The sequence below is a fragment of the Rhodoplanes sp. genome, assembly GCF_013377085.1.
Lineage (GTDB): Bacteria > Pseudomonadota > Alphaproteobacteria > Rhizobiales > Xanthobacteraceae > Rhodoplanes.
In genome coordinates, this window is the sequence record NZ_JACAAX010000001.1 from 57672 (window position 1) to 115342 (window position 57671).

48 protein-coding genes and 1 pseudogene (2 of these 49 cut by a window edge) are annotated in these 57671 nt (G+C 69.7%); 40 read left to right on the forward strand and 9 right to left on the reverse strand.

Annotated features, from left to right (window positions below):
- The 16 genes from HXX10_RS00205 to HXX10_RS00280 form a co-directional block, all read left to right on the forward strand.
- On the forward strand, positions 1 to 164 hold the end of the coding sequence (locus HXX10_RS00205) for an ABC transporter ATP-binding protein (protein WP_296519324.1). 631 nt of this gene lie to the left of the window's left edge; 164 of the gene's 795 nt are visible here — the last part of the coding sequence; its start codon lies beyond the left edge, outside the window; it ends in the stop codon at positions 162 to 164.
- A gap of 74 nt (positions 165 to 238) precedes the next feature.
- Entirely contained in the window at positions 239 to 661 is a 423-nt protein-coding gene (locus HXX10_RS00210; protein ID WP_296519325.1) for a globin domain-containing protein, read from the forward strand.
- A 39-nt stretch (positions 662 to 700) separates the two neighbouring features.
- Entirely contained in the window at positions 701 to 1942 is a 1242-nt protein-coding gene (locus tag HXX10_RS00215) for an FAD-dependent oxidoreductase (protein WP_296519326.1), read from the forward strand.
- Positions 1943 to 1953: 11 nt separating this feature from the next.
- The gene (locus tag HXX10_RS00220) at positions 1954 to 3729 is read left to right on the forward strand and encodes a NirA family protein (protein ID WP_296519327.1); all 1776 of its coding nucleotides are present in this window, start codon (positions 1954 to 1956) and stop codon (positions 3727 to 3729) included.
- Positions 3726 to 5333, forward strand: a complete 1608-nt coding sequence (locus HXX10_RS00225; RefSeq protein WP_296519328.1) for a sulfite reductase subunit alpha — start codon at positions 3726 to 3728, stop codon at positions 5331 to 5333. The genes HXX10_RS00220 and HXX10_RS00225 overlap by 4 nt, the downstream gene beginning before the upstream one ends.
- Positions 5334 to 5343: 10 nt before the next feature.
- The gene (locus HXX10_RS00230; protein WP_296519329.1) at positions 5344 to 8022 is read left to right on the forward strand and encodes a nitrate reductase; all 2679 of its coding nucleotides are present in this window, start codon (positions 5344 to 5346) and stop codon (positions 8020 to 8022) included.
- Positions 8009 to 9148: an NAD(P)-dependent oxidoreductase gene (locus HXX10_RS00235; RefSeq protein WP_296519330.1), complete on the forward strand. Its 1140-nt coding sequence runs from the start codon at positions 8009 to 8011 to the stop codon at positions 9146 to 9148. Before HXX10_RS00230 ends, HXX10_RS00235 begins: the two co-directional genes overlap by 14 nt.
- Positions 9149 to 9475: 327 nt before the next feature.
- A complete protein-coding gene (locus HXX10_RS00240) occupies positions 9476 to 9814 on the forward strand; it encodes an STAS domain-containing protein (protein ID WP_296519331.1) in 339 nt (112 codons plus the stop codon).
- A complete protein-coding gene (locus tag HXX10_RS00245; protein WP_296519332.1) occupies positions 9811 to 10179 on the forward strand; it encodes a response regulator in 369 nt (122 codons plus the stop codon). The genes HXX10_RS00240 and HXX10_RS00245 overlap by 4 nt, the downstream gene beginning before the upstream one ends.
- The gene (locus HXX10_RS00250) at positions 10176 to 12224 is read left to right on the forward strand and encodes a chemotaxis protein CheA (protein ID WP_296519333.1); all 2049 of its coding nucleotides are present in this window, start codon (positions 10176 to 10178) and stop codon (positions 12222 to 12224) included. Before HXX10_RS00245 ends, HXX10_RS00250 begins: the two co-directional genes overlap by 4 nt.
- A 121-nt stretch (positions 12225 to 12345) precedes the next feature.
- Positions 12346 to 12864: a chemotaxis protein CheW gene (locus HXX10_RS00255; protein ID WP_296519678.1), complete on the forward strand. Its 519-nt coding sequence runs from the start codon at positions 12346 to 12348 to the stop codon at positions 12862 to 12864.
- The gene (locus HXX10_RS00260) at positions 12864 to 14615 is read left to right on the forward strand and encodes a methyl-accepting chemotaxis protein (RefSeq protein ID WP_296519334.1); all 1752 of its coding nucleotides are present in this window, start codon (positions 12864 to 12866) and stop codon (positions 14613 to 14615) included. The genes HXX10_RS00255 and HXX10_RS00260 overlap by 1 nt, the downstream gene beginning before the upstream one ends.
- Positions 14616 to 14618: 3 nt before the next feature.
- A complete protein-coding gene (locus HXX10_RS00265; protein WP_296519335.1) occupies positions 14619 to 15146 on the forward strand; it encodes a chemotaxis protein CheW in 528 nt (175 codons plus the stop codon).
- 23 nt (positions 15147 to 15169) lie between these two features.
- Positions 15170 to 17038 (forward strand): methyl-accepting chemotaxis protein, encoded by a 1869-nt coding sequence (locus HXX10_RS00270; RefSeq protein ID WP_296519336.1) that lies wholly within the window; start codon positions 15170 to 15172, stop codon positions 17036 to 17038.
- Between the two features lie 15 nt (positions 17039 to 17053).
- Positions 17054 to 17968 (forward strand): protein-glutamate O-methyltransferase CheR, encoded by a 915-nt coding sequence (locus HXX10_RS00275; protein WP_296519337.1) that lies wholly within the window; start codon positions 17054 to 17056, stop codon positions 17966 to 17968.
- 2 nt (positions 17969 to 17970) lie between these two features.
- Positions 17971 to 19062, forward strand: a complete 1092-nt coding sequence (locus HXX10_RS00280) for a chemotaxis response regulator protein-glutamate methylesterase (protein WP_296519338.1) — start codon at positions 17971 to 17973, stop codon at positions 19060 to 19062.
- A gap of 162 nt (positions 19063 to 19224) precedes the next feature.
- Here the strand turns inward: HXX10_RS00280 and HXX10_RS00285 are convergent, their stop codons facing one another.
- Entirely contained in the window at positions 19225 to 20985 is a 1761-nt protein-coding gene (locus tag HXX10_RS00285) for a hypothetical protein (protein ID WP_296519339.1), read from the reverse strand.
- A gap of 455 nt (positions 20986 to 21440) precedes the next feature.
- On the opposite strand from HXX10_RS00285, the gene HXX10_RS00290 reads away from it, so the two are divergent.
- Both HXX10_RS00290 and HXX10_RS00295 read left to right on the forward strand, forming a co-directional pair.
- The gene (locus HXX10_RS00290) at positions 21441 to 21710 is read left to right on the forward strand and encodes a GlsB/YeaQ/YmgE family stress response membrane protein (protein ID WP_296519340.1); all 270 of its coding nucleotides are present in this window, start codon (positions 21441 to 21443) and stop codon (positions 21708 to 21710) included.
- A gap of 401 nt (positions 21711 to 22111) precedes the next feature.
- Entirely contained in the window at positions 22112 to 24784 is a 2673-nt protein-coding gene (locus tag HXX10_RS00295) for an ATP-binding protein (RefSeq protein WP_296519341.1), read from the forward strand.
- 62 nt (positions 24785 to 24846) lie between these two features.
- On the opposite strand, the gene HXX10_RS00300 is transcribed toward HXX10_RS00295, so the two are convergent.
- Positions 24847 to 25752 (reverse strand): ferritin family protein, encoded by a 906-nt coding sequence (locus tag HXX10_RS00300; RefSeq protein WP_296519342.1) that lies wholly within the window; start codon positions 25750 to 25752, stop codon positions 24847 to 24849.
- A gap of 484 nt (positions 25753 to 26236) precedes the next feature.
- On the opposite strand from HXX10_RS00300, the gene HXX10_RS00305 reads away from it, so the two are divergent.
- The 8 genes from HXX10_RS00305 to HXX10_RS00340 all read left to right on the forward strand — a co-directional run bounded on the left by HXX10_RS00305 (position 26237) and on the right by HXX10_RS00340 (position 35967).
- Positions 26237 to 28513 (forward strand): NosR/NirI family protein, encoded by a 2277-nt coding sequence (locus HXX10_RS00305; protein ID WP_296519679.1) that lies wholly within the window; start codon positions 26237 to 26239, stop codon positions 28511 to 28513.
- Between the two features lie 35 nt (positions 28514 to 28548).
- Complete coding sequence (nosZ, locus tag HXX10_RS00310; RefSeq protein ID WP_296519343.1) at positions 28549 to 30492, forward strand: TAT-dependent nitrous-oxide reductase; 1944 nt, start codon at positions 28549 to 28551, stop codon at positions 30490 to 30492.
- 215 nt (positions 30493 to 30707) lie between these two features.
- Entirely contained in the window at positions 30708 to 32072 is a 1365-nt protein-coding gene (locus HXX10_RS00315; protein WP_296519344.1) for a nitrous oxide reductase family maturation protein NosD, read from the forward strand.
- Complete coding sequence (locus HXX10_RS00320; protein WP_296519345.1) at positions 32069 to 32995, forward strand: ABC transporter ATP-binding protein; 927 nt, start codon at positions 32069 to 32071, stop codon at positions 32993 to 32995. The genes HXX10_RS00315 and HXX10_RS00320 overlap by 4 nt, the downstream gene beginning before the upstream one ends.
- Positions 32992 to 33822 (forward strand): ABC transporter permease subunit, encoded by an 831-nt coding sequence (locus HXX10_RS00325; RefSeq protein ID WP_296519346.1) that lies wholly within the window; start codon positions 32992 to 32994, stop codon positions 33820 to 33822. The genes HXX10_RS00320 and HXX10_RS00325 overlap by 4 nt, the downstream gene beginning before the upstream one ends.
- Before the next feature lie 3 nt (positions 33823 to 33825).
- The gene (locus HXX10_RS00330; protein WP_296519347.1) at positions 33826 to 34380 is read left to right on the forward strand and encodes a nitrous oxide reductase accessory protein NosL; all 555 of its coding nucleotides are present in this window, start codon (positions 33826 to 33828) and stop codon (positions 34378 to 34380) included.
- Positions 34370 to 35335, forward strand: coding sequence for an FAD:protein FMN transferase (locus HXX10_RS00335; protein ID WP_296519348.1), 966 nt, complete (start codon positions 34370 to 34372; stop codon positions 35333 to 35335). The genes HXX10_RS00330 and HXX10_RS00335 overlap by 11 nt, the downstream gene beginning before the upstream one ends.
- Positions 35336 to 35580: 245 nt before the next feature.
- On the forward strand, positions 35581 to 35967 hold the full coding sequence (locus tag HXX10_RS00340) for a hypothetical protein (protein WP_296519349.1): 387 nt from the start codon (positions 35581 to 35583) through the stop codon (positions 35965 to 35967).
- Between the two features lie 114 nt (positions 35968 to 36081).
- Here the strand turns inward: HXX10_RS00340 and HXX10_RS00345 are convergent, their stop codons facing one another.
- Positions 36082 to 36387, reverse strand: coding sequence for a hypothetical protein (locus tag HXX10_RS00345; RefSeq protein ID WP_296519350.1), 306 nt, complete (start codon positions 36385 to 36387; stop codon positions 36082 to 36084).
- 435 nt (positions 36388 to 36822) lie between these two features.
- Between HXX10_RS00345 and HXX10_RS00350 the strand changes: the two genes are divergently transcribed.
- Both HXX10_RS00350 and HXX10_RS00355 read left to right on the forward strand, forming a co-directional pair.
- On the forward strand, positions 36823 to 37854 hold the full coding sequence (locus HXX10_RS00350) for an alcohol dehydrogenase catalytic domain-containing protein (RefSeq protein ID WP_296519351.1): 1032 nt from the start codon (positions 36823 to 36825) through the stop codon (positions 37852 to 37854).
- Between the two features lie 189 nt (positions 37855 to 38043).
- Positions 38044 to 39138: a GTP-binding protein gene (locus tag HXX10_RS00355; RefSeq protein ID WP_296519352.1), complete on the forward strand. Its 1095-nt coding sequence runs from the start codon at positions 38044 to 38046 to the stop codon at positions 39136 to 39138.
- A 72-nt stretch (positions 39139 to 39210) separates the two neighbouring features.
- Here the strand turns inward: HXX10_RS00355 and HXX10_RS00360 are convergent, their stop codons facing one another.
- A complete protein-coding gene (locus HXX10_RS00360) occupies positions 39211 to 40641 on the reverse strand; it encodes an amidohydrolase family protein (protein WP_296519353.1) in 1431 nt (476 codons plus the stop codon).
- 331 nt (positions 40642 to 40972) lie between these two features.
- Between HXX10_RS00360 and HXX10_RS00365 the strand changes: the two genes are divergently transcribed.
- Both HXX10_RS00365 and HXX10_RS00370 read left to right on the forward strand, forming a co-directional pair.
- Positions 40973 to 41872: a dipicolinate synthase subunit DpsA gene (locus tag HXX10_RS00365; protein ID WP_296519354.1), complete on the forward strand. Its 900-nt coding sequence runs from the start codon at positions 40973 to 40975 to the stop codon at positions 41870 to 41872.
- 3 nt (positions 41873 to 41875) lie between these two features.
- A complete protein-coding gene (locus HXX10_RS00370; RefSeq protein ID WP_296519680.1) occupies positions 41876 to 42148 on the forward strand; it encodes a 2-hydroxymuconate tautomerase in 273 nt (90 codons plus the stop codon).
- Positions 42149 to 42186: 38 nt separating this feature from the next.
- Here the strand turns inward: HXX10_RS00370 and HXX10_RS00375 are convergent, their stop codons facing one another.
- The 3 genes from HXX10_RS00375 to HXX10_RS00385 all read right to left on the reverse strand — a co-directional run bounded on the left by HXX10_RS00375 (position 42187) and on the right by HXX10_RS00385 (position 44570).
- Positions 42187 to 42603 carry a DUF6481 family protein gene (locus HXX10_RS00375; RefSeq protein WP_296519355.1) on the reverse strand — a complete coding sequence of 139 codons (417 nt, stop codon included), beginning with the start codon at positions 42601 to 42603 and terminating at the stop codon, positions 42187 to 42189.
- A 160-nt stretch (positions 42604 to 42763) separates the two neighbouring features.
- Complete coding sequence (locus HXX10_RS00380; protein ID WP_296519356.1) at positions 42764 to 43783, reverse strand: tripartite tricarboxylate transporter substrate binding protein; 1020 nt, start codon at positions 43781 to 43783, stop codon at positions 42764 to 42766.
- Between the two features lie 106 nt (positions 43784 to 43889).
- A complete protein-coding gene (locus tag HXX10_RS00385) occupies positions 43890 to 44570 on the reverse strand; it encodes a polysaccharide deacetylase family protein (protein ID WP_296519357.1) in 681 nt (226 codons plus the stop codon).
- A gap of 244 nt (positions 44571 to 44814) precedes the next feature.
- On the opposite strand from HXX10_RS00385, the gene HXX10_RS00390 reads away from it, so the two are divergent.
- The 5 genes from HXX10_RS00390 to HXX10_RS00410 all read left to right on the forward strand — a co-directional run bounded on the left by HXX10_RS00390 (position 44815) and on the right by HXX10_RS00410 (position 50060).
- Positions 44815 to 45735, forward strand: a complete 921-nt coding sequence (locus HXX10_RS00390) for a LysR substrate-binding domain-containing protein (protein ID WP_296519358.1) — start codon at positions 44815 to 44817, stop codon at positions 45733 to 45735.
- Between the two features lie 82 nt (positions 45736 to 45817).
- Complete coding sequence (locus tag HXX10_RS00395) at positions 45818 to 46663, forward strand: VOC family protein (protein WP_296519359.1); 846 nt, start codon at positions 45818 to 45820, stop codon at positions 46661 to 46663.
- A 144-nt stretch (positions 46664 to 46807) separates the two neighbouring features.
- Positions 46808 to 47665: a fumarylacetoacetate hydrolase family protein gene (locus tag HXX10_RS00400; RefSeq protein WP_296519360.1), complete on the forward strand. Its 858-nt coding sequence runs from the start codon at positions 46808 to 46810 to the stop codon at positions 47663 to 47665.
- 2 nt (positions 47666 to 47667) lie between these two features.
- A complete protein-coding gene (locus tag HXX10_RS00405; RefSeq protein ID WP_296519361.1) occupies positions 47668 to 48441 on the forward strand; it encodes an IclR family transcriptional regulator C-terminal domain-containing protein in 774 nt (257 codons plus the stop codon).
- Complete coding sequence (locus HXX10_RS00410) at positions 48438 to 50060, forward strand: bifunctional 3-(3-hydroxy-phenyl)propionate/3-hydroxycinnamic acid hydroxylase (protein WP_296519362.1); 1623 nt, start codon at positions 48438 to 48440, stop codon at positions 50058 to 50060. The genes HXX10_RS00405 and HXX10_RS00410 overlap by 4 nt, the downstream gene beginning before the upstream one ends.
- A 204-nt stretch (positions 50061 to 50264) precedes the next feature.
- Here the strand turns inward: HXX10_RS00410 and HXX10_RS28925 are convergent.
- Positions 50265 to 50648, reverse strand: a pseudogene (locus HXX10_RS28925) (MarR family winged helix-turn-helix transcriptional regulator); the annotation flags it as partial.
- Positions 50649 to 50911: 263 nt separating this feature from the next.
- Between HXX10_RS28925 and HXX10_RS00420 the strand changes: the two are divergent.
- The 5 genes from HXX10_RS00420 (at position 50912) to HXX10_RS00440 (ending at position 56483) form a co-directional block, all read left to right on the forward strand.
- A complete protein-coding gene (locus HXX10_RS00420; RefSeq protein WP_296519363.1) occupies positions 50912 to 51718 on the forward strand; it encodes an ABC transporter ATP-binding protein in 807 nt (268 codons plus the stop codon).
- Positions 51715 to 52530: an ABC transporter permease gene (locus HXX10_RS00425; protein ID WP_296519364.1), complete on the forward strand. Its 816-nt coding sequence runs from the start codon at positions 51715 to 51717 to the stop codon at positions 52528 to 52530. Before HXX10_RS00420 ends, HXX10_RS00425 begins: the two co-directional genes overlap by 4 nt.
- 3 nt (positions 52531 to 52533) lie before the next feature.
- Complete coding sequence (locus tag HXX10_RS00430; RefSeq protein WP_296519365.1) at positions 52534 to 53985, forward strand: amidohydrolase family protein; 1452 nt, start codon at positions 52534 to 52536, stop codon at positions 53983 to 53985.
- A 52-nt stretch (positions 53986 to 54037) separates the two neighbouring features.
- Entirely contained in the window at positions 54038 to 55102 is a 1065-nt protein-coding gene (locus HXX10_RS00435; protein ID WP_296519366.1) for an ABC transporter substrate-binding protein, read from the forward strand.
- 172 nt (positions 55103 to 55274) lie between these two features.
- Positions 55275 to 56483 (forward strand): Xaa-Pro peptidase family protein, encoded by a 1209-nt coding sequence (locus tag HXX10_RS00440; RefSeq protein ID WP_296519367.1) that lies wholly within the window; start codon positions 55275 to 55277, stop codon positions 56481 to 56483.
- 139 nt (positions 56484 to 56622) lie between these two features.
- Here HXX10_RS00440 and HXX10_RS00445 read toward each other — a convergent pair whose 3' ends face one another.
- On the reverse strand, positions 56623 to 57671 hold the 3' portion of the coding sequence (locus HXX10_RS00445; protein WP_296519368.1) for a mandelate racemase/muconate lactonizing enzyme family protein. Its footprint extends 118 nt past the window's final position; 1049 of the gene's 1167 nt are visible here — the last part of the coding sequence; the start codon falls outside the window, past its right edge — the gene reads right to left on this strand; it ends in the stop codon at positions 56623 to 56625.

Consider the following 57671-nt stretch of genomic DNA (forward strand, 5'->3'; position numbering starts at 1 on the left):
TGATGACCAACGGGCCGGCCGCGACCATCGGCGAGGTCCTGACGGTGGCCCTGGCGCGGCCGCGCCGCCGGCTCGAGCTGGTGGACAATCACGAGTACAACCGCTGCCGCGCCGCCGTGCTCGAGTTCCTCTACGCCCGCAACCGCTTCGTCGAGGCGGCGTGAGCGCCCGGACGGCTCTTCTGCTGGACCATCGGCCATGATATCAGGGAACCGAATAGTGCTGGGCCATGTAGAACATGACAACAGAGTTCCTGTCGGCCGACGACATTGCGCATGTCCGCACCTCGTTCGACCGTATCTGGTCGGGGGCGAGGCGGCTGTCCGATGTCTTCTACGAGCATCTGTTCGAGGCCGTACCCGAGGTGCGACCGATGTTCCGCGGCGATATCGAGGAGCAGAAGCGGAAATTCATCGGAACGCTGGCCGTGATCGTCGGCAGCCTGGAGAACCCGGCCGTGCTGCTCCCGGCGGCCGAGAAATTGGCGCAGCAGCACGTCGACTACGGCGTCACGCCGTTGCACTATTCGGTGGTCGGCACGGTGCTGCTGGCGAGCCTCGCGCGTTGCCTCGACGGCCATTGGACACCCGAAGTGGCCGACGCCTGGACGAAGGCCTATCGGGTGCTGACGGCCCATATGATCGCCACCGCCTACGCCTGATCGGGTTCGCGGCATGCCGGGTCCGCCCCGGAGTCCGCCATGCGTGAGCGCCTCGTCGTCGTCGGCAACGGCATGGTGGGCTTGCGCTTCGTCGAGGAGGTGACGCGGCGGGCGCCCGAGCGGTTCGACGTCACGGTGGTCGGCGCCGAGCCGGTGCCGGCCTACAACCGGGTGCTGCTCTCGGCGCTGGTCGCCGGCGAGGCGAGCGAGGACGACTGCCGCTTGCGCGATCGCCGCTGGTATCTGGCCAACCGCGTGCGGTTGATCACCGGCGCGCGGGCGAGCGCGATCGACTCCGCCGAGCGCGAGCTGCGGATCGACAATCACGGCGTCGTGCCGTTCGATCGCCTGGTGCTGGCGACCGGCTCGGAGCCGATCCGGCTGCCGGTGCCCGGCATGGATCTGCCCGGCGTCATCACGTTCCGGGATCTCGCCGACGTTTCGCGCATGCGCGCCGCCGCAGGGGCCGGCGGTCGCGCCGTGGTGATCGGCGGCGGGCTGCTCGGGCTCGAGGCCGCCTATGGGCTCGCCCGCCTCGGCGTGCCGGTGACGCTCGTCCATCTCGCCTCGCGCGTGATGGAACGCCAGCTCGACGACGGCGCCGCCCGGCTGGTCGAGGCGGCGATGCGGGCGCGCGGCATCGAGATCGTGCTCGGCGCTCAGACTGCCGCGATCGACGGAGAGGAACGCGCCGAGGCGGTGCGGCTCGCGGACGGGCGCGTGCTGCCGGCGTCGCTGGTTGTCGTCGCGGTCGGGGTGCGGCCGGCGACCTCGCTGGCGCAGGCCGCCGGTCTCGCCGTCGATCGCGGCATCGTGGTCGACGATGTGTTGGCTACGTCGGTCCGAGGAATTTACGGCATCGGCGAGTGCGTCGCCCATCGCGGCACCGTCTATGGGCTGGTCGAGCCCGGCTACGCCCAGGCCGAGATGTTGGCACGGCGGATGGCAGGAGAGGACGCACGTTATGGCGGCACGCTGCTCACGACCCGGCTGAAAGTCTCCGGCGTGCCGGTGTTCTCCGCCGGTGATGTGGCGACTGCGGCGGGTGACGACGTGATCACGATGTCGGATTATTCCGCCGGCCGATACGCGCGGCTGGTGGTGCGCGGCCAAAAGCTCGCGGCCGCCATTCTGGTCGGCGAGACGCGCCACGCGGGCTTCTATCACGAGCTGATCGCGTCGAGCGCCGACGTGAGCGCGATGCGCGACGAGCTGGTGTTCGGCCCCGGCGATGCTCTGGCGGCCGACCAGCCGGCGGCGCCGGTCGCGCAGGCCGCGTGAGGTCCGGAGAAATGTCCGACTTCGACGCCGAGCAGAAGCGCTATCTCGAAGGCATGGCGGCCGGCGTGGCCGTGATGAGGTCGGTCGGCGGCGCGGCCGGAGCCAGCGCGCCGCCCGCACCGCCGACCGGTCCGGACGCCATCCACATCGCCGCGCAGGACAGGGTGCTGGCTACCGGCAAAAAGCTCGCCGACCAGGAGAAGTGGAAGCGGGCCGAGCATCCGCTCGACGCCTATGGCCGCATGAAGCGCGAAGCGGACACCGGCAAGGCGCCGCCGCCGCCCGACAATTTCCGCTGGCGCACTCACGGCCTGTTCTGGGTGGCGCCGGCCCAAGACTCGTTCATGGCGCGGCTGCGCATCCCCAACGGGATTCTGAATCACTGGCAGCTCGCCGGCGTCGCCGATCTCGCCGACCGCTTTGGTGGCGGCTACGCCCATGTGACGACGCGGGCGAACCTGCAGATCCGCGAGATCGCGCCCGAAAGCGCCGCGCCGTTCCTGGAGGGCCTTACCGATCTCGGCCTCACGGCGCGCGGGGCCGGGGCCGACAACATCCGTAACGTCACCGGCTCGCCCACCGCCGGTATCGACCGGCAGGAGCTGATCGACACGCGTCCGCTGGCGCGCGGGTGGCACTTCCACATCCTCAACGACCGATCGCTGATCGGGCTGCCGCGGAAATTCAACGTGTCGTTCGATGGCGGCGGCATCATCCCGGCGCTGGAGGAGACCAACGACATCGGCTTCCAAGCCGTCGAGGTGCTGGGGGGCGCAGCCGTCGAGGCTGGCGCCTGGATGCGGCTCGTGCTCGGCGGCATATCGGGCCACCGTGATCTGGCACGCGACACCGGCGTGGTGGTGCGCCCGGCCGACTGCGTGGCGGTCGCCGACGCCATTGTCCGCGTCTTTAGCGCCGAGGGCGACCGCACGAATCGCGCGAAGGCGCGGCTCAAATACGTGCTCGATCGGCTCGGCTTCGACGCGTTCGTGACCAAGGTCGAGGAGGTCTTGGGCCGCAAGCTCGACCGCGTCGACGCCGCGCATGTGGCGCTGCGCCCAAAAACCGACCGGGCCGCGCATCTCGGCTTTCATCCGCAGGTACAGGTGGGTCGCGTCTATGCCGGCGTCGTCGTGCCGGTCGGGCGTCTCACGACCGAGCAGATGCGTGGCATCGCCGCGATCGCGCGCGAGCTCGGCGACGGCGACATCCGCCTCACCGTCTGGCAGAACCTGCTCGTCTCCGGCATCGCGACGGAGCGGGTGCCTGACGTGACGGCGCGGCTCACCGGGTTGGGCCTGTCGGCGGAGTCGAGTTCGATCCGCGCCGGGCTCGTCGCCTGCACGGGCATGACCGGCTGCAAGTTCGCCAATGCGCACACCAAGGAGAGCGCGCTCGACATCGCTGCCCACGTCGAGGCGCGACTGGCGCTCGATGTGCCGGTCAACATCCATCTCACCGGCTGTCCGAACTCCTGCGCGCAGCATTACATCGGCGATATCGGCCTGATCGGCGTGAAGGTGCCGGTCGGCAGCGACGGCGACACGGTCGAGGGCTACGACATCGTGGTCGGCGGCGGATTTGCCGAGAATGCCGCCATCGGTCGCGAGCTGTGGCGGGCCGTGCCGGCCGACAGCGCCGCCGTGCATGTCGAAGCGCTGCTGCGCGCATATCTCGCGGAGCGCAGCGGGCCGGAGGAATGCTTTCAGGCGTTCACGCTGCGGGTCGGCGTCGACCATCTGAAAGCCTGTGCGCCGGCCGGTGCCGCCCTGGAGGCCGCCGAATGAACGCGCCCGTGTCGCCGCCACCGATCTTCACGTTGCCCGAGACGGCGCCCTTCACGCCCGAGCAGCGCGCCTGGCTGGGCGGCTTCTTTGCTGCGCTGGCGAGCGCCGGCACGGCCCCGGTGCCGGTCGATGCGCCGTCAGGCGCCACGCCGTCCGGGCCTGTGCTTGCCGACAACGACGACGCGCCGTGGCACGATCCGGCGATGCCGCTCGTCGAGCGGCAGACTCTCGCCGCGGAACGCCCCCTGGCGCCCCGGCTCATGGCCGCGATGGCGCAGCAGGACTGCGGCCAGTGCGGCTACACCTGCGCGGCCTATGCCAACGCGCTGACGACCCGCGCCGAGGAGCGGCTGAATCTCTGCGCCCCCGGCGGCAAGGAGACTTTTAGGGCCGTGAAGGCGCTGGCGGTCGAGCTGAGCGGCGCCGATGCGCCGGCGGCGCCGTCCGTGGTGCCGGCCGCCGTGGAGGGGGCTGCCGAGACGCCCGCGGCCGTCCGTGGATACGCCCGCGAAGCGCCCGTCGACGCGGTGTTCGTGGCGCGCCAAAAGCTCAACAGGGTGGGCTCCGAGAAGGAGACGTTCCACATCGAGCTCGACCTCTCCGACAGCGGCGTCAGCTACGCGGTGGGCGACAGCCTCGGCGTGTTTCCGCTCAACGCACCCGGCCTGGTCGACGCCGTGATCGCCCATCTCGGCGCCCGGCCCGAGGGTCTGGTCAACGGCAAGCCGCTGCACGACGTGCTGCTGCGCGACGTCTCGCTCGGGGCGGCGCCGGACGCGCTCTTTCAGCTCTTCTCCTATGTGACGGGCGGCGCGTTGCGCCAAAAAGCGCGGGCGCTCGCGGCCGGCGAGGACCCGGACGGCGACGCCGCGGGGCTCGATGTGCTCGGCGCGCTCCACAAGTTCGGCGTGCGACCCTCGGCCGAGGCTTTTTGCGAGGCGCTCGATCCGCTGCAGCCGCGGCTCTACTCGATCTCGTCGTCGCCGCGCGCCAATCCCGGCCGGGTGTCGCTCACGGTCGATGCGGTGCGTTACGCCGTCAACCGCCGCGGCCGCTTCGGCGTCGCCTCGACGTTTCTTGGCGAGCGGCTGCCCGAGGGCGCGCGCGTTCCCGTCTATGTGCAGAAGGCGCACGGCTTCGGCGTGCCGAAAGACCCGGCGACGCCCCTGATCATGATCGGCCCCGGCACCGGCATCGCGCCGTTCCGCGCCTTCCTGCAGGAGCGCGCCGCCACTGGCGCATCGGGCAAGAACTGGCTGTTCTTCGGCCACCAGCGGCGCGACAGCGATTTCTTCTACGAGACCGAGCTGAACGCGCTGAAGAGCGCCGGCGTGCTGACGCGTCTGTCGCTCGCCTGGTCGCGCGACGGCACCGAAAAGTTCTACGTGCAGGACCGCATGCGCGAGCTCGGTGTCGAGCTGTTTTCCTGGCTGGAGCAGGGCGCCCAGGTCGCCGTGTGCGGCGACGCCAAGCGCATGGCCAGGGATGTCGAGCGCGCGCTGGTCGAGATCGTGGAACGACACGGCGGCAAGCCGGCCGATGCGGCGATCGCCTATGTGGCCGCGCTCAAGAAGGCCGGTCGTTATCAGGCCGACGTGTATTGAGGAGAGACGAGTGCCCGTCGAAACCACGCCGGTCCGCACCACCTGCCCGTATTGCGGGGTCGGCTGCGGCCTTGTCGCGACGCGCGGGCGCGACGGCACCGTGGCGGTCGCGGGCGACCCGGCGCATCCCTCGAACTTCGGCCGGCTGTGCTCGAAGGGCGCGGCGCTCGGCGAGACGCTCGGTCACGACATGCGGTTGCTGCATCCGCAGGTCGACGGCGTGCGAACCGACTGGAACACGGCGCTCGATGCCGTCGCGGCCGGCCTGCGTGATGTGATCACGACGCATGGGCCGGAGGCGGTCGCCTTCTATCTGTCGGGCCAGCTCCTCACCGAGGACTATTACGTCGCCAACAAGCTCGCCAAGGGGTTTTTGGGGACGCCGCATGTCGACACCAACTCGCGCCTGTGCATGGCCTCCTCGGTCGCCGGCCATCGCCGCGCCTTCGGGGCCGATGTGGTGCCGGGCTGCTACGAGGATCTCGACGAGGCCGATCTGGTCGTGCTCGTCGGCTCCAATGCGGCGTGGTGCCACCCGGTGCTGTTCCAGCGGATCGCCGCCGCCCGCACGGCGCGCGGCACCCGCGTGATCGTCGTCGATCCGCGCCGCACCGCCACGGCCGAGGAGGCCGACCTTCACCTCGCCGTCGCGCCCGGCATGGACACGGTGCTGTTCGGTTTTCTGCTCACCCATCTCGCCGACACGGGCGCGCTCGACGAGGCGTTCGTGGCGGCGCACACGACGGGCCTCGAGGCGACGCTGGCGCAGGCGCGAAACATCGCACCGGGCGTGGCGGCGACGGCGGCACGCACGGGCCTCTCCGAAGCCGAGATCGTAGCCTTCGTCACGGCGTGGCGCGACACCGCGCGCGTCGTCACCGTCTACTCGCAGGGCGTCAACCAGTCGGCGCAGGGCACCGACAAGGTGACCGGAATCATCGCCTGCCATCTCGCCACCGGCCGCATCGGCAAGCCCGGCATGGGGCCGCTCTCCTTCACGGGCCAGCCCAACGCCATGGGCGGCCGCGAGGTCGGTGGCCTCGCCAACATGCTCGCCGCCCATATGGGCTTCTCGACCGCCGAGATCGATCGTGTCGGCCGCTTCTGGGATGCGCCGGCCGTCGTCACCCGCGAAGGCCTCAAGGCCGTCGACCTGTTCGATGCGGTCGCCGGTAGGCGCATCAAGGCGCTGTGGGTGATGGGAACCAACCCGGCCGTGTCGCTGCCGCGCGCCGATACGGTGCGGGACGCCCTCGGCAAGCTCGATCTACTGGTCGTCTCCGAGAACGTCGCCTCGAACGACACGCTTGCAGGCGGCGCGCAGGCGCGCCGCCATATCCGCCTGCCGGCGGCGGCGTGGGGCGAGAAGGACGGCACCGTCACCAATTCGGAGCGGCGCATCTCGCGCCAGCGCGCCGTTCTGCCGTTGCCCGGCGAGGCGCGGCCGGACTGGTGGATGGTCGCGCAGGTCGCCCAAAAGCTCGGGCACGGCGAGGCGTTCGCGTGGATGGGGCCCGCCGGCGTGTTCCGCGAGCATGCGGCGCTCTCCGGCTTCGAGAACGATGGCAGCCGTGCTTTCGACATCTCCGCGCTCGCGGATCTCGGCGACGATGCCTATGACGCGCTCGCGCCCGTGCAGTGGCCGGCGCCGGCCGGCCGGCCGGCCGGGACAGCGCGGCTGTTCGGCGACGGCGGCTTCGTCACGGCGGATCGCCGCGCCCGCTTCGTGCCGCCGGCCGTGCCGGCGCTCGCCGGCGCGACGTCGGAGCGGTTTCCGCTGTGGCTCAACACCGGGCGGGTGCGCGACCAGTGGCATACGATGACGCGGACCGGCCTGTCGGCCCGTCTCGGGGCGCACCGGCCGATGCCCTTCGTCGAGGTGCATCCTGCGGACATGCTGCGCTTCGGCCTGACCGACGGCGGGCTCGCCCGCGTCGAGACTTCGCATGGCAGCGCGGTGCTGCGCGTCACCATGAGCAACGCCGTGCGCGAGGGCGAGATTTTTGCGCCGATCCACTGGACGGCGGAAACCTCGTCGCACGGCCGCGTCGGCGCGCTGGTGAATGGCGCCACCGATCCTCATTCCGGACAGCCCGAGGCAAAGGCGACGCCGGCGACGCTCGCGGCCGTCGGCATGCGGCTCGCCGGCGTGGCGCTGCTGCGCACGCCGCGGGCGCTGCCGGACGGCATCTGGTGGTCGCGGATCGCCGTCGCCGGCGGCTATGCGTATGCGCTGGCGACCGATGCGCCGCTCGACGCCGTGCGCGGCTGGGTCGATGCGCTGCTCGGCGATGCCGACCGGGCCGAGCTGCACGACCCCGCCCGCGAGGTCTTCCGCACCGCCGCCTTCGAGGGCGGAAGCCTTGCCGGGGCTTTGTTCGTCGGGCCGGCCGCGTCCCACGGCGCGCCGCGGTGGGATGCGCTGGCGCCGCTGCTGGCGATCGACGAGCTTTCCCCGGCGACGCGCCTCTCGGTGCTCTCCGGACGCGCGCCGGACGGTGCAGCCGACTGCGGCCCGATGGTGTGCGCCTGCTTCGGGGTCGCACGCGGCACGATCGAGGCGGCGGTCGCGGCCGGCGCCGGCGATACCACGGCGATCGGCGTCGCCGTGAAGGCCGGCACCAATTGCGGCTCCTGCATCCCGGAGCTGAAACGCCTGCTCGCGGAGGCGCCCCGTGTCGCGGCCTGAGCATCGTTCGATCGACACCCGCGCCGCCGGGCTGGCGCCGCTCGCCGTGCTGCCCGTCTTCGTGCGGCTGCGCGGGGAGCGCGCCGTGGTGCTCGGCGGCAGCGCCGGCGCCGCCTGGAAGGCGCGTCTGCTCGCCTCGGCCGGGGCTCGGGTCGACGTCATCGCGACGGAGTTTTGCGACGAGATGCGCGCGGCGCCCGGCGCGGTGCCGGACGGCCGTGTCGCCCTGCATGCGCGCGCCTGGAGCGAGGACGACGTTCATGACGCCCGGATCGTGATCGTCGCGCTGGACGATGCCGCGGACGCCCGGCGTGCCGTCGGCGTTGCGCGAAAATGTGGAGCCATGGTCAATGCGGTCGACCGATCCGAGCTGTGCGACGTGCAGTTCGGCGCCATCGTCAACCGCTCGCCGCTGGTGATCGGCATCTCGACCGACGGCGCCGCACCCGTGCTGGCGCAGACCTTGCGGTCCAGGATCGAGGCGCTGATCCCGACCGGCCTGGCGCGCTGGCTCGCGGCGGCGAAGTCCTGGCGGGCCGAGGTGGCGGAGCGTCTGCCCGCCATGCCGGCGCGTCGCGCCTTCTGGCTGCGTCTCGCCGACCGCGCCTTCGCGGCGCATGCGGGCGAACCGTCGCGGCGCGATCTCGACGATCTGCTCGCCGGCGGCGCCGGGCCGGGCGGCATCACGGTCGTCGACGCCGGGCCGGGCGATCCGGAGCTCTTGACGCTGGCGGCCGTGCGGGCGCTGCGCAGCGCCGACGTCGTGCTCCACGATGCCGGCGTTTCCTCCGAGGTGCTCGCCTTCGCCCGCCGCGAGGCGCGCATGCTGCCGATCGGCGCCGCCGATCGTCGCGTGGCGCCTCGGCTGGACGCGGTCGGCGATCTGATGATCAGGTTCGCGCGCGAGAGCAAGCGGGTGGTGCGGCTGACGTGCGGTCCGTCGGGGGTGCCCGGTTGGACGACGGAAGGGATTGCCGCAGCGCGTACAGCCGGCGTCGTGATCACGATCGTGCCCGGCGTTGCGGCGGTTTCGCCGGCGAGGTCCGACTGCCGTGAGAAATTTGTTTTCTCGTCCGTATCAACACGCATGGCGGACATGCGGGCCGAGGCCGCCCGCGTGTCCTGACGCCGCCGGCGGTTCGTTTCGACCCTTTTCACGCGCCCCGCATTTACGACTCCGGCCGCGACGCCGTCGCGTCGAAGCCTCACCCGCCATTGGCCGTTTCGTGCATCGTGACAGGTCCGCGACAGCGAGCGCGCTAACGGGTCGCGGCCGGATCGAGACAAAGTTTAAACGATGTTTCGCGTTTCTTTAGTAGTAAGTGTTATTTACGAGGGCTATCACCTGTTAAGGCTGGCTTAAAACCAAGGGGTGTAGGTCGGTGCTCGTGAAAAGCGAGTTCCGGCAAAGCGATATGTCGGAACCCGCATCGGCATCCAATAGGTGTGTTCCGTGGACAATACCAACCAGGAGATCGGATTCGTCGATCTCGACGGCCTGCAGACGGTCCGCACCATAGGGGTCGCGCATGATCGGCTGAAAGCCGCCATAGCCGACCACGCTGCGGTTCGCATCGGGCTGGACGGCCTCGAAGAGTTCGATCTCAGCCTCGTTCAGCTCGTTCTCGCGGCGCGCCGCGGCGCGCTCGCGGCCGGCAAGTCGCTGATCCTCGCCGGCCCCGTTCGCGGGCCACTCTACGTCACTCTCGACCGGGCCGGGTTCCTCTCCCGCGACGCCGCCGATTCCCTCGGCGGCGCGACCTTCTGGCTGCAAGCATCGGGTGATCAATGAGCAAGACCATCCTCAACGTCGACGACTCCGCCAGTGTCCGCCAGATGGTGCAACTGACGCTGCAGGGCGCCGGTTACCGGGTGCTGCAGGCGAACGACGGCGCCGACGGGCTCTCCAAGGCCCAGGCGAGCGCGGTCGACATGGTCGTCACCGACCTCAACATGCCGGTGATGAACGGGCTCGCGCTGATCCGCGAGCTGCGCAAGCTGCCGGCCTATCGGGGCGTGCCGATCCTGTTCCTCACCACCGAATCCGACGCGGCGATGAAGAAGGAAGCCAAGGACGCGGGCGCGACAGGCTGGATCACCAAGCCGTTCCAGCAGGATCAGCTCGTCGCGGTGGTTCGCAAGGTGCTCGGAGCATGATCACGATCGACGCCACAGACACGTTCCGGCAGGAAGCCCAGGAGCTGCTCGAGCAGCTCGAGCACGCGCTGCTCGATCTCGAGCACCGGCCCGCCGACGCCGACCTGATCGACGGCGCCTTCCGGGCGCTGCACACCATCAAGGGTTCGGGCGCGATGTTCGGCTTCGACCGGCTCGCCGCCTTCACGCATCACGTCGAGACGGCGTTCGACCTGGTCCGCAAGGGCCGGGTGAGTGCCAATGCCGAGCTGATCGCCCTGACGCTGAAGGCCAAGGACCAGATGCGCCGGCTGATCGAGGCCCCCGCCGAGGCCGACGACGCGGCCGGCGAGGCGATCCTGGCGAGCCTCCGCATCGTGCTCGACGCAGCCATGTCGCCCGGCGTCGCACCCGACGCGCCGTCTGCGCCGGCGCTCGCGACGGACGCCGCCGGGCAGTCCGGCGAGGCGACCTGGCGGGTAAAATTCCGATTGCCCAAGGGCACCATGGCGACCGGCAGCAATCCGCTGCTGTTGATCGAGGATCTGCACGCCCTCGGCGGGGCCGTCGTGGTGGCGCAGACCGACCAGGTGCCGGCGATCGACGAGCTCGATCCGCTCGACTGCCATATCGGCTGGGAGGTGCATCTCACGACGGAGAAGCCGCGCGATGCCATCGAGGAGGTGTTCATGTTCCTCCTCGACGACATGGAGCTGAGCATCGAGCGCCTCGACGCCGCCGCGTCGCCGACGACGCAAGCTGCCGCCGCGGCCACGCCGGTCGAGGCGACGAAGCCGGCTGCGTCCGTCCCGTCTCCGGCCGCTACGCCCTCCGGGGCGTCGCCGGCTCCCGCCCCGAGCCCCTCGGCGCCGGGCGCCACGGCGGCCCGGACGGGCGGCAGCATCCGGGTGCCGGCCGAGCGTCTCGACGAGCTGATGGACCGGGTCGGCGAACTGGTCATCGCTCAGTCGCGGCTCAAGCAGATCGCCACTGCCTCCCTGGATCCCCAGGTGAAGTCGGTGACCGAGGAGATCGAGCGGCTCGCCCGCGAGCTGCAGGACACCACCATGGGAGTCCGCATGATGCCGATCGGATCGCTGTTCGGGCGCTTCCGCCGGCTGGTGCACGACCTCTCGCGCGACCTCGGCAAGGACATCGAGCTGATCACCTCGGGCGAGGAGACCGAACTCGACAAGACCGTGATCGAGCGGCTCGCCGATCCGCTCGTCCATCTGATTCGCAATGCCGGCGACCACGGGCTGGAGCCGCCCGCGGGCCGCGCCGCCGCCGGCAAGCCGGCGACGGGCCGGATCACGCTCAGCGCGCGCCATGCCGGCGCCGCCGTGCTGATCACGGTCGGCGACGACGGCCGCGGCCTCGACCGTGCGAGGATCCAGGCGCGCGCCGAGGAGCAGGGCCTCGTCGCCGCCGGCGCCAAGCTCGCCGACGAGGAACTCTTCAAGGTCATCCTCGCCCCCGGCTTCTCGACCGCCCGCGAGGTGACCAACCTGTCCGGCCGCGGCGTCGGCATGGACGTGGTCAAGCGCACCATCGACGAGCTGCGCGGCTCGATCGACGTGCGCAGCACGGCGGGTCACGGCTCCGAGGTGACGCTGCGGCTGCCGCTCACCCTCGCCATCATCGACGGACTTCTGGTGCGGGTCGGCAAGGGCCGCTACGTCATTCCGCTCGGCGCCGTCGAGGAGTGCGTCGAGCTGACGCCGACCGAGGATCTCCGCTCCAGGGGCCGCTGCTTCCTCAACATCCGCGGCGACCTGGTGCCCTATATCCGGCTGCGCGAGCAGTTCGCCTCGCAGGTGCCGGCCGATCCCTACCAGAAGGTCGTCATTGTGTCGGCGAACGGGATGCGCGTCGGCCTCGTCGTCGACCAGGTGATCGGCGACCACCAGACGGTCATCAAGTCGCTGTCGCGGCTGCATGCCGACATCGGGGTGTTCTCCGGAGCCACCATCCTGGGCGACGGCAGCGTCGCCTTGATCCTCGACGTCCCGCAGCTCGTCGCCGACGGGCAGGCCGCCGAAGAGCGCCTGAAGGCCGCCGGCTGAGCCGCGAGAGGAGTTACCGATGAGCGTATCGAACGCCACTGCACCGATCGGCACCGCATCGCGCGGCACGGACCCGAACGGGAGCGAATCGAACGGCGGCCGGCCCCTCGAGGTGCTGACCATGGACCTGCAGGGCCAGACCTTCGCGCTGGAAGCCACCCAGGTCCGCGAGATCCTCGATCTCGTCCCGGTCACCGAGGTGCCCGGCAGCGAGCCCTTCGTCAACGGACTCGTCAATGTCCGCGGCAAGGTCGTGCCGCTCGCCGACCTCCGACTCAAGTTCGGCATGGAGCAGGCGCCCGACACCATCGACACCCGCATCGTGGTGATCGAGATCGACATCGACCGGGTGCCGACCGTGATCGGGATAAGGGCCGACAAGGTGCACGAGGTCACGACGCTCGACGCCTCGGTGCTCGCCGAGGTGCCGCGCATCGGCACCCGCTGGCGCCAGGACTACATTCGCTTCATCGCCAAGCGCGGCGACGATTTCATTGTCGTTCCCGATCTCGCCCGCATTCTCGCGCCGGGCGCCGCCGAGCCGGCGGCCGACCCGTCCAAACCCGGCGCGACGCCCCCGACCACGTCCCACCGAAAGACCGCGACCCTGGCGCTCGCCGGCCGCCCTGGAGAACTGTGATGCGTGTCACCATCAAGCTGAAGCTCGGCCTCGCCTTCGCGGTCGTCATCATTCTGTCCGCTGCCACGGCTTGGCTCGGCATCTCGAATCTCGCCGCGCTCGACGCGACGCTGGGTCAGCTCGTCGACGGACCGATGAAGCGCCTCGAGGCGTCGCAGAAGCGCAGCCTCGACGTGATGACGTTGGTGCGTGCCGAGAAGAACCTCGTGCTGGCGACCGACAAGGATGCGAGCGCCCGCTACGAGGCCGAGATGCTCGACCTCCGCCAAACGATCCTAAAGCAGGTCGATGCCGACGAAGCCGCCTCGACGGCGGTGGGCAAGCCGATCTGGGCCGGCATCCGCACCTCGATCCAGCAGCTCGGCTCCGTGCACGACAGGATGCGCGATGCGATCCGCCGCGGCGACTCGGCCGAGGCGCGCGACCTCTCCGCCACCGCGGCGCGGCAGTCCGCCGCCGACGCGCAGAAGGGCCTCGAGCAGATCACCGGCATCCTGCGCAATTGGCTGCAGGAGGCCAAGCACGACGCCGAGCGCCAGTACGAGAGCGCCCGTACCCTGACGATCGGCATGGTCCTGGGCTCGATCGCCTTCGCGCTCGCCATCGCGGTGTGGATGTCGATCAGCATCAGCCGCAGCCTCGCCCGCGCCGGCCTGCTCGCCCAGGCGGTGGCGGGAGGCGACCTCACCCAGACCATCGACAAGACCTCGAAGGACGAGATCGGCGACCTGATCGAGCACATCAACACCATGGTGCTGCGGCTGCGTCAGGTCGTGTCGGAGGCGCTGGGTGCTGCCGACAACGTGTCGGCGGGGAGCCAGGAGCTGTCGTCGAGCTCGGAGGAGCTGTCGCAGGGCGCGACCGAGCAGGCGGCGTCCGCCGAGGAAGCCTCCTCGTCGATGGAGGAGATGGCGTCGAACATCAAGCAGAACGCCGACAACGCCTCGCAGACCGAGAAGATCGCCCGGCAGTCCGCGGCGGATGCGGAGAAGAGCGGCGAGGCGGTGGGCCGTGCCGTCGAGGCGATGCGCACCATCGCCGAGAAGATCACCATCGTGCAGGAGATCGCCCGGCAGACCGACCTCTTGGCCTTGAACGCGGCCGTCGAGGCGGCCCGGGCCGGCGAGCACGGCAGGGGGTTCGCCGTTGTCGCCTCGGAAGTCCGCAAGCTCGCCGAGCGCAGCCAGACGGCGGCGGCCGAGATCGGCACGGTGTCGTCGAAGACCGTGAAGGTCGCGCAGGAGGCCGGCGAGATGCTGACGCGCCTGGTGCCCGACATCCAGAAGACGGCCGAGCTGGTGTCGGAGATCAGCGCGGCCTGCCGTGAGCAGGACATCGGCGCCGATCAGATCAACCAGGCGATCCAGCAGCTCGACAAGGTGACGCAGCAGAACGCCAGCGCTTCGGAAGAGATGTCGGCGACCTCGGAGGAGCTGGCGGCGCAGGCCGAGCAGCTCCAGAGCAGCATCGCCTATTTCCGCACCGAGGACGGCGCCACCGCAGTCGTCGCGGCGCGGCGTCCGGCGCCGACGCGGGCCGGCTCGCAGGCCTCCGCCAAGTCGGCCGCAGCCATGGCCGAGCGCAGCGCGCGGCCGGTCGCCAAGCCGGCCACCGGCGGGGCCAACAAGCTGGTCGAGCAGGTGCGCGCGGCCTATGGCCAGGGCAAGGCGCCGGCGCGGACGGGCTACAAGCTCGACCTCTCGTCGGGCGGCCCCGACGCCCATGACGCGCAATTCGAGCGGGCGAGCTGAGCCATGGCGCAAGTGAGCAGTGCCGGCGAGACCTTTTACGTCACCATCGGGATCGGCCGGGAGGTGTTCGCGGTCCCGGTCGCGATGGTGCTCGAGATCCTCCCGATGCAGCCGCTGTTCCGCATCCCGGAAGCACCGGCGCATCTCGACGGGCTCATCGATGTCCGCGGTCGCGCCGTCGCGGTGATCGACTTGCGGACCCGGCTCCATCTGCCGCGGGTGGAGCCCGACGAGACCACCCGCATCGTCGTGCTCGACGTGCCGCTGCCCGGCCGCCGCCTCGCGCTCGGCCTCACGGCCGATCGCGTCTTTGAGGTTATGGCGCTCCACGACGGCAGCCTCGAGCCGCCGCCCGACATCGGCACGCCGTGGAATCACGATCACATCCGCGGGGTCGGGCGCCACGGCGACGGCTTCGTCGCGGTGCTCGACATTGTCCGCCTGTTCACTGCCGATCCGGCCGTCCTCACGGCGCAGCGCGCGCTGCCCGCGGGCGGCGACCATCTCCCGTCCGCCGCCGTCGCGGCCTGACGCCTCCTGCCAGGAATGCCCCGATGCGTGTCACCATCAAGCTGAAGCTTGCGCTCGCCTTCGCGACCATCATCGTCCTGTCCGCCGTCACGGCCTGGCTCGGCATCTCGAATCTCGCGTCGCTCGACACCACGCTCAGGCGCTTGGTCGACGGGCCGGTCCAGCGCCTGCAGCTCTCGCTCGAGCTGAACAACAGCCTGCTGACCGTCGTGCGGGCCGAGAAGAACCTCATCACCTCGGCCGGCAAGGAGGAGTACGACCGCTTCGATACCGAGATGACCCGCGAGCGCCAGTCGCTGGCCGTGCGGCTCGAAAAGGGCGAGGAGACCGCGGCGGCGCAGCGCCGGCCACTGTGGGCGGCGGCGCGGGCCGCATTGCAGCAACTCGTCGTGACGCAGGACAAGATCCGCGAGGCGGTGCGCCGCGGCGATCGTGAGGAGGCCCGGGAGCTCTCCGGCTCGGTGGCGCGCCAGCATGTCGGCGAGGTGCAGAAGAACCTCAAGGCGGTGCTGGAGGTCAATCAACGTCTGCTCGAGGAGGCCAAGAGCGACGCCGCGCAGCAATACGAGAGCGCCCGGATGCTGCTGCTCGGCCTGGTCGCTTTCGCCATGATATTCGCGGTCGCCGTCGCCGTGTGGATCGCCCTCGCCATCAGCCGCGGTCTCGGCCGCGCCGGCGCGCTCGCCCAGGCGGTCGCCATCGGCGATCTCGACCAGCAGATCGTGGTCAAGAGCAACGACGAGATCAAGGATCTGGTCGACTCGCTCAATCGCATGACGGCCAACCTGCGCGTCACGGCGGGCGTCGCCGACACCATCGCCAATGGCGACCTCACCGTGAAGGTTACGCGCTTCTCCGACAAGGATACGCTCGGCATGTCGCTCGAGCGCATGGTGGAGAAGCTGCGTCAGGTCGTGTCGGAGGCGCTGGGTGCTGCCGACAACGTGTCGGCGGGGAGCCAGGAGCTGTCGTCGAGCTCGGAGGAGCTGTCGCAGGGCGCGACCGAGCAGGCGGCGTCCGCCGAGGAAGCCTCCTCGTCGATGGAGGAGATGGCGTCGAACATCAAGCAGAACGCCGACAACGCCTCGCAGACCGAGAAGATCGCCCGGCAGTCCGCGGCGGATGCGGAGAAGAGCGGCGAGGCGGTGGGCCGTGCCGTCGAGGCGATGCGCACCATCGCCGAGAAGATCACCATCGTGCAGGAGATCGCCCGGCAGACCGACCTCTTGGCCTTGAACGCGGCCGTCGAGGCGGCCCGGGCCGGCGAGCACGGCAGGGGGTTCGCCGTTGTCGCCTCGGAAGTCCGCAAGCTCGCCGAGCGCAGCCAGACGGCGGCGGCCGAGATCGGCACGGTGTCGTCGAAGACCGTGAAGGTCGCGCAGGAGGCCGGCGAGATGCTGACGCGCCTGGTGCCCGACATCCAGAAGACGGCCGAGCTGGTGTCGGAGATCAGCGCGGCCTGCCGTGAGCAGGACATCGGCGCCGATCAGATCAACCAGGCGATCCAGCAGCTCGACAAGGTGACGCAGCAGAACGCCAGCGCTTCGGAAGAGATGTCGGCGACCTCGGAGGAGCTGGCGGCGCAGGCCGAGCAGCTCCAGAGCAGCATCGCCTATTTCCGCACCGAGGACGGCGCCACCGCAGTCGTCGCGGCGCGGCGTCCGGCGCCGACGCGGGCCGGCTCGCAGGCCTCCGCCAAGTCGGCCGCAGCCATGGCCGAGCGCAGCGCGCGGCCGGTCGCCAAGCCGGCCACCGGCGGGGCCAACAAGCTGGTCGAGCAGGTGCGCGCGGCCTATGGCCAGGGCAAGGCGCCGGCGCGGACGGGCTACAAGCTCGACCTCTCGTCGGGCGGCCCCGACGCCCATGACGCGCAATTCGAGCGGGCGAGCTGAGGTGGGGTGGACGCCATGACGGAGGCTCAACCCAGGACGTCGTCGGCCGAGCGGCAGGAGCCGCTTGCGCGGCCGGAGTCCTCCTGGGTCGACAGCCATGACCGGCTCGGCGCCCGCGACTTCCAGCGGCTGGCGACGTTCATCCAGGACTACAGCGGCATCAAGGTGCCGCCCAGCAAGGCGACCATGGTCGAGGGGCGGCTGCGCAAGCGCGTCCGTGCCCTCGGCATGGCGAGCCTCGTCGAGTACTGCAACTATCTGTTCGCCCGCGACGGGCTCGCCGCCGAAGAGATCCACCTGATCGACGTCGTCACCACCAACAAGACGGAATTCTTTCGCGAGCCGGAGCATTTCCGCACCCTCGCCGACGAGGTGCTGCCGCGCATCGCCGCCGAGCGCCGGGTCAGCTCGCACGCGCCGGTGAAGATCTGGAGCGCCGCGGCCTCGACCGGCGCCGAGGCCTACACGATCGCCATGGTGCTGGCCGAGCAGCGTCGGCGTCAGCCCGAGCTGGCCGGCGCCGTCTACGCGACCGACATCTGCACGGAGGTGCTCGGCACCGCCCAGGGCGGCATCTTCCCGGCCGAGATGATCGCGCCGGTGCCGGCCGAGCTGAGGGCCCGCTACGTCATGCAGGCCAAGGATCGCGCCTCGCGGCTGGTGCGGATCGTTCCGGAGCTGCGCGCCATGGTCCGGTTCGGCCGTCTCAACCTGATGGACCAGAGCTATCCGATCGACCGCGACATGGACGTCGTCTTCTGCCGCAACGTGCTCATCTATTTCGACAAGCCTACCCAGCTCGCGGTGCTGCGCCGGCTCTGCGATCATCTCCGCCCCGGCGGCTGGTTGTTTCTCGGCCATTCCGAGACGCTGTCCGGATTCGAGCTGCCGGTCCGCACCGCCGGCACCGCAGTCTTTCGCCGGAGCTGACCATGGCGGCGCCGATCCGGGTCTTGATCATCGACGACTCCGCATCGGTGCGGCAGACGCTCGCCGGGATCCTCGGCGCCGATCCCGACATCACGGTGATCGGCACGGCGTCCGATCCGTTCGTCGCGGCACGCCGCATCCAGGCCGAGCTGCCCGACGTCATCACGCTCGACGTCGAGATGCCGCACATGGACGGCATTACGTTCCTGCGCAAGCTGATGAGCCAGCGGCCGTTGCCCGTGGTGATGTGCTCGTCGCTCGCCGAGGAGGGGTCCGAGACGCTGATGCAGGCGCTCGAGGCCGGCGCCGTCGACGTGATCCTCAAGCCGCGGCTCGGGGTGACGCAGTTCCTGATCGAGTCGCAGGTGCGCATCTGCGACGCCGTCAAGGCCGCGGCGGGGGCTCGCCTGCATTGCCTGCCGCGCCGGGCCCGTGGTCCGGGGGGCATCGCGACGCCGGCTAAGAAGCTGACGGCCGACGTGATGCTGGCGGCGCCTTCGGCCGGCCATGCGATGGCGCGGACCACCGAGACCATCGTGTGCATCGGCGCCTCGACCGGCGGTACCGAGTCGCTGCGGGCGCTGCTCGAGGTGCTGCCGGCGGATTCGCCGCCTATCCTGATCGTCCAGCACATGCCGGAGAAGTTCACGGCCGCCTTCGCGAAGCGGCTCGACGGCCTGTGCGCCGTCGAGGTGAAGGAGGCCGCCGACGGCGACACCGCGTTGCGCGGGCGCGTGCTGATCGCGCCCGGCGATCGCCACATGCTGCTGCAGCGCAGCGGCGCGCGCTATTACGTCAGCGTCAAGGACGGCCCGCTGGTGTCGCGCCATCGGCCCTCGGTCGACGTGCTGTTCCGCTCGGCGGCGCGCTTCGCCGGGGCGAACGCGCTCGGCATCATCATGACGGGCATGGGCGACGACGGCGCCCGCGGACTCCTGGAGATGAAGCAGGCCGGCGCCCACACGGTGGCCCAGGACGAGGCGACCTCGGTCGTCTTCGGCATGCCCAAGGAGGCGATCGCCCTCGGCGCCGTCGACCGCGTGCTGCCGCTCGGATCGCTGGCCGGCGCGGTCCTGCGCGCCGGATCGGCATAGGGCAATTTTCAACGGAGATGAATTGCCCTACGAGCTCCGCTCGTCCCCGCGAAAGCGGGGATCCCGCGCCCCGCGCCGTGGCCCCTGGAGTCCCGCTTGCGCGGGACTGAGCGGAGTGTGGGTCGAGATCGCCGGAAAATGCTCCAGCCGGCCGCTCGCTTTTCAGAACAGCATGTCGTCGAGGCTCGCTTCGGCCATCGCCGGCGCGGCGGCGGCGATCGGCGGAGCGAGGGTCGTGGCGAGGCCGCGCGGGGCCGCGCGGGCATGGACGTCGCGCTCGCGCGCCATGGTGTAGTGGGCGGCGAGCTGCGCGAACAGCGCGTCCGCGGCCTCTCCCGTCGGGATCGATCGGGCTGGCGCGGCGGCGGCGACCGCCGCAAAGGCGGCCGCGGCGTGCCGGATCGCGGCTGCGATGGTCTCGGCCCGGGCGAGTCCGGCGGCGGTCTCGTCGAGCACCGACACCACGGCGGCGCCGTCGCGGGCGAGTGCCGCGAGCGCGGCCCCGAGGGTCTCGGCGACGGCGTGCAGGCGGGCGATGGCGGTATCCATCGCCGTGATGACGGCGGCGATCTCGGCGAGCCGTGCCGCCTGGTTCTGTCCCGCCAACGCTTCGGCCGTCGCGACGATCGCCTGGACGTCCGCCGTCGCGGCGACCGCCTCGGTCGCTGTTCGGGCGGAGGACAGCGTCAGCTCCTCGGCGACGACGCCCAGCGGCTTGCCGACGGTACCGAGGCGGCTGCTCTTGAGCGTCGCGTTGACGCCCATGATGCGGATGTCGGCCTCGACGGCCCGCACCGTGCCGATATGGTCGACCAGCCGGGTGGCGATCCGCAGCACCTCGGCGATGATCCCGTCGGCGCTTTCGCGCGCTGTGCGGAAGCCCTCGAACAACGCCCGCGCTTGGCTGACGTCCTCCTCCAGCTCGCACAGGAACGACTCGCCGCCATGCGCCGTCGAGCCGTAGACGGTCTGGCCGAGCCGGACGATCTCGCGGGCGTCGGCGGCGAGCCCGTCGAGGGTGCGGTGGACCGCGGCGATCTCGCGGGCGAGCTCGTCGGCGGCGTCCCCGAGCTGGGCCGCCTGCAGGGTGCAGCCGGCGGCCACGAGGGCGCGACGCTCCTCCGTGCCGAGATCCGCCCATGGGGCGTGCCGGTCGTCCGCCGCAGTCGCGCCGGCGAGATCGGCGAGCTGGCCGGCGCTCGCCTGGACGTGCTCCATGCGCTGGCGGGTGGCGTCGCCGACCTGCAGGGCCATGACGACGCGGCCGACCCCGTCGGCGAGCTTGCGCGAGCGCGCGCCGACCGCGGCGGCGGCCTCGGCGGCGGCACGGGAGCGCGCCGTGATCAGGTCGAGGCTGTGCGCGAGCTGCCGCGGCACTTGTGCCATCGTCTCGGTGTGGCGGGTGGCGAACACGGTCTCGCCCGTGCTGGCGACCGCGAGATGCCGGGCGACCGCGACGAGATCGTCGCGGAAGTGCTGCAGATTGGTGTTGGTGATCGCCAGCGAGCGACCGATCCCGCCGATATAGTCCAGGAACTCGGTGCCGGCCGCGCCGATGCCGGAGGCGGTGATCCGGGCATTGATGGTCAGCACGTCGATGGTGCGGATTTCCTTGGCGATCTCGTCGATTCGCCGGCGCAGACCGGCGCTGACCCGGGTCAGGCGGTCGAGTGAGGCCCGCTCGTCGCGGCGGGCGCCGCCGAGCGCGGTCGCCTTTGCGCCGACCTGCGAGAGGTCCTCGGTGGCGCGGTGGAAGGCGTCGCCGCCCAGCTCGCCCTGAAGGCTGCCGAACAGGGATGTCAGGTGCTCCAGGAGATCGACCGAGGAGCCGAGCCGGACGCCCGTCTGCAGAAATGTCTCTTCGGCCAAGCCCGCTGCCGCACCGAGCGCTTCGGCAATGGGGAGGATGTCGTCGCGCACCATCGGTCTCACTGGCTCGGCGAACGGTCGCCCGGCCGTGACCGACGACGCGGAGCCGGTCGCCGCGGGGGCACGGCGAAGAGGCTCGCCCTCCAACTTGATCAGCTTCGGTTAAGTATCGGTTTAGACGGCCCCTCCGGCGACCGCAGGGGGAGGCGCGCCGCCTGAAGGGAGGTCTCCGGGTTTCCGCGTCGATCGGCCGCGTCGGCCGGAACAATGGACCGTCGAATTCGTTGTTACGATGGTTCGCGTCGGGTGTGCCGCGCGTTCCGGGTGTCCCCGTCTTTTTTTTGCTCGCGGGGCGCGCAACGTCTTTGCTGCCGCACTGTGCGGCTCGATCATTTTGAAACTCGGGGGATGTAATGACTTTATCGCTACCGTTTCTCGCCATTGTGCTGGTCGTCGGGGCCGGCGCCGGCTGGATTGCCGATCGGCTCGCGACCGGTAAAGGATTCGGGATGGCCGGAGATGCCGTCGTCGGCGTCATCGGCGCCTTCGCTGGCGTCTGGGCGGCCCGGCACTTCGGCGTCGCCGTGATGCCTGGCAACGCCGGCCTCGTCATCCACGCGGCGGCTGGCGCCATCGTTCTGCTGGCCCTCGTGCGGGTGTCGCAGGGCGGCCTGAGCCTCGGCTCCAAGGCCGCTGCGCCGGCCAAGAAGGCGGCTGTCCCCGTGGCGGAGGGGCCGCGCCCGGTTCGGCCGGTGCCGCGCAGCGGACGCACCGTCTGATCGGCTCGGGCGTGGCTCGCGCCGCGCCGGCTTCGGCCGCGAGAGCGCGTTCCGTCCCATGGACACGAACGCGCTCTCGTTGATTTGTCGTGTTTATCGTGCGTGGTCGCATGCTCTTGCGGCGGGCCGATCTCGCATCGCCGGGGCATCGTGCAGGCTTGTCCGGTAGAGCCGATCTGCCGGGGCGCGATCTGCTCGGCGGTCTTCGCCACCGGAGAAGATCATCCGAGCCGCTCGTGCTGATTTGTCATGTTTCGGCACGCTCCCTCTTCTCGCCTCTTCACTCCAACACAGTGCCGCTGCAGAACGTCCGCCAGGGTGGCAGACAGATTCTGAGTACTTCTACGGAAGTGTGAGAGCGTCTCCCCCATATAGTGGCGCGATCCGCATCGGGAGCCAGCATGACTATCGGACCGCAGCCGAGCGCAGCGTCGACGCCGGTGGCGCCGTCCGCCCGGCGTTCGACGCCGTTCATCACTGCCGTCGAGCCGGGACTGGCGCCGCACGGGCTGACGATCCGCCGACGCCTGACCTTGATCGTGCTCGCCGTCGCGCTGCCGATGCTGCTTCTGTCCGTCGCCATCGTCTGGCGGCTCGCCGTCCTCGAGCGCGACGCGCGGACGCAGGCCATCGTTTACTCCTCGCGCTCGATCATGAGCGCCGTCGAGGCGCAGCTTGGGAAGTACGTCGCGGTGGGGCAGGCGCTGGCGACGTCTCCGGCGCTTCAGGCCGCGGACATCGTCGCATTCAGAGGCGAGGCCGAGCGTGCGATCAGCGGCCTTCCGGGTGCCTGGGTGACGCTGGTCGATCCGGCCGGCCAGCAGGTGCTGAACACCCTGCTGTCGCCCGGTGCGTCGTTGCCGCGTGTTCCCCCGTCGGTGCTGGCGGAAGAGCGTCGCGCGTTCGAGACCAGGCAGGTCCAGTTCACCGACGTCGTCGTCGGTCCGGTCGCGGGCACGCCGGTGATCGGCGCCGGCGTGCCGGTGTTTCGCACCGGCGCGCCCGCCTACTATCTGCTGATCGGCGTTCAGGCGAATGCCATTCGGGATCTTCTCAACGACCGCCGCATGCCGGAGGGCTGGCTCGCGGGGGTGATCGATCGCAGCGGAAACTTCGTCGCGCGATCTCTCGACCACGAGCGCTGGGTCGGCAAGCCGGCGTCCGCCGGATGGCTCGCGGTCAGGCGGGTCGACGGCGTCGCCGAGTTCCTGTCGGTCGAGGATCGACCGATCGTCAGCGCCAACTCGGTGTCGCCGATGAGCGGCTGGGCGATCGGTCTCGCGACGGAAAAGAGCGTCTTCGAGGCGCCGATCCGGCAGACCATGATCGCCGCGACCGTCGCGAGCTTGGCCGTGACCGTGCTGAGCGTGCTGCTGGCGGCCTGGGCGGCCCGACGCATCACCGGCCCGATCGAGGCGCTGGTGCAGGTCGCCGGACGGCTTCAGCGGGGCGAGCCGGTGCGGTTCCAGCCGACCGGGGTGCCGGAGGTCGATCACGCCCTGCAGGCCTTCGACACGGCAGCGAAATCGCTGATTGCGCGGGAAGGCGCGCTTGCCGACAGCGAGCTGCGGATGCGGCTGGCCCAGGACGCTGCGCATGCCGGCTCCTGGGAATGGACGCTCGCCGACAACCGCAACTACTGGTCCGAGTCCTTGTGGGCCTTGTATGGGCTGACGATCGGCGCGTGCGAGCCCTCTTACGACAATTGGGTCGCCTCGATTCATGCCGACGACCGCGAGCGGGTGGCGGGCATCGTCGGCGCGGCCGCAGCGGCCGGCCAGGAGTTCGAGGTCCAGTGGCGGGTCAATCGTCCCGCGGGCGAGCCGGTCCGATGGCTTCTCGCGCGCAGCCGGCCGATCGTCGACGCGAACGGGCGCGTGGACCGGTATATCGGCATCGTCATCGACATCACCGAGCGCATGCGCACCGAGCAGGCGCTGCGCGAAAGCGATCGCCGCCTCGCCGTCATCATGGAGGCTCTGCCGGTCGGGGTCGGGCTCTTCGACGGTGACGGCCGCGCCATGGTCAGCAACGGGTATTTCAGGCGTTTCGTGCCGCACGTGATCGCGTCGCGCGACGAGGCCCGCCGCGCGCTGTGGGAGGGTTACGACGAGAAGGGCCGGCTGCTGAAGCCCGAGGACTACCCGGCTGCGCGCGCACTTCGTGGCGAGCCGGTATGGCCGGGCCTGGAGTTCTTCTTCCGCGGCGACGAGCACCAGGGGCCGCTGTGGACCCGCATCGCCGCGCTGCCGTTTCTCGACGAGAGCGGCGGTGTCGCCGGCGCCGTCCAGATGATCGTCGACATCGACGCGGAGAAGCGTGCGCAGGAGGAGCGGCGCACCCTCCAGGCCGAGCTGCTGCACGTGTCGCGTCTCTCGGAGATGGGCCAGATGGCGGCCGCGCTCGCACACGAGCTCAATCAGCCGCTCACCGCGGTCGCCGTCTATATCGGCGGCTGCCAGCGGATCGTCGCCGCCGACGACATCGACGACGAGCGACGGCAGAAGCTGCGGCAAATGATGCAGATGATCGGCGACCAGGCGCTGCGGGCCGGGGAGATCATCAAGCAGCTTCGCGATTTCGTCCGCAAGGGCGACGGCGAGCGGCGTGTCGTGAGCGCCGCGACCCTCATGCAGGAGGCCTCCACGCTGGCGCTGACGGCGGCGAAGCACAAGGGCGTCGAGGTCCGTTTCGACACCGACAAGCCGGGGACGATCCTGGTCAACCAGGTGCAGATCCAGCAGGTCGTCTTCAATCTGGTGCGCAACGCCATCGAGGCGATGGAGGACACCCCGCGCAAGGAGCTCGACATCCGGCTGTCGGCGAGCGGCGAGCGCATCGAGTTCAGCGTGGCCGACACGGGCACGGGCCTCGCGCCCGAGATCGCCGACCGGCTCTTCATGCCGTTCGCCTCGACCAAGAGCCAGGGCATGGGGATCGGCCTGTCGGTGTGCCGCAACATCGTCGAGGCTCATCAGGGGCGGATCTGGGCGGAGCCCAATCCGGGCGGCGGCACCGTGTTTCGGTTCTGGCTGCCGGTCGTCGGCGTCGACATGGCCGAGGACGCCGAGTAGGCCGTGCGGCCGATCCACGTGTGTCTCCGGTCCCGCCGGGCGCCTCGGCCAGGACGCGCTCCTCACGTCCCGGGTGCCTCGTCGTGCAGGGCGGCGAGGCGGGTGACCGCCATGGCGGCGAAGTCGTGCATGAGTGACACGACGGCGTCGTTCTGCGACTGCTCGGCTGCCGCCAGATAGGCGTCGACCAGCAACTCGGCCGCCGCGAGCAGGTCATCCGTCGATGCGGGCGCATCTCCTGATCGCGTCTCTGCTGAACACGTCTCGCCGGTGAGGCTCGCCACCGGTTCCGATCCGTGGTCGAGCGCGAGCGCGTCGAGTCGTGTCACAGCTTGGCGCGCCTGCTCCGCGAGTTCGGGCCTGCGCGCCCCGGCGATCTGTTCCGGAGCCGCGGCCAGGAGCGCCGCGATGGCGCGTTCGCGCTCGGCGAGATCGGCGAGAGTCAGATGGCGGGACGGCGCGCGGGTGCCGCGCTCGGCGTGCCAGGCGCTGCGGCGCTCGCGGCGCAGGATCGCCACGTGCTCCAGCTCCTCGAGCGCCATGTGCTCGGCGGCGCGCCGCACCTCGTCGTCGGCGGCCTCGGCGGCGACGTAGCTCCAGAACGTGAAGGCGCGCTCCTCCTGCCGCACGGCGGCGGCGAGCGCGCCGTAGGGCGTGATCAGGCGCGAGCGCGAGGCCTCGCCGGCGGGCACGTCGAACGTGTCGGGCGGCGACCATCGCAGGCGAGTCGGCTCCGGCACGGCGCCGTGCTGGCGCCGGCTCCAGTCGTCGACCTGTGCGACATGGCCGCGCTCGACCGCGGCGAGACGATCGAACACGTCGGCCAGCGCTGCTGATCCGCGCTGCCGCATGGCCACGGCCATCGCGTTGTAATAGGCGACCGCGTCCGTCTCCATCGCCTGCGCGATCGCGAACAGCTCGGTCATCGAGCGGACCGGGGCAGGTGGCGGAGCTTGCAGTCGGGACATGTACATCTCCTGATCCCGGCGCGGCGGCGCCGAGCCCCCGCGTATCTGGTCGTCAGAGTAACGACCCGCCACACGCTTCGCCACGGGGGACCGGAGCCGTTCGCGGACTTGTTTGCGCACGCGCAACGAAGCTGCCCTTCGGCGACGTCAAAGTCGGCGTAGCTGGCAGATGCGAGCAGCGGTCGACTCGGCGTGCAACGCCGGCAAACCGGAGCATGCGAGCGATTGCTCGTCACAAACAGGCGATCCGTCGGCCGGCGAGGTAACGAGATGCCGAATGCCGGATTGCTTGGGATTGTTACGTGTCGGCCCGTCGTTGACAGTGGATGGGGCCGGCGTTCAAGTGGGCTCCATTGCGCATCGCGGCGCATATCGTGGATCGATCGTGGCCGACAACGACGTCGGACCTGATTCACACCCCACCACATTCCGGCACCGACGGCGGGTTCGTATGTCGCGATCCGACAGCTACGGCTATCGATTCATGGTCTCACGCGTGAGCGGCTTTCTCGTCGTCGCGATCGCGTGGCTGTTGCTCGTCGCCGCGCCGGTTGCGGCGGCGGACTCGCGGCTGTCCGAATTCCTCGCCAAGGTGACGCCGCAGCAGTTCTTCAACGGCGCCGACCGGTTCGGGCCGTTGCAGGGCGAGCCGCCGCTGGCGCCCGTCTATGCGGGCGACCTGCTGCTCGGCATCGTCTATCTCAACGCCGACTTCGCCACCGCCACCGGATACTCCGGTAAGCCGATCGAGGTGCTGGTCGGGCTCGACCGCGACGCCGCGGTCACGGGCCTGGCGCTGGTCGAGCACAAGGAACCGATCGTCCTGGTCGGCGTGCCCGAGAAAAAGGTCGTCGAGGCGGTCAACAAGCTCATCGGCACCAGGATCGCGCCGATCGCGAGCGGACAGGCGAAGGCGCCGCAGCCCGACATCATCAGCGGGGCGACCGTGACGGTGCTGGTGATGGCCGACAGCGTGGTGCGCTCGGCCGTCAAGATCGTGCGCAGCGGCCGGCTCGCCGGCGCGGGCGGCGCGCCCGCCGCGGCGGCGCCCGGCGTCGTCGCGCCGGTGCTCCGCACCGTCGACCTCGCCCGGCAGGAGCAGCGCGACTGGGAGAGCCTCCTGGGCGACGGCTCGGTGCGCCGCCTGCATCTCACCATCGCCGACATCAACGAGGCCTTCGCCAAATCGGGCAACGCCGCCGCGATCGCCAATCCCGAGCCGGGCGATCCCGACGAGACCTTCGTCGAACTCTATGTGGCGCTCGCGAGCGTGCCGACCATCGGCGAGAGCCTGCTGGGCGAGGCAGGCTACGCGCAGCTCCTGCGGCGACTGAAGCCCGGCCAGCAGGCCCTGCTGATCGCCGGCGACGGCCTCTACTCGTACAAGGGCTCGGGTTATGTACGGGGTGGCCTGTTCGACCGCATCCAGCTCCTGCAGGACGGCAACGCGGCACGCTTCCGCGACCGCGACCACGAGCGCATCGGCTCGCTCGCGGCGGCCGACGCGCCGGATCTTCGCGAGATCGGCGTGTTCGTCGTGCCGGAGGAGACGGGCTTCGACCCCGTCGAGCCGTTCCAGCTTCAGCTCATGGTGCAGCGCGCGACCGGCGTGCGCGACAAGGCCTTTCTGAGCGTCGACCTCGGCTACACGCTGCCCGAGGCCTATGTGAAGCGCGAACCGCCGGCCACCACGGTCACGACGTCGGCATCCGGCTCGACATCGGCGTCCGCGCCGCCGGCCGCGGCCGCCGCCGGCGCGGGTTCGTTGGAAGAGCCGTTCTGGAAGCAGATGTGGCGGCGCGACACCGTGTCGATCGCTGTCACGATCGTGGCCCTGGTGGTGCTCACCGGCATCTTCTTCTTCCAGAACGCGCTGGTGGGCCGGCCGGTCGTCTATGTCTGGGTGCGCCGCGCGTATCTCCTGTTCACGCTGGTGTGGATCGGCTGGCACGCCAACGCCCAGCTCTCGGTCGTCAACATTCTCACATTCGCCAACGCGCTGATGACCGGCTTCTCGTGGGACCACTTCCTCACGGCGCCGCTGATCTTCCTGTTGTGGACGGCTGTCGCGGCGGCGCTGCTGTTCTGGGGCCGCGGACCGTTCTGCGGCTGGCTGTGCCCGTTCGGCGCCCTGCAGGAGCTGACCAACACCATCGCCAAGGCGCTGCGCATCCCGCAGTTCCCGGTGCCCTGGGGCCTGCACGAGCGGCTGTGGCCGGTGAAATACATCGTCTTTCTGGGGCTGTTCGGGCTGTCGCTCTACTCGGTCGGCTACGCCGAGCAGATGTCCGAGATCGAGCCGTTCAAGACCGCGATCGTGCTGAAATTCGTGCGCGACTGGCCGTTCGTGGTCTACGCCGTGGTGCTGCTGGTCGCCGGGCTGTTCGTCGAGCGCTTCTTCTGCCGCTACCTCTGCCCGCTCGGCGCGGCGCTGGCGATCCCCGGACGGCTGCGCACCTTCGAATGGCTGCGACGCTGGTCGGAATGCGGTTCGCCCTGCCAGCGCTGCGCCGTCGAATGCCCGGTCCAGGCGATCCATCCCGAGGGGCACATCAACGTCAACGAGTGCATCTACTGCATGCACTGCCAGGAACTCTATTTCGACGACCACCGCTGCCCGCACATGATCCAGGTGAGGCTGAAGCGCGAGCGGCGCGAAGCGTTGACCTCACCGTCCATGCGGGGCGGCAAGGGACCGACGCGCCCCGTCGTCACGGCGGGCGGCCGCCCCGCGGCGGCGCCCGCCACCGCCGACACCTGACCAGCAGACGCAAGACCGGAACCGGAGGAGACCCCATGAGCACCGACGACACCAGCAGAGACTTCAACCGACGCGACCTGATCAGGACCGGTGCGGTCGCGACCGTCGCGGGCGTGGCGGGTGCGGCGACCGGCGCCGGCATGACCGGGCTCGGCACCGCCGAGGCACAGACCCGTGCGCCGGCGCCTGCGCCGGCGGTTCAACGCGGGCCGGCCAAATACGAGGTGAAGCCTGGCGAGCTCGACGAGTACTACGTGTTCTTCTCGAGCGGCCAGACCGGCGAGATGCGCATCGTCGGCCTGCCGTCGATGCGCGAGCTGATGCGCGTGCCGGTCTTCAACCGCGACAGCGCCACCGGCTGGGGCCAGACCAACGAGAGCCTGAAAATCCTCACCGAGGGGCTGACGCCCGAGACCCGCGAGTTCCTCAAGACCCGCGGCGGCACCTATCTGAACGGCGACCTGCACCACCCGCACATGTCGTTCACCGAGGGCACTTATGACGGCCGCTACGTCTTCATGAACGACAAGGCCAACACCCGCGTCGCCCGGGTGCGCTGCGACATCATGAAATGCGACAAGATCATCCAGCTCCCCAACCAGCACACGGTGCACGGTCTGCGGGTGCAGAAATATCCGCGCACCGGTTACGTCTTCGCCAACGGCGAGGACGGCGTGCCGCTGCCCAACGACGGCAAGGTGCTGAACGACCCCAAGCAGTACTACTCGATCTTCTCGGCCATCGACGGCGACACCATGAAGGTCGCCTGGCAGGTGATGGTGGACGGCAATCTCGACAATGTGGACGCCGACTTCCAGGGCAAATACGCCTTCTCGACCTGCTACAATTCCGAGGGCGGCGTGACGCTCGCCGAGATGACGGCGAACGAGCAGGACTGGGTCGTCATCTTCAACCTCAAGCGCATCGAGGACGCGGTCAAGAAGGGCGACTTCAAGGAGATGGGCGGCGTGCCGGTGGTCGACGGCCGCAAGGGCTCGCCCTACACCCGCTACGTGCCGGTCTCCAACAGCCCGCACGGCATCAACACGGCGCCGGACGGCATTCACGTGGTCGCCAACGGCAAGCTGTCGCCGACCGTCACGGTGTTCGACGTGCGGCTGTTCGACGATCTGTTCGACGACAAGATCAAGCCGCGCGACGTGGTGGTGGCGGAGCCGGAGCTCGGGCTCGGCCCGCTGCACACCGCCTATGACGGCAAGGGCAATGCCTACACCACGTTGTTCCTCGACAGCCAGATCTGCAAGTGGAACATCGAGGCGGCGCGGCGCGCCTTCAAGGGCGAGAAGGTCAACCCGGTCATCCAGAAGCTCGACGTCCATTACCAGCCGGGCCACAACCACACCTCCATGGGCCAGACCAAGGAGGCGGACGGAAAGTGGCTCATCTCGCTCAACAAGTTCTCCAAGGACCGCTTCCTCAATGTCGGCCCGCTGAAGCCCGAGAACGACCAGCTCATCGACATCTCGGGCGACCGGATGGTGGTGGTGCACGACGGCCCGAGCTTCGCCGAGCCGCATGACGCGACCATCGTGCACCGCTCCAAGGTCAATCCGCTGCATGTGTGGAAGCGCGACGATCCGTTCTTCGAGGAGGCGCGCAAGCAGGCGGCGGCGGACGGCATCAAGCTCGAGCAGGACGCCAAGGTGATCCGCAACGGCAATGTGGTGCGGGTCTACATGACGTCGTCGGCGCCGGCCTTCGCGCTCGACTCGTTCGAGGTGAACCAGGGCGACGAGGTGACGGTCTACGTCACCAATGTCGACGACGTCGAGGATCTCACCCACGGCTTCGCCATCGTCAACTACGGCATCAACATGGAGGTGGCGCCGCAGGCGACCGCGTCGGTCTCGTTCACGGCGAGCCGACCGGGTGTCTACTGGTACTATTGCTCGTGGTTCTGTCACGCCATGCATATGGAGATGAAGGGCCGCATGCTGGTGCATCCGCGCAACGCATGATGGCTCGTCTCCACCATACGGTGCCGCTCTTGGTGCCGCCTCCTGTCCTCTCCCGTCGGGAGAGGTTCGGCGCGCTTTCGCGCAGCGGGGTGAGGGGATCCGACGTCGGGGTAGGGACCCCCCCACCCGCCGCGCCGTGCGCGTCGACCTCTCCCCGGCGGGGAGAGGTGAACGGGAGCGTGCCGCTTCTCCTGAGTGTCCTGGCGGTCGTTGTCATGACATCAGGCGCACAGGCCGCTACCATCGCAGTCGAGCCCGGCACGCCGCTGCAGGGCGTGCTGGACGCCGCCGCGCCGGGCGACGTGGTCGTGCTGAAGACGGGGCGCCATCGCGGCCCCGTGCGTCTCGCCGTGCCGCTGACGCTGCGCGGCGAGGACGGGGCAGTGCTCGATGGGGATCATGACGGCAGCGTCGTCACCGTGACGGCGGTCGATGCGGCGGTGGAGAGCCTGATCATCGTCGGCTCCGGCAGCAGTCTCGACACCATGGACTCGGGCGTCTTCCTGGCCCGCACGGCGGCGCGGGCGCGGGTCGCCGGCAACCGCATCGAGGGCAACCTGTTCGGCGTCTATGTGCATGGCGCGGAAGGTGCCGCGGTCGAGCGCAACGCCATCCTGGGCCGGCGCGGCGGGCGCACCAGCGAGGCCGGCAACGGCGTCTCGGTGTGGAACGCGCCGGGCGCCCGCATCGTCGGCAACGACATCCGCTTCGGGCGCGACGGCGTCTTCGTCATCAGCAGCCGCAACAATATCTTCGCCGACAACCGATTCCAGGACGTGCGCTTCGCCGTGCACTACATGTACACCAACGACAGCACGGTCGCGGGCAATGTCTCGGCCGGCAATCATGTCGGCTTCGCCGTGATGTATTCGAGCCGGCTGAAGATCACGGGCAATCGCTCGGAGCGCGACCGCGACCACGGGTTCCTGTTCAACTACGCCAACAACGCGACGGTCGCCGGCAATGTCGTCCTGGGCGGCCCGATCGCGGCCAGCACCGAGATCGCGGTCGACGACCAGCACGCAGCACTTCTCGATCGGGCGCGTGAAAACTCCGGGATGGTGCGGCGCGCCGGTCCGGAGAAATGCGTGTTCATCTACAACGCCAACGCCAACCGCTTCACCGGCAACCGCTTCGAGGGCTGCGAGATCGGCATCCATTTCACCGCCGGCTCGGAGAAGAACGAGATCGTCGGCAACGCCTTCGTGCGCAACCGCCACCAGGTCAAATATGTCGGCACCCGTTCGCTCGACTGGTCGAAGGACGGGCGCGGCAATTTCTGGAGCGACAATCCGGGCTTCGATCTCGACGGCGACGGCGTCGCCGACACGGCTTACCGGCCGAACGACATCATCGACAAGGTGCTGTGGACCGCGCCGGCCGCGAAAATCCTGGTGGCGAGCCCGGCCGTGCAGATGCTGCGCTGGGCGCAGGCGCAGTTCCCGGCGCTGTATCCGGGCGGCGTCGTCGACAGCCATCCGCTGATGGCGGCGCCGACGACGACAGCGACAACAAGAACGACAACGACGTCGGAGACGTCGGAGACGTCGGAGACGAAGGGTCGGAGGGCCAGGCCATGACAAGCGACACGAGCGCGCCCGTGCGAACCGTCGAGATCGCCAATGTCGCCAAGCGCTACGGCGCCGTCGAGGCGGTGCGCGACGTGTCGCTCGCCGTGCAGGCCGGCGAGTGTGTCGCCCTGGTCGGCCACAACGGCGCCGGCAAGACGACGCTGATGAAGCTGATGCTCGGCCTGATCCGGCCGAGTGCCGGCCGTATCCATGTGCTCGGCGCCGACCCGGCGGAGCGCGACGCCGAGGCGCGGCGCCGCATCGGCTTCCTGCCCGAGAACGTCGCCTTCAATCCGGCGCTGACCGGCCGCGAGATCCTGCGTTTCTATGCGCGGCTGAAGGGCGAGCCGAAGAGCGAGGTGGCGCGCCTCCTCGGCGTCGTCGGATTGTCGGATGCCGCCGACCGCCGCGTCGGCACCTGGTCGAAAGGCATGCGCCAGCGGCTCGGCATCGCCCAGGCGCTGCTGGCCCGACCCGCTCTGATGCTGCTCGACGAGCCGACGTCGGGCCTGGATCCGGCGCTGCGTGGAAACCTTTATGGCCTGATGCGTAATCTCGCCCGCGACGGGACGACCGTGCTGGTCTCGACCCATGCGCTGAGCGAGCTCGAAGGTGTCGCCGACCGGGTGGTCATCCTGGACCGCGGAAAGGTGCTGGCCAACGGCTCGCTCGGCGAACTGCGGCAGTTGGCGCGTTTGCCGATCCGCGTGCGCGTCAAGGTCGCAGAGCGCGCCGCGACGCCGGCCTGGCTGCGCGAGGAGGGGCTGCCGTTCAACGGCCATCACTACGACCTCGTCTGCAGCCCCGACGCCAAGATGGCGCTGCTGCGCCGCGCCGCCGCGAACGACGGGGCGATCGACGACATCGAGGTGGCGGCGCCGACGCTCGACGAGCTCTATGCCCATTTCCTCGAACGGGGGAGCGCGCGATGAGAAGCCTTCTCGCCATCGCCGGCAAGGAGCTGACCGAGGCGGTGCGCAACCGCTGGGTCGTCGCCGCGACGCTGCTGCTGGGGGCGCTCGCGCTCAGCCTCACGCTGCTCGGCTCGACGCCGACCGGCACGGTCGGGGTCAATGCGCTCGACGTGGTGATCGTCTCGCTGTCCAGCCTCGGCATCCTGCTCTTGCCGCTGATCGCGCTGCTGATCTCGCACGACGCGCTGGTCGGCGAGGTCGAGCGCGGCACCATGCTGCTGCTGCTCGCCTATCCGGTGACGCGCCGGCAGATCGTGCTCGGCAAGTTCCTGGGGCACATGGTCGTTCTGGCGATCGCGACTCTCGTCGGCTTCGGGGCGGCCGGCGTCGCGGTGGTCTTCACGGGCGCCGATGTCGACCGCCAGAGCTGGGAGGCTTTTGGGGCCATGATCGGTTCGTCGCTGCTGCTCGGCGGGGCGTTCGTGGCCATCGGCTACTGCACCAGCGCGCTCGCCCGCAGCCGCGCCGCCGCGGCGGCTGTGGCGATCTGCCTGTGGCTCCTGTTCGTCGTCGTCTACGACCTCGCTCTGCTCGGCGTCCTGGTGGCCGACCAGGGGGCCCACATCGGATCGGGCGTGCTGGAGACTGTGCTGCTGTTCAACCCGACCGACGCTTATCGGCTGCTCAATCTCACCGGCTTCGCCAATGTCAGCCTGTTCTCCGGCATGGCCGGCCTCGGCGGCACGGTGGCGCTCGGCAGCGGCGTGCTGCTCGCCGCACTCGTCGGCTGGATTCTCCTGCCGCTCGGCCTCGCCACGGCGCTGTTCGCCCGCAGGGAGCTTTGAAACATGCTGGTCCGCATTCTCGTCGCTGCGTTCGCCGCGCTGACGCTCGCCGCCTGCAACGAGCGCGCCGCCGCGCCGCTTCCGCCGCCGCAGGCCCTGAATGCCGAGGCCATCGGCCGCTATTGCGGCATGAACGTGCTGGAGCATCCGGGCCCGAAGGGGCAGATCGTGCTGGCGAGCCGTATCGACCCGGTGTGGTTCTCCTCGGCGCGCGACGCCGTCGCCTTCACGATGATGCCGGACGAGCCGCGCGACATCCGCGCCATCTACGTCTCCGACATGGGGCGGGCGGAGAGCTGGGACACGCCCGGCGCGGAGAACTGGGTCGAGGCCCGCAAGGCCGTGTTCGTGATCGAGAGCGACAAGCGCGGCGGCATGGGCACGCCCGAGGCGGTGCCGTTCGGCGAACGCGCGGCGGCCGAAACGTTCGCGGCCCGGCACGGCGGCCGCATCGTCGGCTTCAAGGACATTCCGCGCGACTACGTGCTCGGTTCGGCGGCCGAGGCGGAGGCCGCCCCGGCCATCGCGACCGACGGGAGCCACGCCCATGCGCGCTGATGTCCCGCGCGCGGGCGTGACCCGGCGCCGCTTCGTCGCCGTGACGGCGGCGGCGGCCGGCTTTGCGCTGCTGCCGGCCGGGCTGCGGCCGCGTGCCGACGAGGGGGCGTTGGTGACCTGGACCGGCGTCGCGCTCGGCGCCGTCGCGAGCCTGCGCATCCACCATCCCGACCGCGCCGAGGCCGAGCGGCTGGTCGCCGCGGCGGTCGCCGAGACCCGCCGGCTGGAGGCGATCTTCAGCCTCTGGCGCGACGATTCCGCGCTCGCCGTGCTGAACCGCAGCGGCGTTTTGGTCGCGCCGCCGCCCGAGCTCGTCACGCTGCTCGAGGCCTGCGGCCGCGTCAACCGCCTCACCGGCGGCGTGTTCGATCCGACCGTGCAGCCGCTGTGGGACTGTTATGTGGCGCATTTCTCGGCGCAGGGGCGCGACGCCGGACCGCCGCCGGCCGTCTCCATCGCGGCGGCGCTCGCCAAAGTCGGATTCGACAAGCTGCGGCTCGGCCGCGACCGCATCGCCTTCGCGCGGCGCGGCATGGCCGTGACCCTCAACGGCATCGCGCAGGGGTTCATCACCGACCGGGTGGTGGCGCTGCTGCGCGACGCCGGGCTCGCCCATGCGCTGGTCGACATGGGCGAGATCCGCGCGATCGGCGATCACCCGGCCCACCGGCCTTGGCATGTCGCTTTGGAGGGCGCGGCCACACAAGAGATCGACGTGGTCGACCGCGCGGTCGCCACCTCGGCGGCGGCCGGCTTCCGCTTCGACACCGGCGGGCGGTGCAACCACCTGTTCGATCCCCGCACCGGCGGCTGCGCCGACGCCTCCCGCCGCGTCACCGTGGTGGCGGACGACGCAACCACGGCCGATGCGCTGTCGTCCGCCTTCAGCCTGATGGACGAGGCCGCCATCGCACGGGTGCTCGGCGAGCGGCCGGACATCAAGCGGATCGCCTGAGCGGTCCGCTCGTAAAACGGCGCCGCCGTCCGTCTGCAGGCCTGCGCCAGAAACCCTATGACGAAACATCGCGGCGCCGCGCCGGCGTTGTTAACCGGGCATTGAGAAACCGTCGCCGATGCTCGGTAGGCGTTCAGCGCAGAGGGCAGGTCGGTCCGGCGCCGGACGGCATGTCGCCAGAAGGCGATCGTCCGGGCGATGTCCCGCGGGCGGGCCGTCGTTCGTGCAAGGACGGTGAGGCCCGCATGTCAGGCGAACGAATCGGCATGCAGAAGCGCTCGAGACGAACTGCGGCCAATCGGCCCCTCCAGGACCGCCGGGTGCTGTTTGTCTGCGCGGTGTTCGTCGCCATGGTCGCCGCCGCCGCTCTGGTCGAGCAGAGCTTCGACGGTCCGATCCGGACGCTGCTGTCGACCCCGTCGCCCGAGGCCGAGGTCAGCCATGTCGGCACGATCCGGTTGGCTCCGGACCGTCGCGGCCGCTGTCCGGAGTTCCGCTTCGACAACGACACCGGCGTGACGGTGCCGCTCGGCTCGTCCGATTGCGACCCCGTCGATCAGCAGCCGCCGCGCTGGGGCTCGGGCGGAACCGGGCGGATGGATTCGATCCGCGAAGGCTTCCGGCGCCGCTGAGCGAGGCGCGCGCCCGCGTCACCACGGACACGCACGACAACACTCACTTCCGGACGGCCTTGCGGCGCGAGACCATCCGGATCGAAAGAACGTGCGACCTGCCCGAATGCCTGGTCAGAACAGCCAGAGCAGAAGCAGGATGAAGACCACCAGGCCGATCAGGAAGTTCTTCTGCTTGATCGCGAACTTGACGAAGGCCGGCTTGATCTCCGTGAACAGCACCAGGAGGTCGGCCCACACATACTTGGCGTAAGCCTTGGTGGTCTCCATCGCGGTGTCGACGATGGTCTTCGGCGGCTCCGGCCGCCGGGGCGGCTCGGACGGGCGCGGCGCGATGACGGGATCGACGGGGGCGCCCACGGGCGTCTCGATCGGGCTGGTGGAGATCGTGGGCTTGTTCACGGGCGAGGAGTCAGACATGGTCGAACGCTCCTGATGCGACACCTGAAATGACGTGCGGCTCAGCCGCCGTCGATGGGCAATGCGGTTCGCGACGTGTGGGCGGCGGCGGGGCGAGGCGGTCGGCGCCATCATCCCGAACAAGCGACCGACGACCAGCCGATCGGTTCATCTTTTCTGGTCCAAATCCAAGTTGGTCCAATTCGAAGCCCAAATCGACAAATCCAAATCGTCGCCGTCGAAACCGCTTCTTTCGGAAATGTGCTCCGCGGGCGGCCGCGATCCTCGGATCACGACGCCAGCATATATTACCTTGGATGTCCGCGCGATTCGACGTTTTGCGTCAAGCGAGCCGGCGCGTCACCATGCCGTCGTCCACCGCCACCGAGTCGCAGGCGCTGGACCGCGGGCCCGGGCCGGCCGGCGCGGTGTGTGTGATTTGGAGTGTAACGTGCGATGAAAGCGATGGTTTTGCAGGCGGCCGGGGCGCCTTTCGTGATGGCGGAGCTGCCCGATCCGGTGCCGGGTCCGGGCGAGGCGGTCGCCCGGGTGCTGGCCTGCGGCTCCGGTCTCACCATCCAGCACGTCAAGGCGGGCCGGAAGGCGGTGACGTTTCCTCGGGTGATCGGTCACGAGATCACGGGCGAGATCGTCGCCGTCGGGGCAGGCGTCGAGGGATTGTCGGTCGGCGACGCCGTGACGGCCTATTACTACCTGAACTGCGGCCGCTGCGAGTATTGCCGCAACGAGCTCGAGCCGCTGTGCCGGCATGGCGGCGGCAATGTCGGGATCGACTGCGACGGCGGCTATGCCGAATACATCAAGCTGCCGGCCCACATCTTCATCACGCTCCCGCCCGAGCTCGACCACCGCGCCCATCCGGCCGAGATCGGCGTCGTCAGCGACGCGATAGCTACCCCCCACAAGGTGATCTCGCGCGCCCGGATCAGGCCGGGCGAGACCGTGGCGGTGTTCGGTGCCGGCGGCGGTCTCGGCATCCACCAGCTCATGATGGCCAAGCGGGCGGGGGCCCGGGTGATCGCGGTCGACACCGCCGCCTGGAAGTTCGACGCCTGCCGGAAAGCCGGCGCCGACGAGACCGTGGACCCGGGCGACGGCGATGTCGTCGCGGCGCTGCGCGACCTCACGGCCGGGCAGGGGGTCGACGTGGTCGTCGACTACGTCTCGGCGACCGCGACCTTGGAGGCCGGCGTGCGGGCGCTCGGACGGCGCGGCCGGCTGGTCACGCTGGGCGGCGCCGGGCAGACGTTCAGTGTCTCGGCGTTGGCACTTCTGGCCGGCGAGCAGGAGATTCTCGGCAGCCGCTACGTCACCCGCCGCGAGATTCGAGAGTGCCTCGACCTCGTCGCCCGCGGCGAGGTGTGGCCGCTGGTGTCAGAAATCCGCCCGCTCGCCGAGGCCGAGATCGTCCACGACAAGGTCGAGCGCGGCGAGGTCGTCGGCCGCGCCGCCGTGCTGGTCGGCTGAGCGGCGACACCGATTCCGTGGAGGCAAGCAGTTGATACGGGATGGCGATCAGCAATTCTCCGTCATTCCGGGGCGCCGCATAGCGGCGAGCCCGGAATCCATACACACGGACAGGGGTTATGGATTCCGGACAGCCGACCTTCGGTCGGCTTCCGGAATGACGGCGTTGGCTGTTCGCTCACGACCGACATGATCCCGGTCCAGATCCTCACCGGCTTTCTCGGCAGCGGCAAGACGACGCTGCTGGCGCGGCTGCTCGCCGATCCGGCGATGGGCGACACGGCCGTGCTGATCAACGAGCTCGGCGAGGTCGGCATCGATCATCTGCTGGTGCGGCGGCTGGAGGAAGACGTCGTGCTGCTCGAGTCCGGCTGCCTGTGCTGCACGGTCAGGAACGAGCTGGTCGAGACGCTGGCCGATCTCGCGGCACGCCGCGCGGCGGGCGACCTGCCGGCGTTCCGCCGCATCGTCATCGAGACCACCGGGCTCGCCGATCCGGCCCCGATCGTCCACACACTGATGACAGACGCGCGGCTCGTCCCGCACATGCGGCTCGCCGGGCTGACCACTACGGTCGACGCGACCCACGGCGAGGCGACGCTCGCGACGTGGCCGGAGGCCGTCAAGCAGGCCGCCATGGCGGACCGCCTGGTGATGACCAAGACGGACCTGACCGAGCCGTTCTTGCGCGAACGACTGTGGACGCGACTTGCTGCGCTCAATCCGGCGGCGCAGCGATTCGAGGCGTCGCGTGACGCCGGCCCGTCGCCGGCGGCCCTGTTCGAGGGCGAGATTTTCGGGCTCGATGCCCGCAACGCGGACGTGAACACGTGGTTGGCCGCCGAGGCGGCCGCGTCGCATGATCATCACGCGCATCGCCTCGACGCGCATCACGATGACGAGTCAGACGCGCATGCACCCGACCGCCACAGCGACCGGGTCGCCAGCTTCTGCCTGCGCGCCGACGCCCCGCTCGACTGGCCCACCCTGACGCAATGGCTCGAGCTGCTGCTCGCCGCGCGCGGCGAGCAGATCCTGCGGCTCAAGGGCGTGCTGAATGTGCGCGGTCGCACCCGGCCCGTGGTGGTGCATGGCGTTCAGCACGTGCTCTATCCGCCCGAGGAACTTTTGGCCTGGCCCGACGACGACCACGCCTCGCGGCTCGTCTTCATCACCCGGGATCTGACCAGGAGCGCGGTCGAGCGGTCGTTTGCGCGGGTGGTGGCAGGCGTAGGGCGCAATGAGCGCAGCGAATTGCGCCGAACCGACCGAATGAATTCTTGAGTGAGCCGACGTCGCGCCTTACTGGTGCAATTCGCTGTCGCTCATTGCACCCTACGAAGAACGCGATCCACCTCAATCATACGTGGTCGTCACCACGGGCGTCTGGCCCATCACCAGGCCGGCGCGGCGGACGACGTCGGCGGCGCGGCGGCGGGCCTCCACGTGCAGCGACTTCTCGTCGACCGTGGCGACGCGGCCGTTCTCGAAAAGGGCGCGGCCGTTCACCCAGGTCTGCGCGATCGACGCGGGGCTCGACGAGTAGACCACCGCCTGCAGCGGGTCGCCGTACGGCACCCATTCGAAATGGTCGAGGTCGAACAGCACGAAGTCGGCGCGCTTGCCTTTCTCGATCGAGCCGATCTCGGCGGCCCAGCCGAGCGCCTGCGCCCCCTCGATGGTCGCCATGCGAAGGGCCTTGCGGGCGCCGACCAGGGTCGAGTCCATCCGGCTGTCCTTGAACATGCCGGCCACCATGTAGAGCTGGCGCATCAGGTTCATGGTGCCGCCGGCCGAGACGCCGTCGGTGCCGAGCCCGACGTCCATGCCGGCGTCCATCATCTCGGGATACTTGCCGATGCGGGTCGCGCCCTTGGCGAGTTTTACGGCGGTGCCCGGGCAGAACGCGACCTTGGTGCCGGCGTCCGCCATCAGCCCGACCTCGTCGTCCTGCACGGCGACGCAATGGGCGATCACCAGGTTGGAGGCGAGCCCGCCATGCGCCGCGATGCGCGAGATCGGCCACAGGCCGTGCTTGCGCTCGCACACATGCGCTTCCTCGATGGAGGTCGCGAGATGATAGGTGGTGCCGACGCCGAGCTTTTCGGCGAGCGCGCGGGCCCCGACATGCAGCTCCAGGCTGCACGGCTCCTTGCCCTCGATGTTGCACCAGCAACGGACGCGGCCGCCGCCGGCACCGTCGAAATCCTTCACGGTGCGCTCCAGCGCCTTCAGGGCCGTCGCTGCATCCGGGAAGAAGTGATGGGCCATCATCTCCTCGGTCCAGCCCGGCGGGATCACGGCGGGCCGCACGTCGGCGGCGTGGCGGCCCGTGATGCCCCGCATGCCGATTTTGTCGATCGCCTCGACGACGCCGCGCACGTCGCTCTGCGCGCCCATGTCGAGAAAGCAGGTGGTGCCGCAGCGGAGCATCTCGGCCATGCCGAGGGTGGCGCCGACCACCTCGTCCTCGCCCGTCACGTTGGCATAGAACGGCTTTGCCCAGTGGAACACCCAGGCGCGGGTGGCGAGACAATCAGGAAAGACGGCGCGTGACAGCGTTTCGGAGAGGTGCACGTGCGAGTCGATGAAGCCCGGCGTCATGCCGAAGCGCGAGCCGTCGACGATGCGATCGAAGGTTTCGCGCCCGTAACGTGATGCGATCACGGCGGCCGGACCGACGTCGGAAAAGCGCTCGCCGTCGACCACCACCGAGGCGTTCGACAGCACCGTGTCGGTCTTGTCGACCGTGAGGACGAATTCGAGGTTTTCGATCAGGGTGCGCACGGAAAATCGTCCTTGCTCGGAACGGCCGGGGGTGCGGGAGGACGGCGCCGCGCCGGCGCCGTTTGGGTGCCATCGAGTCTATCCGGACGCAATCGGCGCGCCAATATGCGGGCAGTTGCCCCGGACTCCGCCGTCATGCGCGGGCGAAGACCCGCGCATCCATCCCTTCGAAACAACTTTTCCGAAACGATGGATGGCCGGGTCTCGGCGCTGCGCGCCGGCCCGGCCATGACGAGTGGGGACCTGCCTGCCGCAATCGACGCAAGGCCATTGCGGGCGGCGAAGCGGCGGACCAAACTGGCGGTCCCGTAGCGGACCGAAGGCAATCCCCGTGGCTATCATCGACTGGTCGAAGCTCGTCATCGCCATGCTGGGCGGCGACCGTCGCGAGCAGGAGATCGCTCGGCTCGCCGCCGCGACCGGCGCCGAGGTGCGGGTGCACGGCTTTCCCTGGCCCGAGTGCGGGATCAAGCGCGTGACGCGGCTCGACGACCCCGCCGCCGTGCTGAAGGGTGCCAAGTTCGCACTGTTCCCGATTCCCGGCATCGCGCCGAGCGGCGCGCTGTTCGCGCCGACCGCACCGAAGCCGATCATTCCCGATCGCGCCATGCTGGCCGGCATGCAGCCGCGCGCCCACATCATCCTCGGCTGGGCCGACGACAACCTGAAGAAGCATTGCGAGGCGCTGTCGATCGGCATCCACGAATACGAGTGGGACCGCGCCCTGATGCTGGAGCGCACGCCGGCCATCATCGAGGGGCTGCTGAAGATCGTCATCGAGAACACCGACGTGACCATCCACAATGCCGAGGCCTGCGTGATCGGGCAGGGCACCATCGGCACGGTGCTGGCGCGCTATCTCGTGGCGCTCGGGGCGAAGACGCATGTGGTGGCACGCAATCCCGAGCAGCGGGCGGCCGCCTTCGTGGCCGGCGCGACGGCGCACGGGCTCGAGGCGCTGCCCGATCTCGCACCGCGGCTCGATCTCTTGTTCTCGACGGTGCCGTCGCGGGTCGTCGGCGCCAATGTGCTCGGCGTGCTGCGGGAGAGCGCCCTGATCGTCGATCTTGCCGCGCCGCCCGGCGGCGTCGACTTCGAGACGGCGAAGCGATTCGGCCGCAGGGCGATCTGGGGGCGCGGGCTCGGCAGCCGGGCGCCCGTCACGGTCGGGGCCAGCCAGTGGCGCGGCATCAGGGCCCGCATCGAGCACGTTCTTCAGGACGAGCACTGACGGATTTCTTCCGCACCGCGCACGGTACGGCCGTCGGAGCATCAGCCCTCACTTGTCGCAGGGCCACCCGCAGAAAGGAACAGCATGCCCGTCGTCACCGTCGAGATGTGGACCGGCCGGTCGCAGGCGCAGAAGCGCGCGCTGGTGCGCGCCATCACGGACGCCATGGTGGCGCATGCCGGGGCCAAGCCCGACAACCTGCACGTGATCATCCACGAGGTGCCGAAGGAGAACTGGGCGCTCGCCGGCGTGATGGGCGACGAGCGCAAGGATTGAGGCGCGGCGTCGCGACGCGGCGCCTCCAGCCGACGGCCTCAATAGCCGCGCCGGCGTTCCTTCTTGGCCGCCTTGCGGGCGGCGTAGCGGGCGTCGCGCGCCGCCTTCTGCTCGGCCTTGAGGGCAGCCTCGGCCTCGGCGGCCGCAGCAGCCTCGATGGCATCGCGTTCGGCCTTCTCGGCGGCGGCCTTGGCAGCGGCCTCGTCGGCTTCCTTCTTCAGCTTTGCGGCGATCTCGGCGTCCCGGGCGGCCTTCTCGGCCGCCTCGGCCTCGCGCTTGGCGCGGGCGGCGTCGCGCTCCGCCTTGCGGGCGAGGCGCTCGGTCTCCATGGCGGCGCGGCGTTCCTCCAGGGCCGGATCGGCCACGGCGGTGCGGAATTTTTCCAAGAGGGCCTTCTTGGCGGCGGCGGCGTTGCCCTGGCGGTCCTGAAGCTCGGTGTCTCGGAAGCGGCTCATTCAATCTCCGGTCGCATGGCACGGGCCGATCCGAGGCGCCTCGCCCCGTCCTCCGGCCACCATGGTGTCTGGCGTGGAAGCGGTTGATATAAGCCGACAGCGCTCCGCCTTCAACGCCCGTCACGGCGATTCGGGCACGTCAGAGATGCAGAGCAGTGCCTTATTCGACCCGGGCGCCGGAAATCTTGACGAGGTCGGTCCACTTCGCCACCTCGTCGCGGCCGAAGGCCGTCAGGGCCTCCCCCTCGAGGGGCAACTGCTCGACGCCCTGGGCCTGGAGCTGGGCGGCGACCTCGGGATTGCCGAGCACGCGGCCGGTTGCCTCGCGCAGCCGCGTCACCACGGCGTCGGGCGTGCCGGTCGGCGCGTATAGGATGAACCAAGCGACCAGGTCGAAGCCCGGAAAACCCTGCTCGATCATGGTGGGGACGTCGGGAGCCGCCATGCTGCGGCGGGCGCTCGAGGTCGCGATGGCGCGCAGCGTGCCGTTCTGGACGTGCGGCATCACGGCGGCCGGATGGTAGAACATGAACTGCACCTGGCCCGAGATGACGTCGGAAACGCCCATCCCGCCCTCCTTGTAGGGAACGTGGACCATCTTGGTGTCGGTCTTGTTCTTGAGAAACTCGCCCGCCAGGTGGCCCGAGGTCCCGTTGCCCGCGGAGGCGAAGTTGATGCCGTCCGGCCGCGATTTCGCCAGGGCGACCAGGTCCGCCACGCTGCGCACCGGCGTGCTGGCCGAGACGACCAGCAGGGTCGGCGTGTAGCCGATCAGTGCGATCGGCACGAAGTCCTTGAGCGGATCGTAGGGCAGACGCGGGAACAGGCCGGCATTGATGGCGTGGGTGCCGACCGTGCCCATGGTGAGCGTGTAGCCGTCGGCCGTGGACTTGGCGACCGCGGCCGTGCCGATGGCGCCGCCCGATCCGGGCCGATTCTCGATCACCACCGGCTGGCCGAGATCGGCCGCAAGCGCGGTGCCGACCAGGCGGGTGACGATGTCGGTCGTAGTGCCGGGTCCGAACGCCACCACCATGCGGACGAATCGCGACGGATAGGTCTGCGCCCGTGCCGCGTCGGGCAGGCCGGCGAGGGTCACCGCGGCGAGGGCGACGGCGGCGAGGCCAGTTGCGAAGGATTTGGCGAGAGGTCGAATGGGGGCGCGGAACGGCACGGACATGGGGCGGCTCCTTGGGCGACCGGGTGGGCGGATTCTTGTCCGCCTCGGCAGGCGATTTGGCTTTGGGCAGGCGGCGCCGCCCCGATCGGCTCGACGTCAGGTGGTTTCAGCAGTCGGCCGGCGCGACGTCCGGCAGGTCGGACTCGGACATATAGGCGTCGGACAGGTGCACGGGCGTGCCGGTCCGCATCAGCACGACATCCTCGGGAAAGTCCTGCCGGTACTCGACGCCGAGGTCGTCGAGCCGGTCGAGAAGCTCGGATAGGTGCGGCAGGCAGGCGCCGACGACGTCGTGCAGGACCACCACGGTCCAGTCGCGGGCGGTGACGTCGGCGATGCAGCGGTCGACCCAGCCGTCCGGGTCGCACCAGTCGCGCGGCACGCTCGACCACAGGATGCACGAATAGCGCTGCGCCTGCAGCAACGAGACGGCGGCGCGGCTGAGCAGATGCGGGCCGATGCGGCCCGACTTGCCGTAGGGCCGAAACAGCTTGTCGGGATGCGCCAGCGTCCCGATCAGCGCCTGGGTGTCCTCGATCTCGTGGGCCGCATAGGCGGCGTCGGTGCGCTCGCCGAGCGCGACCGAATGCGTGAAGGTGTGATTGCCGATCCAGTGGCCGGCCGCATGCGCCTCGCTCGCCAGGGCGGCGGCCGCGGGGGCGCGCAGCTTCTGCCCGATCACGAAGAAGGTCGCCTGCAGCCCGCGCCGGGCGAGGATGTCCAGCACGCCCGCGGTGACGCCCGGGGTCGGTCCGTTGTCGAACGTGAAGGTGACGCGTCGGGTCACGGGCTGGTCCGCGGGCTTTGCCGGTTGGGCCGGCGAAGGGTCGGCCGTGCCGGGCGAGACAGGGCCCCGACCATAAGAGCCTTCGCCACAATGACAAAATGAATAGCCCGCATCACCAACATAGACACTGTCTATCGATCGTGCGACGGACCGTAAGGTGACGCCGATGCGAGCCCGCGTCCGCGAGGCTGCACCGTGCGGCCATGAGCGCGCATCGAGCGCGCGACGAGGAGGCGAGTGAACCATGGAGCTCAGGCATCTGCGCTACTTCGCGGCGCTCGGCGAGCGCCTGAGCTTCACGCGGGCGGCCGCCCAGGTGCACGTCACCCAGCCGACCCTGTCGCACCAGATCCGCCAGCTCGAGGACGAGCTCGGCGTGCGGCTGTTCGACCGGATCGGCAAGCGCGTGGTGATGACCGAGGCCGGCGAGACGTTGCTGCCGGGCATTGCCAAGGCTCTCCAGGACATCGACCAGGCGGTCCGCCTGGTGCGCGGCGACCCCGAGCAGATCACCGGCACGCTGCGGGTCGGTGCCGTCCACAGCGTCAATCTCGAGCTGATGCCGCGCTGTGCTGCGATGTTCCTGGCGCGGCACCCCGCTGTCCGCCTCGTCATCGAGGATCTCGCCGCACCCGTGATCGAGACGCGGGTTTGCGATGGTGCGCTCGATGTCGCCATCGCCTACGAGCCGGTGTCCGGCGGACCGATCGCCTTCGAGCCGCTCTACGAGGAGGAGCTCGCCCTCGCGGTGCCGCCGAGCCACCCGCTCGCGGCGCGCAAGCGCCTGCGCATGAGCGAGCTGCATCGCCTCCCCGTGATCCTGCTCACCCGCAGCTTCGCCACGCGCCGCATGCTGGACGGCTGGTTCGAGGCCGCCGGGGCCGAGCCGGCCGTCGTGGTCGAGATGAACACCATCGGCGCCATGCTGGAGATGGCGCGCCGCTCCGGCATCGCCGCGGTCGTGCCGGCGCGGGCCATCAGGGGCACCGACCTGAGCGCCGTGGCCCTCGAAGGCCCGACGCCGCGCCGTATCCCCGGCCTCCTGTGGGTGCACGGGCGCGAGCGGCCCGCCGCCCCGCGCTCCTTCGCGGCGATCGTCCGCCGCGCCGTGCGCGATGCGGCTGCTGTCCGCGAGGGACGCCGCCGCGACCGGACTCCACCCTGAAACAAGGCATCGCCTTGCAGTTTATGAGAAGTCGGATATCATTCTGGTATAGAATTATCAAAAAATCATAATGGAGGAAGAGATGCTCACAGCCGTCCAGGCCGGCGCCTATCTGCATCACCTGCATCTGTACACCCCGGATCCGGCCGGCCTTGCGAGCTTCTATGCCGAGGTCATGGATATGGCCGTGGTCGACCTGCAGTCGGGGCCGCGGGGCGGCACCTTCATGCTGGCCGGGCCGGGGCGCCGCCTGATCCTGAGCGACGGGCCGGCCAAGACGCTCGGCCATGCCGGCTTTGCGCTGCGCGACCAGGACGGGCTCGACGGCCTGTGCGCCCGGGCGGAGGCGCACGGGCTGGCGCCGACGCCGATCGTGACGCCGCTGTTCGGCCCCGGCGCCTTCGCCGTGACGGACCCGGACCACAACACCATCGTGTTCGGCCTCGCCCAGCCGGAGCCGCCGCGCCGCGGTCTGCGCGGGCCCGTCCAGCACCTGACGCTCGCCACCAAGAGCGTGCGAGCGATCGAGGGCTTCTACGCGGAAAAGCTCGGTTTTGCGGTGGCGGACCGGGTGGTCGACGCGACCGGCCGGGTGACCACCTGCTTCATGCGCGGCAATCACGAGCACCACAACCTCGCCTGCTTCCTGCAGGACCGCGCCGGCATCGACCACCACGCCTACGAGGCCGGCGAGTGGGACACGATCCGCGACTGGGCCGACCGCTTCGCCGCGCACGGCGTGACGCTGATGTGGGGCCCGGGCCGCCATGGGCCGGGCAACAACCTCTTCATCTTCATCGAGGATCCGGACGGCAACTGGATCGAGGTCTCGGCCGAGCTCGAGGTGATCCACGATCGCCCGGTGAAGGAATGGCCGCACGAGGAGCGCACCCTCAATCTGTGGGGTCGCGCCATCATGCGGTCGTGAGACCAAGCCCACCCTCGTCCTGAGGAGCGGACCGAAGGTCCGCGTCTCGAAGGACGGGGGCGGCCACATGCTTCGAGACGCCCGCTGCGCGGGCTCCTCAGCATGAGGCCGTGAGAGTCATGTGAGAGCGGTGAGGCAATCCAAATGAAATTCGTCTCGTTCACGGCGCAGGGGCGCCGCAGCTTCGGCGTCGTCGTCGGCGCCGGCGTGCACGATCTCGGCGCGCGGCTCGGCGCCGTCGTGCCGGATCTCAAGACCTATCTGCACGCACTCTCGCTCGGCATGCACTTCGCCGACCCGTCGGGCACGACCGACTTCGCCGCCGGCGAGTTCGGCTACGATCCGGTGATTCCGAGCCCGACAAAGATCCTCTGCGTAGGCCACAATTACGAGGAGCACCGGCGCGAGACCGAGCGCGCCCCGACCGCCTATCCCTCGATCTTCGGGCGCTTCGCCGACACGCTGATCGGCCACGAGGCGTCGATCGTGCGGCCCGCGGTGTCGCAGGCGCTCGACTACGAGGGCGAGCTCGCCGTGATCGTCGGCCGGCCCGGCTGGCGCGTGCCGAAGGACAATGCACTGGCCCTGGTCGCCGGCTATACGGTCGCCAACGAGGCCTCGGTGCGCGACTGGCAGCGCCACACCATCCAGTTCACGCCGGGCAAGAACTTTCTCGGCACCTGTCCACTCGGCCCCGCGCTGGTGACGCCGGACGAGGTCGACGGGCTCGATCACCGCGCCATCACCACGACGCTGAACGGGCAGGTGGTGCAGAAGGCCGTGCTGGGCGATATGATCTTCTCGATCGCCGAGATCATCGCCTATGTGTCGGCCTTCACGCCGCTTGCGCCGGGCGACGTGATCGTCACGGGCACGCCCGGCGGTGTCGGCTTCAAGCGCGAGCCGCAGCTCTTCATGAAGCCCGGCGATATCGTCGAGGTCGCGGTCGAGGGCATCGGGCACCTGCGCAACGGCGTCGTCGACGAGACCGGAACCACGTGACCATGGTGGGGCTCGCACGCTTCGTCCGCATCCTGCGCCTGTTCGACGAGGAGCGATGCGTCTGGACGGTCCCGGAGATGGCGTCGGCGCTCGGGCAGCCGGCGAGCAGCGTCTACCGGGCGGTGCGCGAGCTGGTCGCGGCGGCGTTTCTCGAGCCGGCGACCGAGGCGCATTACCGGCTCGGCGCCGCCTTCGTCGAATTCGACCGGCTGGTGCGGCTCACCGACCCGCTGATGCGCCTGGGCGAGCCGCGGCTGGCCGATGTCGCCCACCAGGCCGGCGTGCCGTGCGCCGTGCTGCTGGCGCGGCTCTTCGGCGACACCGTGATGTGCGTCGCCGACACGCGTACGGGTGCGCTGCCGCGGCGGCCGAGCTACGAGCGCGGCCGGCCGATGCCGCTGACCCGCGGCGCCACCTCGAAGACGATCCTGGCGCAGTTGCCGGCGCGCCGGTTGCTGCGGCTGATCGCGCGCATCGAGGGCGAGGCGACGCCGCTCGCGCAGATCACCGAATTGCGCGACATCCTCTCGGTGATCAGGAAACGCGGCCACTGCGTGAGCCGCGGCGAGATCGACGACGGGCTCGCCGGTCTCGCCGTGCCGATCGCGGTTCCGGAGCTCGGCATCGCGGCGAGCCTCAGCCTGGTGGTCGAGGCCGCCCGGCTCGACGCCGGGCTCGAGCACCGACTGGTGCTGATGCTGTTGGCCTCGGCCTGCCTGCTGGTCGATCAACTCGGCGCATCCACGGGCGGCGTGGCGGGCACGGGGGCGTCATGACGGCGCTCGCCTGCGACGTCGCCGTGGTCGGCGCCGGGCCCACCGGGCTGACGCTCGCCAATCTGCTCGGCCGCGCCGGCGTCTCCGTCGTGCTGGTCGAGCGCAACGAGGGTACGGTGCGCGAGCCGCGCGCCGTCTCGATCGACGACGAGTCGCTGCGCACCCTGCAGGCCGCCGGGCTGATCGATGCGGTGTTGCGCGACGTCGCGCTCGACTACGGCTCGCGCTATTTCGGCCCGGACGGGCGGCGATTCCTCGCCGTCGAGCCGACCAGCCGCGAATACGGATTTCCCAAGCGCAATGCCTTCGAGCAGCCGCGGCTCGAGGCGACTCTGCGGGCCGGCCTCGCACGCTTTTCCAATATCGCGACCCTGTTCCGCCATGCCTGCGAGAGTGCGGCGGAGGATTCTTCCGGCGTGACGCTGACGCTGCGCGATCCGGACGGCGCGCCGGTGTCGCTGCGCGCCCGTCACGTCGCCGCCTGCGACGGCGGGCGCAGCATGTTTCGGAAAATCGTCGGCGCCACCATGGCGGGCTCGACCTACCGCCAGCGCTGGCTGATCGTCGATCTCGGCGCAACGAAAGAACGGCTGCGCCAGACCCGGGTGGTCTGCGACCCCGCCCGCCCGCTGATCACGCTGCCGGGCCCCGGCGGCATCCGCCGCTACGAGGTCATGCTGCGCGACGACGAGGACGACGCGGCGGCGACCGACCCGGCTTTCGTAAAAAGCCTGCTCGCGGCGCACGGGCCCGACGCCGATGCGCCTGTCGTGCGCCGGCAGGTCTACACCTTCCACGCTCGCATCGCCGACCGTTGGAATTCGGAGCGCATCTTTCTCGCCGGCGACGCTGCGCATCTGTCGCCGCCCTTCGCCGGGCAGGGCATGAACAGCGGGCTGCGCGATGCCCACAATCTCGCCTGGAAGCTCGCCGCCGTGACCAGGGGAGAGCTGTCGCCGGGCCTTCTGTCGACCTATCAGGTCGAGCGCGCACCGCACGCCTGGGCATTGATAAAACTCGCCGTGACCATGGGCCGGGTGATGATGCCGACCTCGCCCCTGCAGGGCGTGCTGGTGCGCAACGGCTTCCGGCTCGCCGGCCTGGTGCCACCCGTGCAGGCCTGGTTCGCCCAGATGAAGTACAAGCCGAAGCCGTTCTACCGCGACGGCTTCGTGGTGGCCGACGACGGCGGCCTCGGCGTCGCCGGCCGCATGCTGCCGCAGCCGGAGCTGGAGCGGCTGGACCGCAGTCGCGGCCGGCTCGACGATCTTTTGGGCGACGGGTTTGGACTGGTCGCGTACGGCGCTGGCGCGCCGGCGCTGCTCGCCGCGGCGGCCGACGTCGAGTTCGGGCTGCCAAACCTTCGTCGCGTGGCAGTGCTGCCGGCCGACCAGACTCCCGATCCCGACCCCTCGGACGTGCCGACCGGTCGCGACGTCGCCGGCCTCTTGGCCGGCTGGCTACCGCCGGGCCGGGACGTGCTCCTGGCCGTCCGGCCCGACCGCTACGTGGCGGCGGCCTGCGTCGCCGCGCCCGGCGCCACGGCTGCGCTGGGGACCACGCTTCGCGGCCTGATCGACCGCTGCGCCCTCGTCGGCCCGGGCGGTCAGACGCCCTGAGCGCAGCTCCGCCCGGCGAGCCGGCTTCGGCGCCTCCTCGACGGCGACCAGCAGCTTGGCCAGCAGTGTCGCCAGTTGCCGCCGCTCGGCCGGTGCCAGAACGGTCAGCACTCCGTCCACGCCGGCAAAATGGTCGGCGATCGCCCGGTCGGCGACGCGCTTGCCGGCCGGTGTGAGGCGGATCAGGGCGCCCCGGCGGTCGCTCGGGTCCGGGCGCCGCTCGATCAGCCCGAGCGCCTCGACCTTGTCGATGCGATTGGTGATGGCGCCCGAGGTGAGGAGCGATTCCGCCAGCAGGTCGGTCGGCCGCATCTCGTAAGGCTTGCCCGAGCGCCGCAGCGTGACGATGACGCTGAACGCCTCCCAGGAGAGGCCGAGCGGCCCCAGCCAAGAGTCGGTCTGCCGCAGCAGATGGGCGGCGAGCCGCATGATGCGACCCTGCACGCCGACCGGCGAGGGATCGATGTCGGGCCGCTCGCGTCGCCATTCGGCGAGCAGGCGTTCGACGGAGTCTGAAAGGTCGGTGGTCATGTCAGCCGTCGCGCGATCGATCCGGAGCGCCGTCATGCGCGGGCTCGACCCGCGCATCCATCGGAACGACGAAGAAGGGTCGTCGTCTCGAAGTGATGGATCGCCGGGTCGAGCCCGGCGATGACGCCGATCGTTCAGGCTTCCGGCGCGGCGGATCGGCGTATGCGACTGCAGACATCACGAGCCCTCGATTGCGGCACTTCGCCTGCATAATGAGCTTGACGAAGGGCCATTGCAAATGAAAAGCTCAACGTTAAGATACTTAACGTCAATGGATCTGCGACACCCGCAGCTCCGGTCCGACCTGCGAGCTCCCCGCAATGGACATCATCGTCGAGAAATTGGTGCAGGTGTGGGACGACGGCGGCGCCGGTGTGCGCGCGCTCGACGGCATCGACCACCATTTCAAGTCCGGCACGCTCACCTGTCTGCTCGGCCCGAGCGGCTGCGGCAAGAGCACGCTCGCCCAGATCGTCGGCGGCATCGAGACGGCGACCTCGGGCACCATCCGCATCGTCGATCCGGCGAACCCGTCGCTGCCGCCGGCGCGGCCCGGCGAGCGCTCGGTGATGATGTGGCAGTCGCTCAATCTCTTTCCTTGGCGCAACGTGATCGACAATGTCGCGTTCGGCCTGGAGATGGCCGGCGTGGCACGGGACGAGCGCTACGACCGGGCCCGCGCGCTGATCGCCTCGGTCGGCTTGAAGAACTTCGAGGAGAAGGCGTGCAGCCAGCTCTCCGGCGGCATGCGCCAGCGCGTCGCGCTCGCCCGCGCCCTGATCATGGACCGGCCGATCCTGCTGATGGACGAGCCCTTCGCGGCGCTCGACGCGCAGACCAAGATCGTCATGCAGGAGGAGCTGACGCGCATCTTCGAGCGCATGCGCAAGACCGTGCTGTTCGTCACCCACGCGATCGACGAGGCGATCCTGCTCGGCGACGAGGTGGTGGTGATGACGGCGCGGCCCGGCCGCATCAAGGAGGTCATCAAGATCGACCTGCCGCGGCCGCGCACCCAGGAACTCGTGAACACCCACGAGTTCGGCGAGCTCTACGACCGCATTCTTCATTTGATCCGCGAGGAGGTGCTCAACGCCATGCGTCAGCAAGACGAGGCGATCGCATGAGCGTGAGCGCGCGTGCGAGAAGCGGTCGACCGGCGAGAAAGCGCCGCGACCCGTTGTGGCTGCGGCTGTTGCCGTCGCTCTCCGTGGTGCTGTTCCTGCTGCTGTGGGAGATCGCGGTGCGCGGCGGCGACATCGCGCCCATCATCCTGCCGGCGCCGTCGAGCGTCGCCCGCTATCTGGTCGCCATGATCGCCGACGGCTCGCTGCCCTGGAATCTCGCCGTCACCTTCATGCGCATCATGGCCGGGTTCCTGGTCGCCGGCGTGCTCGGCGTGCTGGTCGGGGTGCTGATGGGCATGTCCAAGGTTCTGGAGCGTGTGATCGATCCGTGGATCGCCGCGCTCTATCCGTTGCCCAAGATCTCCCTGATTCCGTTGCTGATCATCTGGCTCGGCACCGGCGAGGCCTATATCCTCACCATCAGCGCCATCACGGCCTTCTTCCCGGTGGTGATAAGCACCTATGCGGGCATCCGCCAGACCAGCCAGGAGCTGGTCAAGGCGGCCCGCGATCTCGGCGCCAACACGCGGCAGGTGCAGATGAACGTGGTGATCCCGGCCGCGATCCCCAGCATCTTCGCCGGGCTCCATCTCGGCATGGGCGTCACCATCATCCTGGTGGTCGCGGCCGAGATGATCGGCGGCTCAAACCAGAGCGGCATGGGCTATCTGCTGATCCGCTTCGGCCAGGTGATGGAGACCGAGAAGGTGTTCGCCAGCCTGGTGGCGCTGGCGGTGTTCGGCGGCGTGATCATGAAGGCGCAGGGCGCGATCGACCGCTGGGTCGCTCCCTGGGCCGTGGGAAAGAGCTGAGACATGGCCCGCATCCTGATCAACAACGGACTGGTGGTCACGGTCGACCGCGACCGCAACGTCTTTCCGGGCGGCGCCGTGCTGATCGCCGATGGCCGCATCGAGAAGGTCGTGCAATACCTCGACGTCGCGTCGCTGCATGGCATCGACGAGGTGATCGACGCCGACGGCTGCCTGGTCATGCCGGGCCTGATCAATCTGCACCAGCACCACTGGTATGTGCTGTTCAAGGGGCTGGCCGACGGCCTGCTGCTGGAGGACTGGATCACGGATCTGGTCTTCCCGCTAGTGTCGCGGCTCTCCGACGAGGCGATGCGGGTCGCGAGCTTCCAGTGCGGCATGGAGATGCTGGCGACCGGCACGACCTGCTCGCTCAACCACTCGGTCACGGTGACGCGCCCCGAGACCGTGAAGGCGATCATCGCGCCGCAGGCCGAGCTCGGCATCCGCCAGATCTTCGCCAAGGAGCTGCGCTGCCGCAATGCCCGCTTCACGGCGCATCCGCTGTCGCTCGACGAGTCGCTTTTGGCATTCGCCGAGGAGGCGCGGCGCTGGGATGGCACCCATGGCGGCCTCGTGCGCATGGCCATGGTGATCGAGGCGAACGCCCACTGGACCGCGTCTGGCATGAGCACCGAGGAGCTGATCGTCCGCGGCTATGCGCTCGCCCGCGACCTCGACCTGCGCATCTCCAGCCACATCGCCGGCGGCACATTTTCGCTGGAGAAGGGCTTCCTCAAGCATCTGCGCGAGACCGGTCGCACCGACGTGCGCTACCTGATGCAGCTCGGCGTGCTCGACGAGCGCTGGATTCTCGCCCACTGCATCCATTGCACCGAGCTCGATCTCGAGCAGATGGCGCATGTCGGGGCGAGCCTGGTCTACACGCCGACCAGCGAGGCGATTCGCGGCGGCGGCATCGGCCCGGCCGCCAACGCCTCGCGGCTCGGCATCGTCACGGCGCTCGGCACCGACGGGCCGATGGTCGACTACACCGACGACATGTTCGAGCAGATCAAGGCCTGCGTGCTGTTCCAGCACCAGCGCCACCTCGACCCGACCCGCATCTCGGTCGAGCGCGCCATCGAGATGGCGACCATCGAGGGGGCGCGTGCTGCGGGGCTGGAAGCCGAGATCGGCTCGCTGGAGCCGGGCAAGCGCGCCGACATCGCGGTGTTCGACATGCGCCGGCCCCATGTCGGTCCGCTGCTGCGGCCGCTTTCCGCCTTCGTCTGCGCCGGCAAGGGGTCCGACGCCAAGGTGGTGCTGGTCGACGGCGAGGTCGTCTATCGCGACGGCGTGTTCAGCCATGGCCCCGACCCGCACGAGGTGCTACGCGAGGCCGAGGCGATCGGGCGCAGCATCGTCGAGAGCGCCGGCCTGTCGTCGCGGCTCGCCTCGGCGTGGCCGGTGACCGAGCCCGCTGCGCCCGCCGTACGGCGGGTCCCGGCGTGACAGTGACGTCTGCAGCAATCCACTTTGAAACGATCCATCGAAGGAGGCGGTCATGAAGGCGTCAGGCTTGATGATGGCGGTCGTCGGCGCGGTGCTGTCGCTCGCAGGACCGCAACTCGCGGGACCGCAGGCGGCGCGCGCCGCCGACGTGGTGAGGGTCGGGGAGGGGCCGTTCATCACCGGCGGCGGCTTCCTGGTCGCCGAGCAGAAGGGCTACTTCAAGACGGTCGGGATCGACGTCGAGAAGCGCATGTTCATCGACGGCCAGCAGGCCGTGCCGGCGCTGATCGCCGGCGAGCTCGACCTCACCTTCATGACGGCCAATGCCAGCCTGTTCAACTCGATCGCCCGCGGCGCGCCGCTGGTGGTCATCCTCGACCGCGGCAACAACAAGGCCGGGCGTGGCTACACGGTCATCAATGTCAGCAAGGACATGGCCGCCGCCGGGGTGAGGACGCTCGCCGATCTCGGCAAGCTGAAGGGCAAGAAGATCGGCGTCAGTGGCACGGGCAGCATCAATCAATATGTGTTCTCGCTGGCGTTGCAGCGGGCTGGGCTCGATCCCCGCAAGGACGTCACCTGGGTCACCAACGTGCCGCAGCCGGATCTCATGAAGATGCTGGGCCAGAGCCAGATCGACGGCACCGACCTCGCCTATCAGTTCGGCTTTTTCGCCGAGAAGAACGGCTGGGGCCCGATGATCGCCACCGGCGACACCATCGATCCCGACGGCACCATCGGGGTGTTCGCGACCCGGCAGGCGCTGGTGCGTGAAAAGCGCGACGTGCTGGTGCGTTTCGCCATGGCCTATCTGCAGGGTGCGAAGGAGTTCAACGCCGCCGCCGCGGCGCCCGACCAGCATCCCGACATCGTCGACATCCTGGCTCGCACCACGGCGCTGCAGAAGCCAGAGACCGTCAAGGCGATCGCGCCGTTCTGGTCGTACGTCAACGAGGACGGCCAGCCGAACGTCGCCTCGATCATGAAGATGCAGGACTACTGGGCCGACTATTACGACTTCGTCGAGAAGAAGGTCTCGGCCGAGCGGTTGTTCGACCTCTCCATCGCCAAGGAGGCGGTGGCGCGGCTCGAGAAGGAGAAGCCGTTCTCGAAGTGAGGCACGGCCGGGGACGTATCGCGTGTTGTTACGCCCTCATTCCGGGGCGCGGGTTGAAAGTCCGCGAGCCCGGAATCCATATTCACAGGCCGGGGTTATGAATTCCGGGCTCGCCGCTTCGCGGCGTCCCGGAATGACGTGTGAGAGGAAGTCGGGCTCAGAGGAGGCATTCATGCCGACCGTCTCCGAACTACACGCGGAGCTGAAGTCACGCTTCGGCGATCTGCTCGGCGCCGACTATCCGCACTTCTCCGATGCCGAGATGCAGCGGCGCGAAAAGATCGTCGCCGAGATGATGGCGGCGAACGGCCTCGATGCGCTGATCGTCGCCGAGGCGATGCGGGCCGGCACGGCGACCGGCTGGATCACCGGATGGCCGGTGACGGCCGAGGCCGTCACCGTGATCGTGCCGGGCACGCCGCGAAAGATGTTCGTGCAGCACTACAACCATCTGCCGCTCGCCAAGAAGCTCGCCCGGAGCACCGAGGTGCTGTGGGGCGACCGCAGCGCCGTCGCCCGGGCGGTCGAGACGATCGGTATAGCGACGAGCGACCTCGCCATCACGGGGCGCGCCACCGTCGGCGTCATCGGGCGCTTGCCATATGCCGAGGGCGAGCGGCTGGCGTCGCGGTTTCGCCTGCTCGACATGAACCGCGCCTATGCTCAGGCCCGGATGATCAAGTCACCCGAGGAGGTGCGTTGGCTGGAGCTCGCCGCCGGCCTCACGGATATCGCCGTCACGGCGCTCGCCGAAGGCGCGCGGACTGGGCTGAACGAGCGCGAGCTCGTCGCGCTGGTGCAGGGCGCGTATCTGTCCACCGGCGGCACCAATTTCATCCACTACGTCCACACGGCCACCATGGATGCGCCCGACGTCGCGGTGCCGCGTCAGTATCCGTCGGGCCGCGTGCTGACGGTCGGCGACGTATTGAGCTGTGAGCTCTCCGTCGACTATTGGGGCTATACGGGGCAGGTCCTGCGCACCTTCTTCATCGGCCGCGAGCCCAATGCGCTCTATCGCGAGCTGCATGCGGTGGCGGACGCGACGCTCGACGCCGTGCTGGCGCGGGTAAAGCCCGGCACGCATGCGCGCGAGCTGGTCGAGGCCTCGCGCGGCATCGAGGAGGCCGGTTTCACCGTGATCGACGACCTGGTGCACGGCTATGGCGGCGGCTATCTGCCGCCCGTGCTCGGCACCGCGAGCCGTCCGTCGGCGACCATCCCGGATCTCGTGCTCGAGGCCGGCATGGCGCTGGTCGTCCAGCCCAACGTCGTCACCCGCGACGGCAGGGCCGGCGTGCAGACCGGCAATCTGGTGCTGGTCACCGACGACGGATTCCGTACGCTGCAGCAGTTTCCGCGCGGGTACAGGGTGGTGTGATGAGCTGGTCATTCCGGGGCGCGGGCCAAAGGCCCGCGAGCCCGGAATCCATACTCACAGACACCGTGGTTATGGATTCCGGGCTCGCTGCTTCGCAGCGCCCCGGAATGACGGAATCCTTCAGTAGGCTCGCCCGGCTTCACCTCTTCACGGCGTACTTCGCGATCTTGGCTTCGTCGGCGGCGATGCCCATGCCGGGGCCGTCGGGCAGCACGATGGCGCCGTCGACGAGACGCATCGGCGCGGCGATCAGGTCGTCCTTGTAGTAGATGCCGCCGACGCGCTCGCCCAAGAACTCCACAGGCGTCGACACCGGCACGACGCAGGACAGCACCACGGCGGGCGCCGCCGCGGCGAGTTGAATATTGGCGAGATTGCCGATGCCGGTCTCGACCGAGCCGTTGACGTTGCAGATGATGCCGGCGGCGCGGCAGACCGCCGCGACCTCCATGGCCTTGAACAGACCGCCCGGCTTGGTGGTGTAGATCGACACGATCTGGGCGGCGCGCTTCTCCACGATCTGGATCACGTCATGGGCGTTCCAGGCGCTCTCGTCGGCCATCACGGGGGCGTCGATGGCGCGCGCCACCTCGGCCAGCCGTTCGATGCCTTCGACCGGCTGCTCGAAATACTTCAGCTCGCAGTGCTCCATCTTTCTGAACGTGCGGATCGCCTCGCCCGGCGTCGCATAGCCCTGGTTGGCGTCGACGCACAGCGTCGTCTTCGGGCCGACCGTGTCGCGGATGCGCTTCACCATCTCGACGTCGCGCTCCGGATCGACGCCCACCTTGATTTTTATGGTGCGAATGCCCTCAGCGACAACCTTCGCCACCTCGCGCTCGGCCTCCTCGAAACCGAGGAGCCCGATCGAATGCGTCACCGGGATTGTTTTGCGCGCGGCGCCGCCGAGCAGGCGGTGCACCGGCAGGCCGCACTGCTTGCCGGCGAGATCCCAGGCGGCGAACTCGACGGCTGCCTTGGCGTAGGGAAAGCCCTTGATGATGCGGTCCATGCGGGCATGCAGGTCGATGATGTCGCCGGGCAGCGCGCCCGTGACGGCGGGCGCCAGATAGGCCTCGATCACCTGCATGGTGGTGCCGGGGCTCTCGCCGAAATAGCGGCCGAACTCGCCGCCCCAGTCCTTCAGGGCCGGCGCCTCGCCCCAGCCGATGCGGCCGTCGCGGTCCG

Coding starts and splice junctions, on each gene's coding strand:
- HXX10_RS00210 (WP_296519325.1), top strand. CDS start 239: ATGACAACAGAGTTCCTGTCGGCCGACGACATTGCGCATGTCCGCACC.
- HXX10_RS00215 (WP_296519326.1), top strand. CDS start 701: ATGCGTGAGCGCCTCGTCGTCGTCGGCAACGGCATGGTGGGCTTGCGC.
- HXX10_RS00220 (WP_296519327.1), top strand. CDS start 1,954: ATGTCCGACTTCGACGCCGAGCAGAAGCGCTATCTCGAAGGCATGGCG.
- HXX10_RS00225 (WP_296519328.1), top strand. CDS start 3,726: ATGAACGCGCCCGTGTCGCCGCCACCGATCTTCACGTTGCCCGAGACG.
- HXX10_RS00245 (WP_296519332.1), top strand. CDS start 9,811: ATGAGCAAGACCATCCTCAACGTCGACGACTCCGCCAGTGTCCGCCAG.
- HXX10_RS00250 (WP_296519333.1), top strand. CDS start 10,176: ATGATCACGATCGACGCCACAGACACGTTCCGGCAGGAAGCCCAGGAG.
- HXX10_RS00255 (WP_296519678.1), top strand. CDS start 12,346: ATGGACCTGCAGGGCCAGACCTTCGCGCTGGAAGCCACCCAGGTCCGC.
- HXX10_RS00260 (WP_296519334.1), top strand. CDS start 12,864: ATGCGTGTCACCATCAAGCTGAAGCTCGGCCTCGCCTTCGCGGTCGTC.
- HXX10_RS00265 (WP_296519335.1), top strand. CDS start 14,619: ATGGCGCAAGTGAGCAGTGCCGGCGAGACCTTTTACGTCACCATCGGG.
- HXX10_RS00270 (WP_296519336.1), top strand. CDS start 15,170: ATGCGTGTCACCATCAAGCTGAAGCTTGCGCTCGCCTTCGCGACCATC.
- HXX10_RS00275 (WP_296519337.1), top strand. CDS start 17,054: ATGACGGAGGCTCAACCCAGGACGTCGTCGGCCGAGCGGCAGGAGCCG.
- HXX10_RS00280 (WP_296519338.1), top strand. CDS start 17,971: ATGGCGGCGCCGATCCGGGTCTTGATCATCGACGACTCCGCATCGGTG.
- HXX10_RS00285 (WP_296519339.1), bottom strand. CDS start 20,985: ATGGTGCGCGACGACATCCTCCCCATTGCCGAAGCGCTCGGTGCGGCA.
- HXX10_RS00290 (WP_296519340.1), top strand. CDS start 21,441: ATGGCCGGAGATGCCGTCGTCGGCGTCATCGGCGCCTTCGCTGGCGTC.
- HXX10_RS00295 (WP_296519341.1), top strand. CDS start 22,112: ATGACTATCGGACCGCAGCCGAGCGCAGCGTCGACGCCGGTGGCGCCG.
- HXX10_RS00300 (WP_296519342.1), bottom strand. CDS start 25,752: ATGTCCCGACTGCAAGCTCCGCCACCTGCCCCGGTCCGCTCGATGACC.
- HXX10_RS00305 (WP_296519679.1), top strand. CDS start 26,237: ATGGTCTCACGCGTGAGCGGCTTTCTCGTCGTCGCGATCGCGTGGCTG.
- nosZ (WP_296519343.1), top strand. CDS start 28,549: ATGAGCACCGACGACACCAGCAGAGACTTCAACCGACGCGACCTGATC.
- HXX10_RS00315 (WP_296519344.1), top strand. CDS start 30,708: ATGACATCAGGCGCACAGGCCGCTACCATCGCAGTCGAGCCCGGCACG.
- HXX10_RS00320 (WP_296519345.1), top strand. CDS start 32,069: ATGACAAGCGACACGAGCGCGCCCGTGCGAACCGTCGAGATCGCCAAT.
- HXX10_RS00325 (WP_296519346.1), top strand. CDS start 32,992: ATGAGAAGCCTTCTCGCCATCGCCGGCAAGGAGCTGACCGAGGCGGTG.
- HXX10_RS00330 (WP_296519347.1), top strand. CDS start 33,826: ATGCTGGTCCGCATTCTCGTCGCTGCGTTCGCCGCGCTGACGCTCGCC.
- HXX10_RS00335 (WP_296519348.1), top strand. CDS start 34,370: ATGCGCGCTGATGTCCCGCGCGCGGGCGTGACCCGGCGCCGCTTCGTC.
- HXX10_RS00340 (WP_296519349.1), top strand. CDS start 35,581: ATGTCAGGCGAACGAATCGGCATGCAGAAGCGCTCGAGACGAACTGCG.
- HXX10_RS00345 (WP_296519350.1), bottom strand. CDS start 36,387: ATGTCTGACTCCTCGCCCGTGAACAAGCCCACGATCTCCACCAGCCCG.
- HXX10_RS00350 (WP_296519351.1), top strand. CDS start 36,823: ATGAAAGCGATGGTTTTGCAGGCGGCCGGGGCGCCTTTCGTGATGGCG.
- HXX10_RS00355 (WP_296519352.1), top strand. CDS start 38,044: ATGATCCCGGTCCAGATCCTCACCGGCTTTCTCGGCAGCGGCAAGACG.
- HXX10_RS00375 (WP_296519355.1), bottom strand. CDS start 42,603: ATGAGCCGCTTCCGAGACACCGAGCTTCAGGACCGCCAGGGCAACGCC.
- HXX10_RS00380 (WP_296519356.1), bottom strand. CDS start 43,783: ATGTCCGTGCCGTTCCGCGCCCCCATTCGACCTCTCGCCAAATCCTTC.
- HXX10_RS00390 (WP_296519358.1), top strand. CDS start 44,815: ATGGAGCTCAGGCATCTGCGCTACTTCGCGGCGCTCGGCGAGCGCCTG.
- HXX10_RS00395 (WP_296519359.1), top strand. CDS start 45,818: ATGCTCACAGCCGTCCAGGCCGGCGCCTATCTGCATCACCTGCATCTG.
- HXX10_RS00400 (WP_296519360.1), top strand. CDS start 46,808: ATGAAATTCGTCTCGTTCACGGCGCAGGGGCGCCGCAGCTTCGGCGTC.
- HXX10_RS00405 (WP_296519361.1), top strand. CDS start 47,668: ATGGTGGGGCTCGCACGCTTCGTCCGCATCCTGCGCCTGTTCGACGAG.
- HXX10_RS00410 (WP_296519362.1), top strand. CDS start 48,438: ATGACGGCGCTCGCCTGCGACGTCGCCGTGGTCGGCGCCGGGCCCACC.
- HXX10_RS00420 (WP_296519363.1), top strand. CDS start 50,912: ATGGACATCATCGTCGAGAAATTGGTGCAGGTGTGGGACGACGGCGGC.
- HXX10_RS00425 (WP_296519364.1), top strand. CDS start 51,715: ATGAGCGTGAGCGCGCGTGCGAGAAGCGGTCGACCGGCGAGAAAGCGC.
- HXX10_RS00430 (WP_296519365.1), top strand. CDS start 52,534: ATGGCCCGCATCCTGATCAACAACGGACTGGTGGTCACGGTCGACCGC.
- HXX10_RS00435 (WP_296519366.1), top strand. CDS start 54,038: ATGAAGGCGTCAGGCTTGATGATGGCGGTCGTCGGCGCGGTGCTGTCG.
- HXX10_RS00440 (WP_296519367.1), top strand. CDS start 55,275: ATGCCGACCGTCTCCGAACTACACGCGGAGCTGAAGTCACGCTTCGGC.